This is a genomic window from Hoeflea sp. (assembly GCF_039975035.1).
Taxonomy (GTDB): domain Bacteria; phylum Pseudomonadota; class Alphaproteobacteria; order Rhizobiales; family Rhizobiaceae; genus Hoeflea.
This window is the reverse complement of the sequence record NZ_JBDWHW010000249.1, coordinates 1-41,795: the sequence shown is the minus strand read 5'-3', so window position 1 is coordinate 41,795 and position 41,795 is coordinate 1. Positions and strand designations below refer to the sequence as shown.

Here is a 41,795-nt window from a genome sequence, read left to right as displayed (position 1 = left end):
CGGTGCAGAAACGCAGCCGGCCTTCCTGCGGCACCACCAGCAACTCGCTGTCGGCGGAATAGAAATACTCGTCCTCCATCGACCGGGTGACAAGATAGATGTGGGTTGCCATGCCGACCTGGGTGTTGACATCACCGGCTGTCGTCATGGTGCGCATGCCGGTGAGCCAGTTGAGCGGCGCGTCGGTGTGGGGGACCGGATCCCAGCGGTATTGGCCAAGCGAGATCACGTCGGGATCGACATTCGGCGCCGATTTCCAATAGGGCAGGTCAATCTTCTCGTAGCGGCCGGAATGTTTGACCGACGGGCGGATGCGGTAGCACCAGGTCCGTTCGTTCTGATGGCTGGGGGCAGTGAAAGCGGTGCCGGAGAGTTGTTCGCCATAGAGCCCGTAGTTGCATTTCTGCGGTGAGTTCATGCCTTGCGGCAGGGCGCCGGGAAGCGCTTCGGTCTCGAAATCATTGCCAAAGCCAGGCATGTAGCCCGGCATCGTGCCCGTGGTGTCCACGGCGCGGATCAATCCTTTCGGCAGGGCAGGGCTGGTCATGACAAAGTCTCCTCTGAGTCCGGTGCAACGGCGTGATCTGTTTGGCATAGAATTTGTTGCGTTCGCAACTATGTCAAGCAGTTTGTTGCGAATGATACTAATTTTACCGCTGCGCGTTCACATCACCACCCATGTGGTTTTGTCGGAAATCTGTTGCTTTCAGTCTTCCGTCAACGCCGGCACCACGGAGAAGGCTCTCTTCAGGCATCGCAGGGTGAAGCTTGAGCGTGAATGGCGCACGCCGCGGATCTTGTAGAGCCGCTTGCGCAGAAATTCCTCGTATCCGCTGGTGCCGTTCACCGAGACCTTGATGAAATAGTCATATTCGCCGGTGGTCAGATAGACTTCCAGAACTTCGGGCATGGCCGCCATGGCTCGTCCGAAATTTTCCACAATCTCGTCGTCATGGCGATCGAGAGCGACTTCGAGAATGACGGTTTCGCTCGATCCGAGCAGTTCCTGATCGAGGACCGCCGTATAGCCTTGAATGACGCCATCTTTTTCAAGGCGCTTGACCCGTTGCCAGCACGGCGCTGGCGACAGACCGACGCTTTCCGCAAGCTTCTGATTGGTCAGCCTGCCGTTGTCGAGCAAGGCGCTTACTATCTTCCTGTCCATCCGATCCAGCGGCTTCATCATCATGATCTCCGACAAATAATCTTTGTTGTTCGTTCTATATTGACAAACAAACTTTTGTGAATGTGAATAATGTGATCGCAGATCGATAAAATATTTCCACTGAAATGTAATATATTTTTTCATTCTGGAGGCATGCATGAAACCGCTGGTGTTGCATGAGGGAGTGATGGCGAGGTCCGGTTCTGCGGGCCCGCAGATGGTTGACCATGGTTTGTCCGCGCCGGCTTCCCGGGCACAGCCAACCCACCGCCTGGAGTCGACCGAGGTCGGCAGGTCCAACTGCGGATTTGTCTCTGCCTTGAAAGTCCACGCCGGTTGCGGTCCTGGCCGTCTCGGCACCGCCCGGTTCGGCGCCCTCTTCGCGCCCGGACTTGCGGAAACGGGCGTGCCTGCTTCCGCCGAACAACGCCAAGCGAAATTCAGAGGACGTTGAAATGGAAAAGACGCACGCCACAAGCCCGTTGTCGCTCAATGTTCCCGAGCCAGAATTCCGACCCGGCGATCAACCGGATTTCTCCAAGGTGAAAATACCGAAAGCCGGGGAAATCCGGCGGCCCGAGGTGGATGAAGACCCGGAAAATATGCGGGACCTGGCCTTCGGTATCATCCGCGTCCTTGCGCGCGATGGAAAGGCTGTGGGGCCGTGGGCCGGTATCCTGACAACCGATGAGTTGCGCCAGGGTCTGCGTCACATGATGACGCTGCGCACCTATGATGCCCGCATGCTGATCGCCCAGCGCCAGGGCAAGACGTCTTTCTACATGCAGCACCTTGGGGAGGAGGCTGTCAGTTGCGCGTTTCAGCGGGTCCTGAACAAGGGCGACATGAATTTCCCCACCTACAGGCAAGCCGGTCTTCTTGTCGCGGCGGGTTATCCTTTGGCCGACATGATGTGTCAGGTCTATTCCAATGATGGTGACAGCGCCCACGGGCGGCAGTTGCCGGTGCTGTATTCATCCAGGGAACACGGCTTTTTCTCGATTTCAGGCAATCTGGCGACCCAGTATGTCCAGGCGGTTGGCTGGGCAATGGCCTCGGCCATCATGAGGGATACAAAGATTGCCGCAGCGTGGGTCGGTGACGGCTCCACCGCCGAGAGCGATTTTCATGCGGCACTGGTGTTCGCCTCGACCTACAAGGCGCCCGTGGTCCTCAACATTGTCAACAACCAGTGGGCAATCTCGACCTTCCAGGGGATCGCCCGCGGCGGAGCGGGAACCTTTGCCGCACGCGGACACGGTTTTGGAATACCGGCGCTGCGGGTCGATGGAAACGATTATCTGGCGGTTTACGCCGCAGGTGCCTGGGCTGCCGAACGCGCGCGCCGGAATCTGGGTCCAACGGTGATCGAATATGTGACGTACCGGGCGGGAGGGCATTCGACTTCGGACGATCCATCCGGGTATCGCCCCAAGCAGGAAAGTGCGGCCTGGCCGCTAGGCGATCCGATCCTGCGGCTGAAAGCGCACCTTGTTGCGCAAGGCGAATGGTCAGACGAGCGTCACACCCAGATGGAGGCAGAGATCATGGAAACGGTGGTCCGGTCGCAAAAGCAGGCCGAGGCCATCGGCACCCTGCAGGGCGGTAGGCGGCCGTCACCCAAGCACATGTTTGAAGATGTCTATGCCGAGATGCCGCCGCATCTTGTCGCACAGCGCCAGGAGGCGGGGTACTGATCATGACCAGCAGGACGATGATCGAGGCGATCCAGAATGCCCACGATCTGGCCATGGGCGCTGATGAGCGGGTGGTCGTGATGGGACAGGATGTGGGGTATTTTGGCGGCGTTTTCCGCTGCACCGCCGGTCTGCAGAAGAAATACGGAAAGACACGTTGCTTCGATGCGCCGATCAGCGAACTCGGCATAGTCGGGACCGCAATCGGCATGGCGGCCTATGGCCTGCGCCCATGTGCCGAGATCCAGTTCGCCGATTACATGTATCCCGGATATGATCAAATTGTTTCCGAAGCCGCCCGGTTGCGGTATCGCTCGGCGGGCGAATTCACCTGCCCGATGGTTATCCGCATGCCCACAGGTGGCGGTATCTATGGCGCCCAGACCCACAGCCAGAGTCCGGAAGCGCTTTTCACCCATGTCGCCGGCCTGAAGACGGTGATCCCGTCGACGCCGTACGATGCCAAGGGACTTCTGCTTGCAGCCATCGAGGATCCCGACCCGGTGATCTTCCTGGAACCCAAACGGCTTTACAATGGCCCGTTCGATGGTCATCACGACCGGCCCATCGTGCCCTGGAGCAAGCACGAAGCGGGCGAAGTGCCCGACGACTATTACACCGTGCCGCTCGGCAAAGCCGTGAGCCGTCGTACCGGATCAGACCTGACGATCATCGCCTACGGCACCATGGTGCATGTCGCGATGGCCGCGGTTGAAGAACTTGGCGTTGACGCGGATGTCATCGATCTGAGAACCCTGATGCCGCTCGACAAGCCGGCAATCGTGGAGTCGGTGCGCAAGACCGGCCGCTGCATCGTTGTGCATGAAGCGACACTGACCTCCGGTTTCGGGGCCGAACTCGTCGCGATCATTCAAAAGGAGTGTTTCTACAGTCTGGAAACACCTGTTCTGCGAGTGGCCGGCTGGGACACGCCGTACCCGCACGCTGGTGAGTGGGATTATTTTCCCGGCCCGGACCGCGTCAGCGCGGCAATCAGACAAGCGTTGGAGGTCTAGGATGGGTGTTGTCACAATCAAGCTGCCCGACGTCGGGGAGGGGATCGCCGAGGCCGAGCTTGTCGAGTGGAATGTGGAAGTCGGGGAGTTCGTCAGGGAGGATCAGGTTCTCGCGGCTGTCATGACCGACAAGGCAACGGTGGAGGTCCCGTCGCCGGCGGACGGTACGGTTGTCTGGCTCGGTGGGGAAATCGGGCAGAAGCTGGCGATCGGCAGTGACTTCGTCAGGATGGAGGTGGAGGGCGCTGGAGCTGTGTCCGATGCAAGCCTGGCCGAATCCGAAGCTGAAGCCCAACCTGCGTCTCCGAAAGTTGCCACCGAGGACCAGCCGCCGGTCTCTGTCACTGGTTCCGCGGCGAATCCGGCACCCAAACCAACGCCGGCGGATAACCGCACTTCGGCTGCCGCCGGTGCACCTGAGCAAAGCCGTGTCCAGCCGGTTGGAAGTTCTCCGCTTGCCGCGCCGTCGGTTCGTGACCGGGCACGTACACACGGTGTCGATCTGCGTTTGGTGCGGGGAACGGGCCCTGCCGGACGCATCACGCATGATGATCTTGAAGCCTATCTTGCGGGATCCGCGCCCGTGACGGCGTCGGCTGAAACGGTGGATCAGGTGCGTGACATCAAGGTGCTCGGCCTTCGCCGCAAGATCGCCGAGCGGATGTCGCTCGCCAAACAGCGCATCCCCCACATCACAATCGTCGAAGAGATTGATGTCACCGAGCTGGAATCGCTGCGCCAACAGCTCAACAGCGACAGGCTTGAAGACCGCCCGAAGCTCACGGTGTTGCCGTTCATCATGGCCGCGATGGCGCGGGCAATTCGCGAGCAACCTGGAATGAACGCGCTTTTTGATGACGAGAACGATGTGATCCGCGAACATTCGGGGGTTCATATCGGGATTGCGACCCAGACAAAGGCCGGCCTGATGGTTCCTGTCGTGCGCCATTGCGAGGCTCGGACGATCTGGGAGCAGGCCACCGAGCTGACCCGTGTCGCCGAAGCCGCGCGCAGCGGAAAGGCGTCACGCGATGAACTAACAGGATCAACGATATCGCTGACCTCGCTTGGCCCACTCGGCGCCATCGCCACGACACCGATCATCAATTATCCCGAGGTCGCCATTGTCGGCGTCAACCGCATGGAAATCCGCCCCAAATGGAATGGCGCGGAATTCGTGCCACGCAAGATGATGAATATCTCCTCGAGCTTTGATCATCGCGTCATAGACGGGTGGGATGCGGCGGTCTTCGTCAAACGGCTCAAGACGCTGCTTGAAACCCCGGCGCTTATTTTCGTGGAGAAGTGACATGGGCGACCTCAGCTGCAAATTGCTCATAATCGGCGCCGGGCCGGGTGGCTATGTCTGCGCGATCCGCGCTGGCCAGCTCGGCGTTGATACGATCATCGTGGACAAGGACAATGTGGGCGGGACCTGCCTCAATGTCGGATGCATTCCGTCCAAGGCGTTGATCCATGCGGCCGGCAACTTCCACCGGATTGTCGAGGCTGCGGAGGGCAGATCCCCGCTTGGCCTGTCCGCCGCCAATCCGCGTATCGATCTGAAATCCACGATTGCCTGGAAGGACGGCATCGTCAGCAGGCTGACGAGCGGCGTGGGCTCTCTCTTGAAAAAGAATGGCGTGAAGCTGGTGCACGGTCACGCGCGGGTCCTCGATGGCAAGACCATCGAGGTCGATCGGAACGGTGAAAAGCAGCGCATCAGCGCCGAGACCATTGTGATCGCAACGGGATCGGTTCCGGTCGAATTGCCGTTCCTGCCTTTCGGGGGTCGGGTGCTGTCTTCGACCGAGGCGCTTTCGCTTGATGCGGTGCCCGACAATCTGGTCGTGGTCGGCGGAGGCTACATCGGCCTGGAAATCGGCACCGCCTTCCGCAAGCTCGGGGCGTCGGTGACCGTGGTTGAAGCGGCAAGCCGGGTTTTGCCGCAGTATGATGCGGAACTGACCAAGCCGTTGACGGCGCGATTGAAGAGCCTGGGCATCAATGTGCTGACCGAGGTGCAGGCCAGGGGATTGACGCAGGACGGTCGCAGCCTGCTCGCCGTCTCGAAATCCGGTGAAGAACACGTCCTGACGGCGGACTCGGTTCTGGTCACTGTTGGCCGGCGCCCGGCGGCCACGGGGTGGGGACTTGAGAGCCTGAAGCTGACGACCTCCGGACACTTTGTCGAAATCGACGACAAATGCCGTACCTCAATGCGTGGTATTTATGCGATCGGAGACATTACCGGCGAACCGATGCTAGCCCACCGCGCCATGGCGCAGGGCGAGATGGTTGCAGAGATTGTCGCCGGTAAAAAACACGCATGGGACAAGGTGGCGATCCCGGCGATCTGCTTCACCGATCCTGAAATCGTCAGCGTCGGTCTGTCCGCCGAGCAGGCAAAGGCCGCCGATATTGCGGTTACGACTGGGACATTTCCGTTCCGGGGCAACGGGCGTGCGATGACTCTCGAGCGGGATGACGGTTTTGTGCGGATCGTCGCCCGCGCCGACAATCACGTCGTGCTGGGCATACAGGCGGTTGGCGAAGGTGTAGCGGAACTGGCCACGGCCTTCGGTCTGGCTGTCGAGATGGGCGCCCGTCTGGAGGATGTGGCCGCGACAATCCACGCCCACCCCAGTCTCGGTGAAACCTTTCAAGAGGCTGCACTGGCGGGCCTGGGACACGCCATTCACATTTGATTGGCGGTTTTCGATGTCTGAGTCTAATGGTCGCCGATGGCGCCTTCCGCGGTTAGCCGGTCGATCTCGTCTGGGCTGAAGCCTGCAGCCTCAAGCACGGATCTGGTATGCTCCCCGAGCGCAGGCGCGGGATGCCGAATTTGGCAGGGTGTCCCGCTGAGTTTCACCGGAAATCCAAGCATGCGTATGGGTCCATGGTTCGGCTGATCGACCTCGATGACCATTTCCTGCGCGCGGGTCTGCGGGTCATTCAGCGCCTCGGCAAGGTTCCGGACCTTTCCGCAGGGGACACCGGCGGCGTTGAGCCGGGCTATCCAGATATCCTGATTTTCGTCGCCAAGCTGCCCGTTGATGATCTGGTTCAACTCGGCGCGCCGTTCGAAGCGCTTGTCATTGCTGTCATAGCGTGGATCCGAGAGCAAATAGCCAAGTCCGATGAGGTCGAGAAAGCGCTTGAGAATTATGTCGTTTGACGGGGCAACAGCGATTTCGCCATCTTTTGCCTTGAACAGGCCGTAGGGCGCGACAAGCGGGTGATCGTTGCCGGTGCGAACACTTAGCTGTCCGGTGGCGAAATATTGCGAGGCCAGATAGGCCATCATGCTCAGGGCGCCGTTCATCATGGCGGACTCGACATGCTGGCCGGTGCCGTTGAGATCCCGGGCGCGCAGGGCGCTGACAATGCCAAAGGCGCAGTAGAGACCGGCTACCAGATCGGTGATCGGCTGGGCCACGCGCATCGGCTCGGTGCCTTCCGCGCCATTGACACTCATCAGCCCGCTCATCGCCTGGGCAATAAAATCGAAAGCCGGCCGGTCCGCATAAGGACCGGTGGAGCCGTAACCATTGACGCTGGCGGTCACCAGGCGCGGGTTGAGTTGCTTCAGGCGGTCCTCGCCAAGGCCCATCCTTGCCATCACGCCGGGGCGAAAATTGTCGACCAGAACATCGGCGCCGGCAATCAGGCGTTCCAGAACCCGGCGTCCGGCGTCGCTGTACAGATCGATGACGACGGATTTCTTGTTGCGGTTGAAGCTGGCGTAATAGGTGGAGAAGCCGTCGCTGAGTGTTCCCTGCTCGCGAATAGGGTCGCCCTTGGCCGGTTCCACCTTGATCACCTCCGCGCCCATGTCGCCCAGCATCATGGTGCAGAACGGGCCGGAGAGAACCCGCGTCAGGTCGACAATCCTGATGCCGTCAAGGGGTGCTTTCATTGCACTGACGCCTTCAGCCATTGGCGGTCGCTACAGCGTCCATGCCGTAGGTTTCGAGCCGGGGGCCTGCCTTCATGACCTGGCCGGAAAGGATACGCCCCATGACGGTTTCGATATCCCGCGAAACACCGATCAGCCGGTTCAGGTCGACGCCGGTTTTCACGCCGCATTCGTTGAGCATGTAGACGAGATCCTCGGTGCAGACATTACCGGTTGCCTTGGGAGCGAAGGGGCAACCACCAAGGCCGCCGACACTTGCTTCATAGCGGGTAATGCCTTCGAGCAACCCGGCATAGACGCAGGCAAGACCCACCCCGCGGGTGTTGTGGAAATGCAGCGCGATGTCGGCTTCCGGCACGGCCCGAGCCAGCGCCCGGCACCGCTCCTGCACCAGCGGCGGGGTGGCCATTCCGGTGGTATCGCCAAGCGAGAGCATGGTGATGCCCATATCTCGATAGGCCCGCGCGACGTCGACGATTGCCCCGACCGGTACATTGCCCTCGAAGGGGCAGCCAAAGGCGGTGGCAATGGCGCCGAAGACCGGAATGTTTGCTTCGCCTGCGATCCGCACGATGTCGGCAAAGCCCTTCAGCGATTGCTCGCGGGGGCGGTTTACGTTCTTCAGATTGTGGCTTTCGGACGCCGACATGAAGACGACCATCGCGTCGACGCTTGCTTCGGCGGCGCGCTCCGCACCCGTGGCGTTGGGCACCAGCGCTGTGAGAACCGCGCCTTGCGAACGATCCACACCGGCAAGCACCTCGGCAGCATCGCGCATCTGCGGCACCGCGCGCGGCGAGACGAAGGAGGTGACCTCCAGATGCCGGATGCCGGCGTCGATCAGTCCGTTTACCAGGGCGATCTTCTTGTCGGTCGGCACGAAGACCGGTTCGGATTGCAGCCCGTCGCGCGGGCCGACTTCAACAATGCTGACGGCCTCGGGAAACCCTTCCAGACGATGGTTGGTTGTGCTGTTCATGATTTTCTCCTCACCGCAGATTGCACGGTAGACCAAATTGGTATACCGCTATCAGGAGTTCGGTCAATGGCCGTTTTAAATATGATGGAAAAGCACTGACACGCCACCGCATACGCGAGAAAGAAGACACTTCTGCCATGGGCGAACCGGTTGGGGATATCGTGGAACAGTCACTCGGAGATCGCGTCTTGTCGCGCATTCGCGGTGACGTGCTTTCGCTCAAGCTCGCGCCCGGCGAAGTAACCTCCGAGCGATCGCTGGAGACGCTTTACGGCGTGTCTCGCACGCCCATTCGCCAGGCATTGGCAGAGCTGATCCGTGAGGGGCTGGTGGTCAAGGCTGACCGTGGATACACGGTGGCGCCCTTTGATCTACGGCAGCTTGAGGAAATTTTCGAGTACCGCGAAGTGGTGGAAGATGCGGCGATCCGGCTTGCCTGCGAGCGGGCAACGCCTGAAGCTATCGATGCCATTCTTCGTACCGTCGATGAAGGCCTGAACGATTTCACGCCGGATGACTGGTATGAGGCCGGGCTCGATGTGCATGTGCAGATCGCAGCCCTATCGGAAAACCGGTTTCTGCGTGATGCAGTGCAGGATGCGGTCAATCGCACCATCCGCGCTCGCTGGCTGGTTGCCAGTTCGCCCGAAGCACGTGCGATCGCCCACAGGGAGCATAGTGAAATTCTGGCGCTTGTCCGGCAGCGAAAGGCTGAGGAGGCCGCGGCTGTCATTCGCAAGCATGCACAGGATGTGCGCGCGCAAATTCTGCACGCGCTGGAGAATTCGCGTCGTCTCTTCGGGACGCGCGGATTTGTGGAAGGAGACTGAAACCGATCACGGAAGATCGGTTTCACAATCTGAAGTTCAGATTTCAACCAGGGAGGACTTTATGAGGAAACTATCGAAATTCTTGGGAGCGACCATCGTCTTGACGTCGCTTTCCATCGCCGGAGCCAGTGCCGCCGATTGCATTGCCCCGGCAGACCCCGGCGGCGGCTGGGACTTTACCTGCCGCACCATCGGCAAGATGCTGTTCGATCAGAAGCTGGTGGACGGACCGGTTCAGGTGACCAACATGCCAGGGGGCGTGGGAGCGGTAGCCTACGCCAAGGTCATGTCGTCGCGCGCCGACGATGCGGACCTTGTGGTCGCGACCTCAACCGTGGGCGTCACACAAATCGCCCAGGGCAAATATCCGGCTGACACATCGGTCATGCGCTGGGTGGGCATGATGGGCACCGATGTGGGCGTAATCCTTGTGCCGAAGGATTCAGAGTTCAAGACACTCGATGATCTGATCGCGGTTTTGAAAAAGGATCCGGGCTCACTTGCGGTGGCCGGTTCGTCGGGCGCCGGCGGCTGGGATCATATCCGCCTCTTGATGCTGGCGCAGGCAGCGGGCCTTTCCGGCGAGGAATACAAGAAAATCCGCTGGGTGCAGTTTGATGGCGGTGGCCCCGCTGTGACACAGATGATGGGCGGCCAGGTTCAGGCGGTTTCCACCGATCTGGGCGAAACCGCAGGTTTTGTGGAATCGGGCGATGTGCGCATTCTCGCAGCGCTGTCCGATGAACGCGTTCCGGCGTTTCCGGATTCACCCACTGCCAAGGAACAGGGCCTTGACGTCACGGGCTATAACTGGCGCGGGTTCTACACCGGCGGCGATGTTTCCGATGAAGGCTACAACGCCTGGGTCGATCGCCTGCACACGCTCTATGACACCGACGACTGGAAGACGACGGCAAAAGCCAATGGTCTGGTGCCGGTCTGGCGTGGCGGAACGGAGTTTGAGGCCTATGTGAAGGATCAGTCCGAACAGATGCGCAAGATTTCCCAGGAGATCGGGGTCATAAAATGACCGACAGGATCGTCGGCCTTTTTCTTTTGGCCATGTCGATCTGGTACGGCATTACCGCGGGAGACTACGAGGCGAGCTTCGGCGACCCTCTTGGCCCCGCGGCCTTTCCCATTATGCTGTCCATTCCCGCGGCCCTATTCAGCCTGGCCATCATGATCAGGCCGGATAAGGATCCCGCGTGGGTTACTGGCAAACCGCTTCTGCGTCAGGTCGCGGTGATTTCGCTGCTTCTTGCCTATGCGGGCTTTCTTGAGGTTCTGGGTTTCCCGCTGGCAACCTTCCTGGCGGTCGCCCTGCTGGGGCGCCTGCTGCGTAGCACCTGGCGCAAGTCGCTGGTTTCAGCCGCTGTCATGAGCGCGTTCCTGTTTGTCGCCTTCGACAGGCTTCTCGGCTTGCCGCTGCCGGCGCTTCCAAACTTTATGAGCTGATTTCATGGATACCATTACCGCCCTTGCGCAGGGCTTTGCGGTGGCGATCACGCCGACCAACCTGGTTCTGGCGCTGTTTGGCTGTTTTGCCGGAACGCTGATCGGCGCTTTGCCGGGATTGGGCCCCGTGAACGGCGTGGCCATCCTGATTCCGCTGGCCTTCTCGCTCGGCCTCGAGCCGACCTCGGCGCTGATCATGTTGTCATGCATCTACTACGGCTGCATGTATGGCGGGCGCATCTCGTCGATCATGCTGAACATTCCCGGTGACGAGCCGGCGATCATGACGACACTGGACGGCTATCCGATGGCCAAGGCGGGCAAGGCGTCGGAGGCGCTGGCAATTTCGGCTGTCGCCTCGTTCATCGGTGCGACTTTCGGGACCATCGGGCTCACGCTGTTTGCACCATTGCTAGCAAAGGCCGCGATTTATTTCGGTCCGGCCGATTACTTCGCGCTTTATGTAATGGCCTTTGCCACCATCGGCGGCGTCACCTCGGTCAATCCGTTCAAGACATTGCTTGCAGCATTCCTTGGCCTGATGATCGCCACGGTGGGGCTCGATCCGGCGACGGGCACCGCGCGCTATACGCTGGGGTCGTTCCATCTCTATGACGGGTTTGATCCGATCGTTGCCATTGTCGGCCTGTTCGCCATCTCCGAAGTGCTGGTCTATCTGGAGCGGGTGCATGAGGAACCAGCCAAGATGGTTGCGTTGACGCGTGGAATTCCCAGCTTCAAAGTCACGATGTCCGGCGGCTGGGCCAATCTGCGCGGATCGATCATCGGTTTCATCTGCGGCATTCTGCCGGGGGCAGGCGCGTCGCTTGGCGCCTTCATGTCCTACATCTTTGAAAAGCGCTGGAGCGCCAAGGACGGCAGGTTCGGCGAGGGCGACCCGCGTGGCATCGCGGCGCCCGAGTCCGGCAACAATGCCGCATCCGGCGGTGCGCTGATCCCGATGCTCACCCTCGGCATTCCCGGCAGCGGCACCACGGCGGTAATGCTGGCGCTGCTCATCTCGCTCAACATCCAGCCCGGCCCGCTGCTGTTTGAACGGCAGCCGGAACTGGTCTGGGGCCTGATTGCCGCGCTCTACATCGCCAACATCGCACTTCTGGTGATGAACATCCCGATGATCGGCCTGTTCACGCGCATGCTGTCGCTGCCGCAATGGATCCTGATGCCATTTGTGGTGATGGTCAGCTTTCTGGGGGTTTACTCGATCAGCCATTCGACCTTCGATCTGTTCATCATGGTCGGATTCGGGGTGATCGGCTATGTGCTGCGCATGCTCGGCATATCGCTGGTTCCGGTCATCCTCGGATTGCTCCTGGGTGCGGATATGGAGAACAATCTGCGTCGCGCGCTTTCGATCTCGGACGGCGATTTCCAGTTTCTGTTTTCGAGCCCCATCGCGCTGACGCTTTACGCCATCACCGCGGTCATGCTGGGGCTCGCCTTCCTGCTTACTTTCAGGTCTGGGGAAAAAAGCAATGCTGCCAAAAGCTAGGGCAGCATGTGCCTGGCCGGCATCATGCGCCAGTTGAACAGATAGACTATTGGCAACAGCCGCCTGCCCGGAGTGAACGCGGATTGAACAACCTGACTTGTTTACCGTGATCGCTTCCGGGGCATTTTTTAGCGCAGGCGCTCTGCCGGAAGTTTTTGCGGCATGGAGGGTTTTATCGAGCGGAATTTCACGGCTCGGACGATGCCAGCGCAAGCGGGGGAGGTGGTTTGCTGGCGCTCTCACAATCACAAAGGCTGGCCACTTTATCAATTGCCTTGGAATTGTCCCGGTTTTGTCATCATGAGGGTCAAACCCGCGTTTATTGATCTGAGTATCAGGACAGGAGACGTTGATGGCTTATGATGAATTGACGATTGCCGACGTGCTGGAGGATCCTCTCATCAGGCAAATAATGCAGGCGGACCGGGTCTCGACGAGCGACATGACGGAATTGCTTCTGGATGCGGCCGGGCGCATTCATGCTGAAGCAGGATTTGCCGAAGCAGAATATTTCACGGCACTGAAGGCCGACGCTGGCCATTGCCAGATCCCGGTATCCGATTTTCCTGAAGCGGTTGAGCATGGGCTGGGAGATGCAATGCAAGCCCAGACCACAATAATTATGGCACAACGATAAAATTGCCTGTATCTGCTTGCCGTGGATCGAGATGGTTGGACGTGACGGAGACTGACCGAAGACCCCTCCCTTTGCACCAAGCCGCTGGATTGCTGCCGTTTCGGATGGACATGAAACATCAACATCATGCCGGAGTCCCTGTCTTCGCCGTCGCTCCGATGATCGACTGGATGGATAATCTTTTAATATCAAAGGTTTAGCGGTGTGCGTGTACGATATATGTACACCAAGAGAACCAAATTAAAGCGTGTTGCATTCATTCCGCCTCATATCCTGCTGCTTTGAAGAGGTTTCGGCATTCATTGATGGAGAAGAGGTCGCAGATATCGCCGAGAGCATTTGAGATGGCATCAAAATTTCGTGCCGCTCGTTTTCGCAGCAGTGTCTTGAGTTTTGAAAGCGCCATTTCGATCATTGACCGGCAGGCAATTGTGAAGCAAATGCAGAAAGGGTGGGATCGAGATCAGGGGAATAGGGCGGCAGGAAGAGGATCCATGCACCTCGTGCCTAGACCAGTTCTTCTGCGCGCTGACTTTTGTGAAAGGCGACATTGTCGAGGATGACGACGTCGCCTGGCGACAAGGTCGGTGCGAACTGGGTCTCTATCCATGTTTCGAAGAAGCGGCCGTTCATTGGCGCGTTGACAACCCAGGGTGCGCTCAACCCATGACAGCGCAGGCCGGCGATAAAGGTCTGCGTTTTCCACGACCGAACGGCGCATGGGTGTGATAGCGCTTGCCCCTTGGCGACCATCCTGTGCGTTTGGTGAGTTTGGTGTTGGTCGCGTTCGGCAGGCAATCGATTCACTGGATCGATTGCTGATCCGCCTCACCATCGATTAAGATCAACCGCGCCAATGCCTTGTTGAAGAACGGTTTGCGATGGTTGATCCACTGATCACGGGACCGCGCGATCTCGGGCCGTAACTGCTCGGCTGCCTGCAGGCTTTCTTTATGGCTCAGCCCAAGCCGATGCAGAAATCGGCTGGCCGTCGAGCGGACAACCGATACGCCACGCCCTGCCAGTTCGACGCACAATTCGTCCAGCGTCAGATCGCCGTTGTCGGACAAACGCTGACGAACCCATTCCTCGTGTCCGGTCAGCTTGCCGCCACCCAGATGCCCCTGCCTGGCCGGTGCACGTTCGCCGGACGCTCGCTTCAGGATCACCATATTGTTCACAAATCGCGGCGAAACCCGGAAATGCCGAGCCGCTTCCCGATGACTATTCCCTTCCTCGACAAACGCAACAACACGCGCGCGCAACTCGATCGGATGCGGCTTGCCCATGGCAGTTCTCCTTCCATGGGGCGAGTGAATCGTAAATCTGCAACTTTGAGAATTCTGATTCAGTGTCCTTTGCGCATCCAGTGGGATGCGGGGCGCTGTAGCCTTGAGCATATTCATTATGACGACACCGGACTCGGTTTCGCGTGCCCCGCCGTTCCCAAGCAATGAAACCTTTGCGCTTGGATGGATTGCAGTCAGCGAAACGCCGGAAAGGCCGGGGGGAAAATGTCCTGTAGCGGAGGATGCCCCCAGGTGCGGTCGGGATATTTCGCCACCAGCCTTTCAAACTGTCGCTGAGCCCGGGGGCGCGCCTCGTCCCAGTCCAGACCTGCAACTTTTCCGTCACGCATCGAAAGCCGGCCGTCAACGAAGACAGCCTTGGTCACGCGCCCGGTTGCCCCAAGTACCAGGGTCCGTATCGGGTCCACCTGTGGGGCCATCAGCGCGTCCGACATGTCAAATACGGCGATGTCGGCTTTTGCGTCTTCTTTCAGCCGTCCGAGATCGGATCGCCCGAGCGCGGCAGCACCGCCAAGCGTTGCGGCATCAAACAGATGTTCCGGAGCGGTTTCGCTCAGGCTATCGCCCGCCATGCGTGCCATCATCACACCGACAGCCATGTTCAGCACCATGTCCGGCGGTGCGGTGTCGGTGCCCATGCCGATCTTCACGCCCATGCGGCGCAGTTTTGCAAACGAGCGCAACATCGCGCCTGAGCGTGCGAAAACCAGCGGGCAGTGTGCGACGGTGACGCCATGATCGACATAGAGGCTGAGATCCTGCTCGGTCGCATAGGTTGCATGCGGCGCGATGAGGCGGTCGTTGAGCGCGCCGAACCCTGCAAGCCATTGCGGCGCTGTGCTGCCGTGTAGCGCCTGCACGGTGTCCCGCTCCATCTGTCCCTGGGCCATATGCAGGCGAACGGGGATTTCCATATCGCGCGCGGCGTCCATGGTCCGGATCAACAGAGCTTGTGTACAGGTTTCCACTCTGTCGGGCGCAAGCATTCCCTGCACCAATCCCTCAAAACGGCCCGATTGTGACCGGATGAACGCGAGCGCATCGTCAAGCCCGGCAAGCCCCCGTGCCTCGTCAAATCGGGGTTCCAGCACCGCGGGCGCGGTGCAGACCATGCCGCCCGACCGGAAGGCCGGACCGAGCCAAACGCGAAGGCCCAGTTCGCCCGCGGCATCGGCTGCCGCCTCAAACTCGGCCGCCGTCTCTCCCCATTCGCGGTAGAACAGCGAAGCGATGGGCAGGGCGGATGTGACGCCGTTGCACAACAGTTGCGCAAAGCTGAACCGCTTCTGGAAGACAAGCTCTTCCGGCGAGTACATCTCGTAAGGGCCGCGGTCGACATAGGTTTGCGGCCAGACGCGGCCTTTGGCCCATGCCGGCCCGCAATCGACGCCCAAGGTCGTGGTATCAAGGTCAGAGAGCGCATCAAGGTCAATGAAGCCCGGCGAGACGAGCACATTGCCGAGGTCAATGCGGCGGGCGACCGCGCCTTCAAAGCGCGGGCCGACATAGAGAACACGGTCCCGGTCGATAACAATTTCGCCGTTTTCCAGCAGACGATGGCCGCCATCCTGATGTGCAACGATCCAGCGCGCGGCCAGCGCGGTGCGGCCTTTGGGGCGTGCGCCCAGTATCAGATCATCCAGCATCATGGCGCCTCCCGTGTCGAGTTTCCATTGCGGCCGGTGACCCTTCCACCTTTGAGAGTCAACAAGACCGGCCCGCCGGTGGCAACCGCCTCTGCGAGCGTGCTGCCGGAAAGAAAGGCCAGATCGGCGTTGCATCCGGAGGCAAGTCCGTGACCGACCACGCCCATGACATCCGCTCCGCCGGTTGAGCAAACCGCCAGCGCCAACGCCAGATCGGCGTCGGAACGCATGTTGTTTTTCTGCGCCACGATCCGCGCCCGGTCCAGCATGTCGGGGCGGTTCCACGGGTTCCAGGTGTCGAGAACGCCATCGCAGCCCGCACCCATTCGGATGCCCGCGCCGAGCACCCGCTTTATTGCAGGCACTTCACGCGAAGGCGCACCGGTGGTCAGGATCGCCACATCCTGATCAGCCAGAGCTTCAAGCAGGCTTTCCGTGCGATTCCAGTCCTGCATTCCCAGACAGAAGGCATGGCTGATTGCGACCTTGCCTTTCATTCCCAGGGCACGGGTTCGTTCAAGAATCATCTCCATCGAAAAAGCGCCGAGTTGACCGCCTTCGTGCAAATGGATGTCTATGCCTTTGCCGTGCTTTTCGGCAAGGGCGAAGAGCGTATCGAGATGGCCCTTCGGATCGCGGTCTATGCCGCAGGGATCGAGACCACCGACCAGATCCGCACCCATTGCCATGGCCCGGTCCAGCAACTCTGCCGTTCCGGAACGGATCATCAGGCCGGATTGCGGAAATGCCACGATCTCAATATCCACCACATCGCGCAGGGCGTCGCGGGTTTGGAGAACGCCCTCGATTGCAGCCAAGCCGTTTTCGGTATCGACGTCGACATGGCTGCGAATATGGGTCGTGCCGTTGCCCGCAAGCGCCAGTGCGTGCCGCATGGACTGGCGCGCCGGGTCATGGTGCAGGCGACGGCGCTCGGCGCGTTCATTGTCAATCATGGCACGCAGATCGGCACCGACCGAATTTTCATACCAGCCCATCCCCATCAGCGTTTTGTCCAGATGCGTGTGCGCTTCCACGAGACCGGGAATTGCGATGGCGCCGGCAGCGTCTTCCACCGGAACCTCCGGGGCCTCGATCCCAGGGGCCAGTTTTTCAATTCGCCCGGCGCGGATCAGCATATCCGTCGGCGCATCTCCCATCGGGCGCAAGTTGCGGATCAACAGGTCTGTCATGCGACCTCCGGGGCGAAGCCGCCTGTCTTGTTGTTGGGCCATGCGTAGCCGCCGAGCTTGGAGGTGCCATAGCCCATGCCGACCATGGCCTCGGCCAGCCTCACCGCTGCGGTGACCCCGTCGATGACGGGAACACCGGTTTCGGCGGTCAGCCGTTCGCAAAGCTCGGCCATTCCGGCACAACCAAGCACAATGGCCTCCACGCCGTCGTGATGCCGGGCGGCGCGAATTTCGGCTGCGATCAGGGAGCAGGAGCGAGGCATGTCCTGCTCAAGAGCGAGGACGGGAAGGTCGATGGCGCGCACGCGTCGGCAGTGCCGTCCGGCGCCGTAGCCGTTGACGAGATCCTCGATGATCGGAACAGACCGGGACACAGTCGTGACGACAGAAAACCGGGAGGACAAAGTCATCGCCACCTGCAAGGCTGCCTGGCAGATACCAATGACAGGGCCTGAGGCTACTTCGCGGGCCGCGTGGAGCCCGGGATCGTCAAAGCAGGCTATGACGTGCGCTGTTGCGCCACGGGCTTCGGCAGCACGGATCGCCGAAAGCATTGCCGGAACAGCCAATGCCTCATCCGCATAGCCTTCTATGGAAACCGGTGTTCCGCTGGCGGTGACAAGGTCGATGGTTGTTCCCGGACTGGCGGCCAGTTCGGCGGCGCGGCCGATCTGGGCGGTCATGGACGCAGTGGAATTGGGATTGATGACATGTATGCGCATTAGATGGTCTTCTCCGCCGGCGGAGTGAGCTGGGCCGCTTCCCATGCCTCTGCCCCTTCAGGTTTCTTCAGTTCGAATTGCCGGTCGGCGACGATGTAATTGTCGGCATGCAGCCGGGCGATGGGTTGATAGACCTCAGGGTTCACATAACGCCCGTCGGCGTCCAGACAGTTGTCACGGACGGTCATTTCGACCACTTCGCCAAGAATGATCGCGCGGCGCGGAAAGTCGATGATCCGTTCCACCTTGCACTCCATCGCGCAAGGTGTGGAGACGAGGTAACGGGCGTCGATCTTGCGGCACGCTTCGGATTTCAGCCCCGCAAATACGGGCTCATCGACGTCACGGGAGAAGTTGACGCCGCAAAGGATCATCGCCTCCGCAATCTCCATATCCACCATATTGACGCAGAATTCCTGCGTGCGGCGGATGTTGACCAAAGTGTCTTTTTCATTTCCATCGCCCCTGGTCTGGATACCAAGGATCACGATGGGGGGATCCTGTGAGAAGACGTTGAAAAAGCTCATAGGCGCGGCGTTTGTATGGCCCGCCTGTGAGCGCGTGGTGACAAGCGCGATCGGTCTGGGTCCGATGAAATTCGTCAACAGCCGATAACGGTCTTGAGGCGGCAAGCGGGTGAAATCGAAATCCATCATCCAGCCTCTCTGATGAGTGGCAAACCGGCGCGACCTTCTTCGACCGCGTGACAACGAACCTGCGCCAAACCATGCTGGAGAAAACCGGGGGCTTCGCTGCGGCAGCGGTTGTTGGCCAAGGGGCAGCGCGGATGAAAATGGCAACCGATCGGCGGCGTAACCGGATTGGCCACCTCACCCATCGGGCGTTCCGCGTCACGGTGGGCCATGGTGATGTCCGGCACGGTGTCCAGCAAAAGCCGGGTGTAGGGATGTTGCGGGTTGATGAATATTTCCGCAGCCGGCGCCAGTTCCACCAAACGGCCCAGATACATCACGCCGATGTGGTCAGAAATGTAATTGACCACCGCGAGGTCGTGGCTGATGAAAAGGTAGGTTAGTCCCAGTTCCTTTTGAAGCTCCCGCATCAGATTTAGGATTTGCGCCTGGACGGAAACATCAAGAGCCGAGGTGGGCTCGTCACAAACGAGAAATTCCGGCTTGGTCGAAATTGCCCGGGCAATTGAAATGCGCTGCCTTTGCCCGCCGGAGAATTCATGCGGGAACTTCTCTCCGTCCGCAGCCGAGAGGCCGACGAATTCCAAAAGCCGGTCCACTTCCTTGCGGCGAACGTCCGCGTCGGGATGAGTGCCGAAGCTTTTCATCGGTTCAGCGATGATGCGGGCGACGCGCCAGCGCGGGTTGAGGCTGGCGAAGGGATCTTGAAAGATCATCTGCATCCGGCGCCGGACGGCGGGCGGCTTGCCTGCGGTTGTCCCTGCAAGCTCGTTTCCCTCGAAACGAATGCTGCCCACAGAGGGCCGCGCAAGCCCCATCAACAGTTTGGCGACGGTCGACTTGCCGCAGCCGCTTTCGCCGACAAGGCTGAGCGTGGTGCCGCGTTCGATTGAAAGGTCGACGCCATCGACGGCATGGACATACTGCCGCTTCGCCCCCGAAAAGATGCGGTCCAGGAACGGCGGCGACAGGTCGAAGCTTTTCTTCAGGCCGGAAACGGATAGAAGGGGCTCGGTCATACGGGGACCTCCTCTGTAAGGTGGCAGGCAACAGATCGTGTTGCCGTGCCTTTGGATTCTGGCCGACGCTGTGAACAGATTTCCATCCGGTGCGGGCAGCGGGGGCCAAAGGCGCAGCCGTCGGGGCGGGCGAAAGGCCGGGGCATCGCGCCTTCGATCTGGGAAAGTGTCTCCGGGCGTTCTCCGATACGCGGGATGGAGGCCATGAGGCCTGTTGTATAGGGATGCTTTGGCGCGGTCAGCACTTCCGTGACGGTGCCGATTTCGACGATCCTGCCCGCATACATGACGGCCACCCGGTCCGCAGTCTCTGCGATCACACCCATGTCATGCGTAACAAGGATGACCGCCACCCCGGTCTCCCGCGCCAATCTGCGCAAGAGTGCGATGATCTGGGCCTGCACGCTGACATCGAGCGCGGTGGTGGGTTCATCGGCGATGACCAAACGTGGTTCGGCGCACAGCGCCAGTGCTATAACGACCCGCTGGCGCATTCCGCCCGAATACTGATGCGGATATGTGTCGATCCGCGCCTCGGGGGCGGGAATGCCGACGCGACGCAGCCAGTCAATGGCACGCGAACGCGCCTCGGATTTCGACATTTTCAGGTGGGTCTGGATGGTTTCAATCAGTTGTTCGCCCACGGTCAGAACCGGGTTGAGGCTTGTCAGCGGGTCTTGAAAGATCGCGCCGATCCGACGCCCGCGAATGCGGCGCATCGCTTCGGGGCGCAGGTTGTCTATGCGATCTCCCTCAAGCCTGATTTCACCTTGGGAGATATGGCCTGGCGGCTCAATCAGGCCGATGATGGCGGCGCCTGTCATCGACTTGCCTGCGCCGCTTTCGCCGACCATGCCCAGAATTTCGCCGGCAGAGACCGACAGCGTCACATCCTCGATCGCGTTGACTGAACCGTGGCGGCTGGGAAAGCAGACAGTCAGATTTTCAACCGTTAGAATTGTCATGATGCTCTACCTCAGTTTCGGGTTCAGGGCATCGCGCAACCAGTCGCCCAGAACGTTGACGGCAAGCACGAGCACAACCAGCACGACGGACGGAAAGATCACCACCCACCAGATACCCGAGAACAGGTATTCGTTGCCGATCCGGATCAGCGTGCCGAGCGAGGGTTGGGTTGCCGGCATGCCGACGCCGAGGAACGACAAGGTGGCTTCGGTCAGCACAGCCATGCCGAGGTTGATGGTGGCGATGACCAGTACCGGGCCAAGCACGTTGGGCAGGATATGGTGGATCATGATACCCATGCCCGAAACGCCGTTGATGCGAGCGGCTTGAACGTATTCCTTGTGCCGTTCCACCATAGTGGAGCCGCGGACGGTGCGCGCATATTGCACCCAGTTGGTCAGACCGATGGCAAGGATCATCACCCAGATCGCCGCATCCGCGTGACGGTCTGCAGGCAAAACACCGCGCGCGATGCCGTTCACCAGCAGCGCGACGAGGATGGCCGGGAAACTGAGCAGAACATCCGCCACTCGCATGATTGCCCCGTCCACGGTTCCGCCGACAAACCCGCCCAGCAGCCCCAGCGAAACGCCAAGGGTGGCCGCCAATGCGACGCTGGCAAAGCCGACGATAAGCGACAGACGCAAGCCGTAGAGTATGGAGGAATAAACATCACGGGCCTGCTGGTCGGTGCCCAGCAGATAACGGGGATCGCCGCCTTCGATCCAGGACGGCGGCAGTTCGCTGTCCAGGAGGAAGAGCTGCGAAATGTCGTACGGGTTCTGCGTCGCCAACAGCGGAGCCAAGAGCGCTGCCGCGAAAAGGACGAACAGGCTCAGGCTGGAGATCCGTGCACTCCAAGAGGTGCGAAAGCTCCAGGCGAGATCGCTGTCGAGCGCGCGGGAAAGGGATGAGGATGACATGGTTTCGCCCGTTCAATGTGCGGCACGCGCACCATCGGTGCGCAGGCGCGGGTCGAGCACTGCGTATAGCAGGTCAACGGTTGTGTTGATGATGACGAAGATCAGGCTGACCAACACCAGATAGGCGGCCATTACCGGCACGTCGCCAAAGCTGACGGCCTGAATGAACAATGCGCCCATGCCTGGCCATTGGAAGACAGTTTCGGTGACGATGGCAAAAGCGATGAGGCCACCGAGCTGCAGGCCGAAAATGGTGATGACCGGGATCAGTGTGTTCTTGAGCGCGTGACGGAAATTGATGGAACGGTTGGTCAGACCCCTGGCTCTTGCGAATTTGATATAGTCGGTGCGCAGCACCTCCATCATCTCCGCCCGCACCAACCGCATGATCAGGGTGAGCTGGAAAAGACAGAGCATGATCGAGGGCAGAATCAGGGCCTTGAGACCAGAGAGCGTGAGGAACCCTGTTGACCACCACCCGATATCAACGACCGTTCCCCGCCCGAAGGAAGGCAGCCAGCCAAGCCAGACCGAGAAGACCAGAATCAGCAGAATGCCTGTCACAAAGGTCGGGAGCGAGATTCCAATCAGTGAAAGAAATTGCAGGGTCTGGGCCGAGAGGCTGTGAGGCCGCAATGCGGTGAGAATACCAAGAGGAATGCCCAGGAGCAGCGACAGTCCCGCTGCGACGAGAACAAGCTCCGCGGTGGCGGGGAAACGCTCGGCCAACAGGGAGGAGACCGGTCGCGCATTGCGCCAGGAGAGGCCAAAATCACCAGTCGAGGCTCGGACCACAAAACGCCCGTATTGCACCCAGATTGGTTGGTCGAGGCCAAGGCGTTCGCGCACGGCATCGCGTTCTTCGGTGGTGGCGTTCTCCGCCACCAGGGAGTTCACCGGATCGCCCATGAAGCGGAACATCATGAAGGCAATCAATGCAACGGCGAGCATGACAAAAATCGACTGGATGATGCGTCGGATTAGAAAACCGAGCATGACTGGGTCCTCTCTGGCTGCTGATCTTAACAGATGGGGGAGCCGGAGCAGAGCGCGCTCCGACCCCCAGCGAGGATCATTTTTTGATTTTGGCGTACCACAGGCGCACCAGATCATCGGCGGCCTGAGGGATCTCTACCGTGTCGCGGGCGGCCCATGACAGAGGCTGCTGGTGCAGAGGAAGCCACGGAATGTCCGACTTAGCCAGCATCAATGCTTCCTGCATCAATGCCTGACGCTTTTCCTCGTCGATCTCGACCGCGACGGCCTTTGTCAACTCATCGACCTTCGCGTTGGAATAGCCGTTTGGGGTAAAGGTGCCGTACTCGCCGCCGGGCGTTGCCAGCATCGCCGAGAGAACCGAGAACCCATCAAGCATCGGCAGGGTTGCCCAACCGAGCATGAACACATCAACCTGCCGGTTGTCGACTTTCTGGAAATGCATCTGCCGAGGCTCGGTCACCAAACGCGGCTGGAAACCGGCTTGGGCCAACATCGCAGCCATGGCCTGACAAATGCCCTCATCGTTGACATAGCGGTCATTGGGGCAGTTCAGGTTGAAGGCAAAGCCATCGGGATAGCCGGCTTCGGTCAAAAGCGCCTTGGCCTTCTCCGGATCATATGCCAGTCGTTCGTCCATCGCTTCGGAGAAACCTTTTACCTCCGGCGCGATGAGCGAGCCGGTGACGCGCGACTTGCCGCGCATAATGCGGTCCCGAATGAGGTCCATATTCAGTGCGTGATACATGGCCTGGCGAACCCGCAGATCCTTGAGCGGGTTGCCGTCGACGTTGCCGTCAACAAGCTCGTCGCCCATGTTGATCCCCATCATGATGCTCCTCAGGCCCGGGTTCTGCAGCATGTGCACGCCCTCGGTTCCTTCGATGCGGTCCGCGTCTTGAAGCGGCGCGGGTTCGATCAGGTCGATCTCTCCAGACAGCAGGGCCGCGACACGGGTGGCGTCGGAGCCGATCGGGGTGTGTTCGATACGGGTCAGGTTGTGTTGCGGCGTGTCCCACCAGCCCTCGTTATTGACCAGCACATTCAGCGCATCAGGGCGACGGCTTTCGAGCTTGAACGGGCCTGTGCCGTTGGCATTGTTGGTGGTGTAGCCTTCTTCACCCTGACTGGCATCAATCGGCGCAACCGCGTTGTGGGTTTCAAGCCAGCCCTTATCCATGATGAAAACGTTGGTGAGGTAGTTGTTCAGCAACGGCGTAGGCCCGGCAAGGATGAGGTCGACTGTCAGATCGTCCACAATCTCAACCGCAGTCAGTCCGGGAAGGTTGCCGCGAAGCGGCGATTTCGGATCGACGGCACGCATCAGCGACATCTGCACATCGTCGGCGCCGAAAGTCTCGCCACCCTGGAAGGTTACGCCTTCCCGGAGTTTGAAGCGCACGCGCGTTGGTTCGAGCACTTCCCAGCTTGTAGCGAGGGCAGGTTCAATCTTCAGGTCGGCGTCGTAACGCACCAGAGGCTCGTAAATATGATGGGTAAAGATATTCGTGAAACTGTCGGTCACGGCATGGGGGTCAAGCCCATAGATATCCCGCGCCGTAGCGTAACGCAGGGTTTCGGCGGATGCGCCGGAGGCCGCGATGGTCGCGGCAAAGGCTGTCATGACAAGGTGGCGAAGCATCAGTTAATTCCCCTTTGTTGTTCGGTAGGCCCAAAGAATTGACAGGTATCAGGACCTCGACACCTTATTGCAAACATGATTATGCAAAATTGTCTACAAAAAAAATCGCTTGTGCCGACATTATTGTTGACCTAATTTTAAGCAGAATGAAAATTTTGTGTTCAACCGGGAGACTACCCTGAATGTCTGAGGCAGAAACGAGCGACGCTCCGCAGATGGAAATTTACAACCGTATCTGGCTGTCGATTGCCGAACGCAAGCTGAAGCCGGGCACCCGGCTGAAGGAGGAGCAACTGGCCGAGATCTTCTCGGTGAGTCGCGCTCGCGTCCGCCAGGCCCTCACTGCCCTGGAGCACGACGGGTTGGTAACGCTGGTGCCACATCGGGGAGCATTCGTCTCTCAGCCGTCGATCGTGGAAGCGCGTGATATCTTTTTTTCCCGGCGCACAATTGAATTGAGCCTGGTGTCCCGGCTTTGTGAATCCGCCGGTCCTGACGCAATTGCCCGCCTGGAGGCCCATGTCGCCGAGGAGCGGCAAGCGCGGGTTGCGGGCGACACCAAAGCGACAATTCTATTGTCCGGCGGTTTTCATCTTTTGATCGGTGAACTGGCGGGGTCGCCCTATCTCTGGGATGTCCTGCGCGATCTGGTCTCGCGCACCTCGCTGATCATCGCGATGTATCAGACCCGAAAGCAGGCCGAATGCGGGCCGGACGAACATGCTAAACTGGTCGAGGTGATCAAGAATGGAGACGGACCTCAGGCGAAGCATCTGATGAATCACCATCTTGACCATCTGGAAGGCCAGCTTGATTTGGAGGAAAGCGCGGAATCGTCCGACGACCTGCGGGACCTGCTGGCATGAGCGTGTTGCACGACTTGCTGATCCGCTGCGCGACCATAGTCACGGTTGATTTGAAACGTCGCGTCATTGAGAACGGATGGATCGCCATTGACGCCGACCGGATTTCCGCCATCGGCGCGGGCGAGGCTCCGAAGGCGAAGCGGATCATCGAGCGGCCAGGCCTGATTGCGATGCCGGGATTGATCGACGCGCATTCACATTCCGGCCACGGTCTCGTGCGGGCGGCGGGCGATGGAGATGGCGACCTCTGGTTCCGGATTTGTGAGGAAATCTACGCCGGTGTCGCCACGCCGGCGTTCTGGCGGGCCGAGGCGCGGCTGGCCCAGATGGAACGGCTGAAGGCGGGGGTCACAACCGCCGTTTCGCTGCTCGGCGGAGGCGCAGATGTGATGCGCACCGACACGCCGGAAGCCGGTGATGTTCACAGCGCAGCAACGATCGAGTCAGGCCTGCGGACTTTCGTTGCCGTCGGGCCGGGCCGCTTGCCCTTCCCGAAACATTTTGGAACCGAGCGGCGGGCGGTCAGCTTTGAGCAGCAGATGGAAGTATGTGCCGATCTTATTGCCAGACATGACGATATTCTGGCCCGCCGCACCGGTGTTGCCCTGATCCTGCCGGTCTATTCAAACGCGCACATGGAACTGCACGGACCGGAAATTCGCCGTATGTCGGCGGCAATGCGGACACTGCAGGACAAGGCGGGGGTGCTGTTTACCCAGGACGGGCATCGAACCGGCACCATCGCGCTGGCGCGGGATCTGGGGCTGCTGTCGCCATTGGCGGCGCTGGGACACAGTGTGGATCTCGCTGAGGAGGATTTCGCGGCGCTGCGCGAAACCGGGGCGTCGATCATCCACAACCCCTCCGCCATAATGTCGATCATCGGGCGGTGCCCGGTCCCTGAGCTTTTAGAGGCAGGTGTGACGGTTTGCCTGGGCTCAGATGCCGGCGCCCCGGATCGCGGATTCGATATGTTCCGGCATATGGCGCAGGCGATGCATTACCATCGTCGCCATTTCCGCGATCCCGCGGTCCTGCCAGAGGGCAAGGCATTGGAGCTTTGCACCATAGATGGCGCCAGGGCACTTGGAGTTGCGGATCAGATTGGTTCGTTGGAAGTAGGGAAAAAGGCCGATGTCATCCTTCTTGACGGGCGAAAGCCGCATCTCTGGCCGCCGGTCATGGCGCTGAACCGGATCACGCATTTTGCCAATGCGGCCGATATCGATACCGTCATCGTGGACGGACGCATCCTGATGGAAGAACGCAAGGTTTCGCATCTTGATCTTGGAGAGGTGCTTGCCGACGCCGAAGCCGAAGCGGATCGGGCGTTCGCTGCGTGCGGGCGTATGGACACGCGCCTGGAATCCCCTGAAACTTGGACACAAGCACGGCGGATGGCGGGTGCCTACCGCCCGGCGGGCTCCGAGGATTAGAGCGGTTGTTGTTTTGACGGAAGCGTGCCGTACGTCTGCGAAATAGTCTCTGCATCTTGGCGTCAAGCGACAAGCCGGCTACCTGGCGCACCGCGCTCAGCGGGGTATCGCCCACGGCACTGAGATCAGGTGGGCAAAATTTCTAACTGCTCAGTGCTCGATCATTCGTCCTTCTCGCAACTGGTCGCCGTTAGAAATATCGTTTGGTGCGCCGATCGGCGTTGGTATTTCGGACCGTTCGTTGCGCGGCTTGCACGGCAGGCACGAAACAAGCGGCCTACTCCAAATTCGCCAACTCTGCTGATCTCCGCCCCACCACGGTTTACATGCCGAACTTGTCGCGCAGCGCGTACCACCACGACCCCATTACCGAGTAGGGAACACGGAACATGCGCCCGCCGGGGAACGGATACCACGGCACCTTGGCGAACACGTCGAACCGGGCAAGGTCGCCGTCGATCGCCTCCGACAGGATGCGCCCGAAGGTATGCGATCCGGTAACGCCGTGGCCGCTGTAGCCATGCGCGAAATAGGTGTTGTCACCGATCCGGCCCATCTGCGGCACGCGGCTGAACGAAAGCGCAAAATTGCCGCTCCAGGCGTAGTCGATCCTGACCCCCTTGAGCTGTGGAAACACCTTGTCCATGTTGCGCTGCAATTTCGCCTTGATATCGCTGGGGTCGGCACCACCGTAAACAGTCCCGCCGCCAAACAGCAGCCGCTTGTCGCCAGACAAACGATAGTAATCGAGGATATAGCGGATATCCTCGATGCAGGTATCGGTCGGCAGCAATACCCGCGCCCGCGCCTCGCCCAAAGGCTCGGTTGCCATCACCTGTGTTGACACCGGCATCACCCGCGAGGTCAGCATCGGCACCACGTGCCCCAGATAGGCATTGCCGCACAGAACCAGCGTCTTGCAGGTTATCGACCCTTTGGCGGTCTTGACCACAGGCCGGGCCGCGGCGTGTTCCACATCGATGACCGGGGACATCTCATAGATGATGCCGCCATTGGTCTCAAACGCTGCCGCCTCGCCAAGGGCCAGATTGAGCGGGTGCATATGGCCGCCGGAATGGTCGATCAGCCCTCCGGCATAAAGGTCGGAATTGACGTGTTTGCGCAATTGGTCCTTGTCCAGCATCTCCTGGTTGTTGATGCCGTAGCTGGCCCAGAGCCTCATCCGCTCTTCCAATTCGCCCATATGGGCGCTGGTCAGGCCGGTAAAGATGTTCTTTTCCTTCAGATCGCATTGGATCTCGTAGGTGCTGATCCGCTCGCGGATGATCTCGCCACCCTCCTGCACCAGGCCGGCGACAAAAGTGGCAGTGTCTTGCCCATAGCGTTTCCTGATCGTCTGCAGACTGGCGTTCAGCCCGTTGACGATCTGTCCGCCATTGCGCCCCGAGGCACCCCAGCCGACCCGCGCGCCCTCGATGATGGCAACCTTGTAGCCCTTTTCCGCAAGATTCAGCCCGGTCGAGAGACCGCTGTATCCGGCGCCGACGATGCACACATCGATCTGATGGTCACCCAGCAGCTCCGGCCGCTTTGGCGCCGGATTGGCCGAAACGGCGTAATAGCTTGAGGTGTGACTGCCGTCGCCGGCATAGGGATGGGTCATCGCATTCATCACACGGCGTCCTGATAGCTGTCATATTCGAAATTGGTCACGTGCCGCGCGAATTAGCGGACTTCCCGCATATTGCATTCAACCAACATCGTCTGCAATCGCCGGGAAGAAAATGTTCTATACGTCAGCAGCGTTGGCGCTCGTGAGGTGCTCCCAACAAATTGAACCATTTGAAGCTGGAATTTTCCATTTTTGATCCCTGCGGGGACGGAACGAAAATTCCATGAAGGCATCGAGGTTTTCCGAAGCGCAGATCGCGTTTGTCTTGAAGCAGGCCCAAGGTGATGTTTCTGTTGCTGACGTCTGCCGTAAGGCGGGTATTGGTCAGGCGACGTTTTACAACTGGCGCAGGAAATACGCAGGGCTGATGCCGTCAGAGATGTAGCGCCTGCGTCAGCTTGAAGATGAGAACAATCTGAAGAAGACAGTCGCCGATCTTTCGTTGGATAAAGCCATGCTGCGGGATGTCTTGTCAAAAAAACTCTGAAGCCTGATCGCCGTCGCAAGCTGGTCGATGAGGTTCGTGAGATCTGGAAGGTTACAACCCGGAAGGCTTGTGAGGCTCTGCGGATTGACCGTTCGCTCTACACCTACAAGGCAAAGCGTGGTGATCAGGCAGCGCTCAAACACCGGATCAAGGAGATCTGCGAGACACGTGTGCGGTTTGGATACCGCCGCGTGCACATGCTGTTACAACGAGAGGGCTGGGAAGTGAACCAGAAGCGAATACGGCGGCTTTACAACGAGTTGGGGTTTCAGCTGCGCAACAAGACGACCAAGAGGCGTGTCAAAGCCAAACTGCGTGATGACCGGGCTGAGGCAACCCACACAAACCAGGTCTGGGCAATGGAATTTGTCCACGACCAACTCGCAACAGGCCGCAAGCTTCGTATTCTGACCATAGTCGACACGTTCTCGCGCTTTTCACCGGCGACTGATCCGCGCTTCAGCTACAAGGGAGAAGACGTGGTGCAGACACTCGAACGGGTATGTCGGCAAGTCGGTTATCCGAAGACGATCAGGGTCGATAACGGCAGCGAGTTCGTCAGTCGGGACAGGGATTTGTGGGCCTACGCCAATGACGTAGTCCTCGACTTCTCGCGCCCGGGAAAGCCCACTGACAATGCACATATCGAGTCCTTCAATGGCAGCTTCCGCAGCGAAAGCCTGAACGCGCACTGGTTCATGAGCCTTGACGATGCGCGCGAAAAACTGGAAGCTTGGCGTAGAGACTACAACACCGTTCGCCCCCCAGTGCCATCGAAAACAACGCTCCGATTTCACTGCTAAACTGCTCCGGAGGTGCCTTGGCACCCTGAGCAATAACCTAGGGAAATTTCCAGCCGGGTGGTCCAAGATCGGGGAGCACTTCACCAACATCCAAGAGGTCTTCAATATGCAGGTCGATCAGGTCAGCAATGGTTCTTGCTGTGCCAACTTTTCTGGATCTCAGTTCGCAACCTATGTCGATAAGACGCTCAGTTTCGGATGCCCACTCGCTGGCAAGCGTCTTGAGACGGAATGTTCGTGATGGATATTTTCCTTTGCGCCGAACCTGTGCTCGCCAAGTTCCCTGTTTGGTCCGAACAATGGTTGCCATCCGTGCAGTCCTTTCAATCCGTGCAAATTCCGTGCACATAGGGATCAAACACGGTACAGAACCGTGCGATTTGGTCCCTATGTGCACGCCGATCTTGATATGGTCTATCTGAAAGAAAACTCAAAACATTGAGAAATAAAGAGAACATATTCGCCGTCGCTCCGATGATCGACTGGACGGACAGGGGCTAAATTCGTAAGATAAAACAATCGGATATTGGCATTCTCCTTGTACCAAGTGCCAAAAGCTTTGCGGCGACCTCCATCTCGCCGTTTTACCGTTGCTTGCGGGCTCACGGCACGAATCCTGCCAATTGGCGTCGGGCATCTAGGATCGACTCACACCCTGGAGTTGCTGACACTCCTTCACCGCTGCAGCTCTACGTTTGTCCAGATATTCGGCGAGATCGTTGATGTGGACTCCCTTCGCGCATTTCTGCGACGCCTCCATACGAACAAGGGGGAGGGCGATGTCACCGGCCGAGACCTTGCGGACAAACTTCCCGGTCGTCAGACCGAAGAAGTCCTTTGCTACATCCTCAGCTGGGATAATTGGCCGGCCGGAATACATCGCTATCAGTAGGAATGTCGTGTCCATGACTTCGTAGAGAAGCAGGCTTTTGTGCGCGAGAGAAGACAGACAGTACATCTGGCGTATGGCCGGATAGCAGGGCGAAGAAATCGGATGCTTCGCTTGAGGGAATGAAGCTCAAGGTTGCCGCTCTCACGCTCATAACCTGAAAGTCGCAGGTTCAAACCCTGCTCCCGCGCAACCAACCTAACCTCGTAAGGACGGGGCGCTCTTTGGAGCGGCATGTTTTAGTTTGCGGATCGCCCCGGAGGTTTAAAATTCGCTACCGATCGGCGCAATATTTCCCTGCCCAATACCTTGCGAATGGTATCATACTTTTTTGTGAATCCATTGCAGTTCATGCCTTCGAGCATTGAGCCAAGTTCTGACAAGCCGTTCGCTTTTGGCGGTCAGAACCCGATCAGAAGGGCAAACTCTTGTCAAATTACCTGAATATCTCTAACTCAACGCCAGCTTCGCTCAGGAGTGTCTCTGAAACATCAAAGCTGTGATCCAGTGCCCCGTCATGAGATGGTTTTGCAGGGCAAACCACGCGCTTTATACCGGACTGGATGATCGCGCGGGCGCAGTCCGAACACGGAAACCGGTTGACATACAACGTGCAACCATTGATGGGCACGCCAATGCGTGCCGCGTTGTAGATCGCGTTTCGTTCGCCGTGTTCGAACCAGAAGAATTTTTCGCCGCTTGCCCGATCGTAGCGGTCTTCGATATCGTCGCGGACGCCCCTTGGAAAACCGTTGAAACCTGTGGACCTGATCTCGAGGTCGGGTCCGACGATCACGGCCCCGACCTTGAAATCACGGTCTTCAGTCCATTGCGAAATATGCCCGCAAAGTTCCATAAACCGGCGATCCCATTTTTTCTGCTTGCTTGCGCCGGTCATGGTTCAACCTGCAAATTGATAGCTGGTTTTGACGGTGCTGTAGAATTCAGCCGCATAGCGGCCCTGCTCACGTGGGCCGTAGGACGAGCCTTTGCGCCCCCCGAAAGCAACGTGGTAATCGACGCCCGCCGTTGGCAGGTTGACCATCACCATGCCAACTTCAGCGGAACGCTTGAATTCGCGCGCCATTTTCAGATTTTGCGTGCAGATTCCCGCGGTCAGGCCAAAATCAGTGTCGTTGGCCATGGCCAGCGCATGATCGAAATTCTCCGCCTTGATGATCGATCCGCATGGTCCGAAGATTTCCTCGCGATTGATCCGCATGGAATTGTCGGTTCCAAGAAACAGAGCCGGCGCCTGATAGAATCCCTTCTTGGTCAATTCCAGCCGCTCGCCGCCAATGACCTGAGCCGCTTCGCTGCGCGCCAGTTCGACATATTCGAGGTTCGAATTGAGCTGCTTTGCATCGACGACAGGTCCGATCTGCGTGGAAGCATCCAGTGCGTCGCCAATTTTCAACTGGCCCATCGCCTTGGTCATCGCCGCGGCGAACTCGTCATGGATGCCAGCCTCGACAATCAGCCGGGACGAGGCGGTGCAGCGTTGGCCGGTCGAGAAGAACGTGCCATTGATACAGGCTGGCACAGCGATCGACAGATCGGCGTCGTTCATGACCACCATCGGGTTTTTGCCGCCCATTTCCAGCTGAACCTTCTTCAGCATTCGACCGCAGATTTCGGCGATATGATGCCCGGTCGTCACAGACCCGGTAAATGAAATCGCATCAACGCCGGGGTGGGAGACCAGCGCTTCACCGACGGTCGAACCTCTACCCATCACCAGGTTGAATACGCCTGCCGGGCAGCCGCATTCAACCAGGATTTCCGCGATCACATGCGCGCAGCCGGGCGTCAGATCGGCCGGTTTCATCACCACGGTGTTGCCATAGGCAAGGGCAGGGGCGATTTTCCAGGCCGGGATTGCGATGGGAAAATTCCAGGGGGTGATCAGGCCGACGACACCCACCGGTTCCCGGGTGATTTCGATGTCGATGTCAGGGCGCACGGAAGGTTGGATGTCGCCAACCTGGCGCAGGCATTCTCCTGCGAAGAATTTGAAGACCTGTGAGGCCCGCATGGTTTCGCCAATGCCTTCCGCCAGCGTCTTGCCTTCCTCGCGCGACAGCATTCGTCCGATCTCCTGGCTGCGTTTGGCCAGGGTATTTCCGACGGCGTCGAGCAGATCGTGGCGTGCTTGCGGCGTGATGTTGCGCCAGCCGGGCTGGGCCGCGCGCGCCGCGGCAACGGCTGTATCGATACCGGCTGCATCGCCGTATGAATAGAGTCCGATCACATCGGAGACATCCGAAGGGTTTACGTTTTCGTGGTAGTCGCCCAGGCAGACCCACTCGCCACCCACCAGGCTGTCATATTTTTTCATATCGGCTTTCACTTTTTCTTGGGCTTGCGCCTGCGTTTCAGGACAGTTGATCGAGCACGGCTTGCAACTCCGATTTCCGCTCGTCAGATACGCGTGTGAACGGGGGCAGGAGTTGCTCCCAGTCCGGTTGATTGGTGCGCTGCGCGACAAGATATTTGATCGACGGGATCAGCGACTGCGCGGCGATTGCCTCACGCAGCGTCTTGATGCGCTCGACCAACCCGGCATCGGGATCGGCGCGGGCGCTCCAGAGCAGGGCGCTCAACGCTCCCGTCTGATTGGTGGTCGCAGAAATGCAGCCGGCAAAACCAGATGCATGGGCTTCGGCCAAGGATACTTCCGAGCTCGGAAAAACCGCCAGATCCGGCATGGCTTTGGTCAAGGCACGGCAATAGGCCAGTTGACCGGAAGAATCCTTGATTCCGCGAAACCGGTCAGGCCAGGCTTCATGAAGACGCCGGATCACGGCAATCGGAATCTCCAATCCGGTCATCTGTGGGAAATTGTAAAAATAGATCGCAATCGGGCGGTCACCCAGCGCCACGTGGAGCCGCTCGTACCAGGCGAACAGGCCATCGTCCGACAGCGGCTTGTAGTAATAGGGCGGCAGAACCAGGGCAACACGATAACCCAGTTCGTCAGCGGCCTTGGTCAGCGCGATGGTTTCAGCTAGAGACGGAGTTCCTGTGCCGACCATTAGACGGGAGAGGTCCAGATGTTGTGCCGCCGCGCGCATAATCTTAATGCGCGTCGGGCTGTCAAAGGAATTTGCCTCGCCAGTAGAACCGAGAATGTTTAGACCATCGCAACCGTTCTCCAGCAACCACTGGCAGTTGGACAGGAACAGGTCGGCCAGGAATTCGCCGTGCTCATCCACGGACGTTGGAACGGCAGCAATTACACCATGCATCTCAGGGTTCCTTCGATTTGTCAGTTTCAAGAGCGGTTATGTTGTGCGGCATAGCAGCGACGAGTGGATGGTCAATCTCGGTTGTGGTTGCCTTGGACCATCCGCCGGCTTCCCCCAGTCCGGTAACCGAATCCTCGAAATACTCGCGATTGATCCGGACAAACTCGGCGTCCTTTTCTTCTACCTCGTCGTCATAGCGGATGGCGTCCACCGGACAGACAGACTCGCACAGCCCGCATTCCACACACTCGAATGGTTGGATGTAAAACATCCGGCCGCCTTCGTATATGCAGTCAACCGGGCAAACTTTTGCGCATTCTCCGTCCTTTACATCAATGCATTCGCTCTTGATGACAAGCGTCATGTCGGGCTCCCTTTAAACACCGCGCCATTCGGGCGTGCGCTTTTCCCGGAATGCTGTGACCCCTTCTTCGGCATCCTTGGACGTCAGCGCGGCAATCAGTTCGGGCGTCTCATGCCTATAGGCATCCTGGATCGACATTTCGGCGGTTTCCCGGACTGAGGCTTTGATCGCTTTCAGGCTAAGCGGAGCCGCCGCCAGAATATCAGCCACCCAGCGATCGATTTCGGCGTCCAACTCGTCTGCAGGCACTACCGCATTTAGAAGGCCGTAGCGCATCATCTCTGCCGCCATGATCATCCGACCGGTCATCATCATGCCAACGGCGATATTGCGAGGGATCAGTCGAGGCAGCATCACCATGCCACCGTCAAGCGGCATCCGTCCCACCTTGGCCTCTGGAAGCCCAAAACGCGCAGTCTCCGTAGCAATCAGGATATCGCAGCCCATTGCCATTTCCAGCCCGCCACCCAGTGCCAAACCATTAATCCGCGCAATGACCGGAATCTTCAGTGTCGTGCGCATCGCCATCTGGCGAAATCCGCTGTTGCTAAAGTCTTTCCAGTATTCGATCCCGCTTTTTCCGCTGTCGCTTTTCAGATCCGCGCCGGCCGAAAACGCTTTTTCGCCGGATCCGGTCAGAACAACACATCGGACGTCCGGGTTGGCTTCGATCTCTTCCCAGATTTCTTGCAACCGGATCTGCGTTGTGGAATCCATCGCATTCATGCGATCGGGCCGGTTAATGGTGACACGCGCCACGCCGTCCAGAATTTCGAATATGACGCTCATACCGCGACCTTGCCGCTTTCGACGGTCAGATTGAATTCGCGGATAATTTCGTCGGTGTGTTCTCCCAATCGCGGAGGGGTGCGGCGGATGTGGACAGGCGCGTCACTGAGATGCACGGGGGATCCGACAACGGTAAAGGCGCCTAACAACGGGTGATCCATTTCCAGCAGCATGTCATTGATCGCGGTCTGCGGATCATCCAAGGCCTCGCCGAGCGAGCGGACAGGAGCACAGAGCAAATCCTGTTCTTCCAGCCGGGCCAGCCAATGGGCAGTGGTGTTCGTCGCAAAGGATTTACGGAATAGATCCTGCAAGAAAGGCTTGTGTTTGCGTTGGGCTGCAAGGTCAGGATACTGGGATGAAATATCCTCGATTTCCAGAGCGTTGCATATGTCCCGAAGCGGATTGGCCTTGAAGGCGCCAACCACAACCACAGCGCCGTCGGTCGTTTCAAACGCACCGGTTAAAGGCATTGCCGCCCAGTTCAGCACTTCCCTGTGTTTGCTCCACTGCGCAGCCTCCTGCATCTGCATGGCGATCATCGAGTCGTAAAGGGACACATTCACTTTTTGCCCAACGCCGGATTTCTCTCGGGCCAGCAGAGCCGCGAGGACACCCTGAACGAGATGCATCCCGGCCGAATAATCACACAGTGTTGTTGGATATATCGAGTGCGGGATCGATGGGTCGGCGGTCTTTTCCATGACGCCGCTCATAGCCTGGGCCAAGACATCCTGTCCGCCCTTGAAGGCGTAGGGGCCGGTTTCGCCATAGCCTGTTCCCGAGGCAAATATAATTCGGGGGTTGATCTCCTTGAGCGTTTCGTAGCCGAAACCGAGGCGGTCCATGACGCCGGCGCGGAAGTTGTTCATGACGACGTCAGAAACGCGGACCAGATCATAAACCATCTGCTTCCCGACGGCTGATTTGGTGTCAATCTCGATTGATCGCTTGTTGCGGTTCAAGGAGGAAAACACTGCATTGTTCATCGCCAGCTCTGATCGCTCGCCGAAGAAATCGCGGGATAGATCGCCCTCATTAGGCCGTTCGACCTTGATCACATCGGCGCCGAAATCCCCCAGCATCTGGGTGGCGCAGGGACCCATCATGACCTGGGTGAAGTCGAGCACGCGAACGCCAGCTAAAGGCAGGTTTGAACCATCGGTCATTGATACGTCCTCATACAGAAATTGGTTGGTTGTCGAGCAAGGCGTTGGCTGAAGGAACATCCCCCGGATCAGCTCCTTGCGCCCGCATCTGGGCTTGGATCAGCTTGGCATCGACGGCGCGGAGCGCGGAATTGCCGTTCAAGGCCAGGGATACGGCAATGCCAGCAGCCTCGCCCTGCACCATGCAAGGCGGAATTTCGCGTGAGCTTTTCTGAGCATCGCTGTCGACTGAATAGTGGCGGCCGGCAACGATAAGGTTGTCCAACCCCTTCGGCAACAAGGCGCGGTAGGGAGTGTAGTAATCGCGGCCCCGGCACACGCTGTCGGCAAAGTGGCGTCGATTTTGCACGTCATCCTTTGTCACCACGTATTCGCCGCGCAGAAGCCGGGTCTGGCGGATACCCATTTGTTCGGCGGCTCCCAGCATCTTGGCGTTCTCAAAGCCGGGTATGTTGGCCCGGGCAAATGCCAGCAGGTTCATCATCCGCTCGCGTCCCTCATATTCAGCCCCAACCATGTCTTCCGGCGACATTCCGTCATATCCGGTCATGTGCGGGCAATTGCACCAGACGATGCCGGGAAGCGGGGTTTTCAACCACCACATGCCCCAGGCGCCGCCGATAGCCCGTCGCGCCTGCCGGTCGAGCTTCTTGTATTCTTCCGGGTTGGCGTATTCAAAGGCTTCCGCTTTGTCGGTATCGACATCGCAGAGCCGGAAAACAGTGGTGACGATATATTCGCCCTGCACGAAATCAGCCCCGGCCGAGGCGGCAAGATCAAGATCGCCGGTGGCATCAATGACCATATCGGCCATTAATGCCTGGCGTCCAAGCTTGGTCTGGCAGACGACACCCTTGACCTTGCCATCTTCTACAATCGCTTCGGAAAACCAGCTGTGCAAACGCAAATTGATGCCGCATTCCTTCACCAGGTCAAGGCTGACACGTTTCCAGGCATCCGGATCGAAGGCGACCGCGTGGATGATTGGTTGCGGCATTCCGGTTTCGTGAAAATTGATGCATCCCCATCGCGACCATTTTTTCCACATCTCCCAGTTTTTCACGCAGTCTTCGCTCGGCGGGTAAACTGCGGCGTTCTGGGATTGCAAACGATCAACGAATTCGGAAACGATGCCTGTCGTGACGATTTCATCAGGGCGATTGTCTTTGCCCGGATTGACCATGTCATCCAGCACCAAAACCATACCGCCAGAGGCCATACCTCCGAGATGGTGGTAGCGCTCGATCAATGTGACGGAACAGCCGTTACGGGCTGCCGATACGGCAGCCGACACTCCGGCCGGGCCTGCGCCAACGACAACCACGTCAGTTTTGGAAACAACGGGAACCTGTTGGGCTTTCAGTGTGACATTATCGTTTGATTGTTTGGACATAGTAAACTCCTGTGGATTTGGACCCAGCGAGCCCAAGTCACCGTTAGTTTGAGAAATTTCGGGTCCGTCGGCGCTACCAGCGAACCACCAGGCGTTCGGTGATCGACACTGCAACAAACAGGAGAACCGACAATCCCGAGGACATAAACACGGTCGCGTAAAGCAACGGGGCACGGAAATTGAATGTCGAGTCGATGATCAGCGCGCCCAGACCGACATCGGCGCCGACCCATTCTCCGACAATGGCTCCGATGACACAGGTTGTTGCGGCAATCTTCAGGGCAGAGAAGAGGAACGGCAGAGAGGATGGCAGCCGAATTTTCCAAAACACCTCGGCTTTCGACGCCGACAAAATTCTCGCCAATTCCAGTGACTGATCACTGACGGACTGCAGGCCGCGCACCATATTGACGAGTGTCGGAAAGAAACAGATCAGTGCGGCAATCACCACTTTTGCGGTCAATCCGGCTCCAAAAATCAAAACTAGGATGGGGGCAATTGCCAGAATCGGGATCGTGTTGACGAACACCGCAATCGGGAAGATTGCCCGCTCGATCGTGCGGTTGTGCACGAATGCCACAGCGATCAGGATTGCGGCCAGATTGCCTGCAAAAAAGCCGAGAACACTTTCGTAGAAAGTGGGCCAAAAATTCTCCATCAGGATGGGGAATTTGTCGACAAATGTGGTGGCAACCTCGCTGGGTGCCGGCGCAATATAGGTCGGCACACCGAAAAGCCGTACGCCAAACTCCCAGATCAGCAGCAACAGCACTACTGTGGCCAACGGGATCGCCGCCGATTGAAACTTGCGCCGGCGATCGGCGAGACGCTCTTCCTGAAAAACTTGCCTATCTATTTCAGCGCGGATAACAGACATCAGCAGGTCTCCAGGAGTTCGCGCAGACGAGCCGTGTATTTGGTGAACTCTTGCGTGTCGCGAATTTTGATCTCGCGCGGGTAGGGCAGGTCGATGTCCACCACTTCGCGCAACCGTCCCGGATGAGCCTGCAGCATCAGAACTTTCTGACCCAGGAATACCGCTTCGGGGATGGAGTGCGTGACGAACAAAATGGTGACGCCGGTTTCTTCCCAAATCCGCAGCAATTGCAGGTTGAGATGGTCACGTGTGATTTCGTCCAGCGCCCCAAACGGCTCGTCCATCAAAAGCAGCTTGGGCTTGCAAACCAGTGCGCGCGCGATGGCGACCCGCTGGCGCATACCGCCCGACAATTCATGTGGCAGCGCGTTTTCACGGCCTTTCAGACCCACCAGGTCCAAGAGCTCTGTCGGAGTCTTGTCGCTGACAGGAATATTCACGCCCCGTTTGCGGCCCATTTCCAGGGGAAGCTCGACGTTTTGCAATGCAGTGCGCCATGGCAACAAAGCCGCATCCTGAAAAACGAACGCGAATTCGCGCGCCAGACGGGCTTCTTCGGTGGTCTTGCCAAGCACTGTCAGATCTCCCGAAGCGCAAGGGATCAGATCGGAGATCAGGCGCAGAAGGGTCGATTTTCCGCAGCCCGACGGGCCGAGAATGGTGTAAAACGACCCCCGCTCGATATCGAGAGTCAGATATTCGATTGCCGTGAACGTTCCAAATTTGACGGATGCGTCCTTCAGCGAAGCGGCAACAGGCGTGGGGCGTGTTGCGCTCTGGTCAATGTGGCTGACTGTGTGCATCGGATTATCCGTAGGTCGGACGGTCGGAAGCGGTCGCTTCAAGCACAGAGAAATCGACCAGATCAGCTATTTTAGGCGCTTCGCCTTCGAACTGGCCAAGCTGGTCATAAATGTCGATCTGTGCCTGCCAGTTTTCAGCTGTCATCGTCCCCCAGCCAGCCTTGGCCGTGTTTTCGTTGAAGGAAAACGCGGTAATCAGATCGACGGCCTTTTTCTCGGCTTCCAGATCCATGTTCGGGTACCGCTCAACCAGAAATTCCACTGCTTGCTGCGGATTGTCATGCACCCAGCCCCAACCTTTGGCTGATACGCGGATCATGTCTTCGACCTTGTCGCGATTTTCGGCCAACGTTGCGTCGGTCACGTAGTACGGGTTGGCGTAAAGCTGAATGCCCGCATCCCACAGGGTCATGTCGACACGCTGATCAGCCAGAACGGACAGCGCGTTGATGTTGGTATTCCAGCCGGTCACCACATCGACCTGGCCGGTCATCAAGGCAGCCATGTCGCCGCCCATGACGGACACCTCGACATCGTCTTCGGAGATACCGTTCTTGGCCAGCAACGCGCGCAGAAGAATCCGCGCCGTGCCCTGTGTGGCGACTTTCTTGCCGATCAGATCCTTTGGCTCACGAACCGGGTTCCCTTTTAACGAGAAATAGGTGAACGGGTGCTGCTGGTATCCGGCGGCAATGCACTTGATCGGGATACCTGCGGCCCGCGCCAGCATCAACGACGGGCTCGAGGAGATCGATCCAAGATTTGCAGCACCGGAGGCTACAGACGCCACACCGTCGATGTTCGGTCCGCCAGGGACAATGTTCAGGCTCAACCCTGCGTCGGAATAGTAACCGAGTTTGTCGGCTGCCACTTCACCCAGGATGCCGTTGGATGCAAGCCATCCCAGTTGCATGTTCACATCGTAGGTTTCCGCGGCGATCCCCTTGCTAAAACTCAAAAGCGAACCCGACATCGCCAGGCCGGACGCGGCGCCCATACCTTTGAGAAGTCCACGGCGGTTGACGTCCATTGTTCTGCTGCTGGTCATTCTGTGTTCCTCCGGTTGATTTGCACCCATTTTTTTATTTTTTTGACTTTAGGCGTAATCTGGGTGTGTCGCATAGGATCAAGTTTAGCCTACAGTGGTGCAGAAATTGCACCGCCAAAATTATGGGGCCGATATGCATTCAAGACTACTCCAGTACATCGACGAGGTCGCACGGCATGGGTCCATTCGGAAGGCGGCCAACGTTCTCAACGTGCCGTCAACATCGGTGACCAGGCAAATTCTCAATGTCGAAAAGCAACTGGGCGTGAAGCTGTTTGAACGCTCACCGGAAGGTGTGGAATTGACGCCTTCCGGGAAAATCGTCCTGGAACATTGCAGAAAGACGATCTACGATTTCAATAACGTCAAGACCATTATCGACGACATCCGGGACCTCCGCACAGGGCATCTGAGCATACAGTGTGTTGATTCATTCACGTTTCATGTTCTACCCCGTATTCTCAGACGGTTCGGTGACGAATATCCGAGTATTTCTCTTTCGGTGACCACTGCTTTTCCAGAGGAAGTGGCGGCGGCGGTTGGAACGGGTGAAGCTGATATCGGGTTCAGTTTTTCAAACATGACCCATTCCAATGTTCGGATTGTCCTGGAAAAAGCCACCCCTTTCGGGGCTGTTATGCGGCCCGATCACCCGCTGGCCGAGAAAACGTCGATCGAGATTGAGGACCTGCGCGGATATCCACTGGTCCGCACGATCGATGCGCGCGGGCGAAACTCTATTCTGGACCAGCAAATGGACACTGCAGCCGGTGCACTGACGACGCATATTTTTAGCAATGCGCTGATGATTTCGAAGCAGGCGATCCGCGCCAATCGCGGCGTTGGTATCTATACCAAGATTGGTTTTCTCGAGGAAGTCGAAGCGCGGGAATTGATTTTTGTCCCACTCGCAATGAAATCGCTGCGTGAATACAGGGTTGGCGTGATGATTTCAGCCTCTCACGGTATCGACCCGGTCAAACGCGTGTTTTTAAACACCATCGAGACAGTGTTCAAAATGCTGGATTTTAATGCTTAACGAAGGACCTGACTTCCTTGGTGCTGCCATTGGAGATATGCTTACCGGCGAAAAGACAAGTATATTTCCCATGCGTGCTACCACGGACGCCCTGCGCAGCAACCAGCAGCGTTTTTAACGGGCCGGGAACAGGCCAGTGTCCGATCTCTGGGGGAGCTCATTCAACAGGTGACAGCGTCCAGCTTCTGTTGTGTTTTCGTTTCAGACCTTAGAACTTCTCGATGCAGTCGCATAAATCCTGACAGGTCTAGGCTCCAAACCCAATCAGGCGATTGATTATATTGCTCTGCTGTGATTCCATGCCCGTACAACGGGAGATTTGAACATGGCAAGTGAATTTTGGCTTGATGATCAGCAGTGGGCAAGCATTTCGCCTTTGCTTCCAACCAACCAGCCCGGCGCTCATCGCACCGATGACCGCAGGGTCATCAGTGGGATTATCCATGTGCTGCGCTCGGGGTGTCGATGGCAGGATTGTCCTGCCTGCTACGGACCGCCAACGACGATATACAATCGCTTCCATCGCTGGTCGGCGCGCGGAATCTGGCGGCGATTGTTTGACGCTCTGGTGCAAGCGACCGACCGGGATATCCACATGATCGACAGCACCACCTCCAAGGCCCATCGTTCGGCGGCTGGAGGAAAAGGGGGGCCGATGTCCAGG

The 41,795-nt window shown here is 58.6% G+C and carries 41 protein-coding genes and 1 pseudogene; 14 read left to right on the top strand and 28 right to left on the bottom strand.

Going from position 1 to position 41,795, the window contains the following annotated elements; all coding sequences use genetic code 11:
- Positions 1–490 (bottom strand): homogentisate 1,2-dioxygenase (locus ABJN75_RS22335; RefSeq protein ID WP_348441832.1); only part of this gene is annotated, 490 nt, incomplete at its 3' end.
- A 216-nt stretch (positions 491–706) separates the two neighbouring features.
- Positions 707–1,186 carry an Lrp/AsnC family transcriptional regulator gene (locus ABJN75_RS22330; protein ID WP_348441829.1) on the bottom strand — a complete coding sequence of 160 codons (480 nt, stop codon included), beginning with the start codon at positions 1,184–1,186 and terminating at the stop codon, positions 707–709.
- A 434-nt stretch (positions 1,187–1,620) separates the two neighbouring features.
- Here ABJN75_RS22330 and ABJN75_RS22325 point away from each other — a divergent pair, with 434 nt between their 5' ends.
- Genes ABJN75_RS22325 through lpdA form a run of 4 tightly spaced genes read left to right on the top strand, consistent with a single transcriptional unit; the run spans position 1,621 to position 6,586 of the window.
- Positions 1,621–2,862, top strand: coding sequence for a 3-methyl-2-oxobutanoate dehydrogenase (2-methylpropanoyl-transferring) subunit alpha (locus ABJN75_RS22325; protein WP_348441828.1), 1,242 nt, complete (start codon positions 1,621–1,623; stop codon positions 2,860–2,862).
- Positions 2,863–2,864: 2 nt separating this feature from the next.
- Positions 2,865–3,878 (top strand): alpha-ketoacid dehydrogenase subunit beta, encoded by a 1,014-nt coding sequence (locus tag ABJN75_RS22320; RefSeq protein WP_348441827.1) that lies wholly within the window; start codon positions 2,865–2,867, stop codon positions 3,876–3,878.
- A 1-nt stretch (position 3,879) separates the two neighbouring features.
- Positions 3,880–5,187, top strand: a complete 1,308-nt coding sequence (locus tag ABJN75_RS22315; RefSeq protein WP_348441826.1) for a dihydrolipoamide acetyltransferase family protein — start codon at positions 3,880–3,882, stop codon at positions 5,185–5,187.
- Between the two features lies 1 nt (position 5,188).
- Positions 5,189–6,586 carry a dihydrolipoyl dehydrogenase gene (gene lpdA / locus ABJN75_RS22310; protein WP_348441825.1) on the top strand — a complete coding sequence of 466 codons (1,398 nt, stop codon included), beginning with the start codon at positions 5,189–5,191 and terminating at the stop codon, positions 6,584–6,586.
- Between the two features lie 23 nt (positions 6,587–6,609).
- On the opposite strand, the gene ABJN75_RS22305 is transcribed toward lpdA, so the two are convergent.
- Both ABJN75_RS22305 and ABJN75_RS22300 read right to left on the bottom strand, forming a co-directional pair.
- Positions 6,610–7,800, bottom strand: coding sequence for a CoA transferase (locus ABJN75_RS22305; RefSeq protein ID WP_348441824.1), 1,191 nt, complete (start codon positions 7,798–7,800; stop codon positions 6,610–6,612).
- A gap of 13 nt (positions 7,801–7,813) precedes the next feature.
- The gene (locus ABJN75_RS22300; RefSeq protein WP_348441822.1) at positions 7,814–8,779 is read right to left on the bottom strand and encodes a hydroxymethylglutaryl-CoA lyase; all 966 of its coding nucleotides are present in this window, start codon (positions 8,777–8,779) and stop codon (positions 7,814–7,816) included.
- Between the two features lie 137 nt (positions 8,780–8,916).
- Here ABJN75_RS22300 and ABJN75_RS22295 point away from each other — a divergent pair, with 137 nt between their 5' ends.
- The 5 genes from ABJN75_RS22295 (at position 8,917) to ABJN75_RS22275 (ending at position 13,217) form a co-directional block, all read left to right on the top strand.
- On the top strand, positions 8,917–9,609 hold the full coding sequence (locus ABJN75_RS22295; protein ID WP_348441821.1) for a GntR family transcriptional regulator: 693 nt from the start codon (positions 8,917–8,919) through the stop codon (positions 9,607–9,609).
- A 61-nt stretch (positions 9,610–9,670) separates the two neighbouring features.
- A complete protein-coding gene (locus tag ABJN75_RS22290) occupies positions 9,671–10,639 on the top strand; it encodes a tripartite tricarboxylate transporter substrate-binding protein (protein ID WP_348441819.1) in 969 nt (322 codons plus the stop codon).
- Positions 10,636–11,067: a tripartite tricarboxylate transporter TctB family protein gene (locus ABJN75_RS22285; RefSeq protein WP_348441818.1), complete on the top strand. Its 432-nt coding sequence runs from the start codon at positions 10,636–10,638 to the stop codon at positions 11,065–11,067. Before ABJN75_RS22290 ends, ABJN75_RS22285 begins: the two co-directional genes overlap by 4 nt.
- A gap of 4 nt (positions 11,068–11,071) precedes the next feature.
- Positions 11,072–12,580, top strand: a complete 1,509-nt coding sequence (locus ABJN75_RS22280; protein WP_348441817.1) for a tripartite tricarboxylate transporter permease — start codon at positions 11,072–11,074, stop codon at positions 12,578–12,580.
- A 352-nt stretch (positions 12,581–12,932) separates the two neighbouring features.
- Entirely contained in the window at positions 12,933–13,217 is a 285-nt protein-coding gene (locus tag ABJN75_RS22275; RefSeq protein ID WP_348441816.1) for a hypothetical protein, read from the top strand.
- 507 nt (positions 13,218–13,724) lie between these two features.
- Here ABJN75_RS22275 and ABJN75_RS22270 read toward each other — a convergent pair.
- The 11 genes from ABJN75_RS22270 to ABJN75_RS22220 form a co-directional block, all read right to left on the bottom strand.
- Positions 13,725–13,970, bottom strand: a complete 246-nt coding sequence (locus ABJN75_RS22270; RefSeq protein ID WP_348441831.1) for a transposase — start codon at positions 13,968–13,970, stop codon at positions 13,725–13,727.
- A 50-nt stretch (positions 13,971–14,020) separates the two neighbouring features.
- The gene (locus tag ABJN75_RS22265) at positions 14,021–14,506 is read right to left on the bottom strand and encodes a transposase (protein WP_348441815.1); all 486 of its coding nucleotides are present in this window, start codon (positions 14,504–14,506) and stop codon (positions 14,021–14,023) included.
- A 194-nt stretch (positions 14,507–14,700) separates the two neighbouring features.
- On the bottom strand, positions 14,701–16,176 hold the full coding sequence (locus ABJN75_RS22260; protein ID WP_348441814.1) for a chlorohydrolase family protein: 1,476 nt from the start codon (positions 16,174–16,176) through the stop codon (positions 14,701–14,703).
- Complete coding sequence (locus tag ABJN75_RS22255) at positions 16,173–17,366, bottom strand: amidohydrolase family protein (protein ID WP_348441813.1); 1,194 nt, start codon at positions 17,364–17,366, stop codon at positions 16,173–16,175. The genes ABJN75_RS22260 and ABJN75_RS22255 overlap by 4 nt, the downstream gene beginning before the upstream one ends.
- On the bottom strand, positions 17,363–18,088 hold the full coding sequence (locus tag ABJN75_RS22250) for an aspartate/glutamate racemase family protein (protein ID WP_348441812.1): 726 nt from the start codon (positions 18,086–18,088) through the stop codon (positions 17,363–17,365). Before ABJN75_RS22250 ends, ABJN75_RS22255 begins: the two co-directional genes overlap by 4 nt.
- Positions 18,088–18,741: a flavin reductase family protein gene (locus tag ABJN75_RS22245; RefSeq protein WP_348441830.1), complete on the bottom strand. Its 654-nt coding sequence runs from the start codon at positions 18,739–18,741 to the stop codon at positions 18,088–18,090. Before ABJN75_RS22245 ends, ABJN75_RS22250 begins: the two co-directional genes overlap by 1 nt.
- Positions 18,741–19,760: an ABC transporter ATP-binding protein gene (locus ABJN75_RS22240; RefSeq protein WP_348441811.1), complete on the bottom strand. Its 1,020-nt coding sequence runs from the start codon at positions 19,758–19,760 to the stop codon at positions 18,741–18,743. Before ABJN75_RS22240 ends, ABJN75_RS22245 begins: the two co-directional genes overlap by 1 nt.
- Positions 19,757–20,725: an ABC transporter ATP-binding protein gene (locus tag ABJN75_RS22235; RefSeq protein ID WP_348441810.1), complete on the bottom strand. Its 969-nt coding sequence runs from the start codon at positions 20,723–20,725 to the stop codon at positions 19,757–19,759. Before ABJN75_RS22235 ends, ABJN75_RS22240 begins: the two co-directional genes overlap by 4 nt.
- 6 nt (positions 20,726–20,731) lie before the next feature.
- The gene (locus ABJN75_RS22230; protein ID WP_348441809.1) at positions 20,732–21,649 is read right to left on the bottom strand and encodes an ABC transporter permease; all 918 of its coding nucleotides are present in this window, start codon (positions 21,647–21,649) and stop codon (positions 20,732–20,734) included.
- Positions 21,650–21,661: 12 nt separating this feature from the next.
- A complete protein-coding gene (locus tag ABJN75_RS22225) occupies positions 21,662–22,645 on the bottom strand; it encodes an ABC transporter permease (RefSeq protein WP_348441808.1) in 984 nt (327 codons plus the stop codon).
- Positions 22,646–22,721: 76 nt separating this feature from the next.
- Complete coding sequence (locus ABJN75_RS22220) at positions 22,722–24,170, bottom strand: ABC transporter substrate-binding protein (RefSeq protein ID WP_348441807.1); 1,449 nt, start codon at positions 24,168–24,170, stop codon at positions 22,722–22,724.
- Positions 24,171–24,469: 299 nt separating this feature from the next.
- Between ABJN75_RS22220 and ABJN75_RS22215 the strand changes: the two genes are divergently transcribed.
- Entirely contained in the window at positions 24,470–25,153 is a 684-nt protein-coding gene (locus ABJN75_RS22215) for a GntR family transcriptional regulator (protein WP_348441806.1), read from the top strand.
- On the top strand, positions 25,150–26,589 hold the full coding sequence (locus tag ABJN75_RS22210) for an amidohydrolase family protein (protein WP_348441805.1): 1,440 nt from the start codon (positions 25,150–25,152) through the stop codon (positions 26,587–26,589). The genes ABJN75_RS22215 and ABJN75_RS22210 overlap by 4 nt, the downstream gene beginning before the upstream one ends.
- A 322-nt stretch (positions 26,590–26,911) precedes the next feature.
- On the opposite strand, the gene ABJN75_RS22205 is transcribed toward ABJN75_RS22210, so the two are convergent.
- Complete coding sequence (locus ABJN75_RS22205) at positions 26,912–28,222, bottom strand: FAD-binding oxidoreductase (RefSeq protein ID WP_348441804.1); 1,311 nt, start codon at positions 28,220–28,222, stop codon at positions 26,912–26,914.
- Positions 28,223–28,445: 223 nt separating this feature from the next.
- On the opposite strand from ABJN75_RS22205, the pseudogene ABJN75_RS22200 reads away from it, so the two are divergent.
- A pseudogene (locus ABJN75_RS22200) lies at positions 28,446–29,541 on the top strand (IS3 family transposase).
- 8 nt (positions 29,542–29,549) lie between these two features.
- Here the strand turns inward: ABJN75_RS22200 and ABJN75_RS22195 are convergent.
- The 12 genes from ABJN75_RS22195 to ABJN75_RS22140 form a co-directional block, all read right to left on the bottom strand.
- Positions 29,550–29,822: a hypothetical protein gene (locus ABJN75_RS22195; protein WP_348441803.1), complete on the bottom strand. Its 273-nt coding sequence runs from the start codon at positions 29,820–29,822 to the stop codon at positions 29,550–29,552.
- 327 nt (positions 29,823–30,149) lie between these two features.
- On the bottom strand, positions 30,150–30,419 hold the full coding sequence (locus tag ABJN75_RS22190; protein WP_348441802.1) for a pyocin activator PrtN family protein: 270 nt from the start codon (positions 30,417–30,419) through the stop codon (positions 30,150–30,152).
- Positions 30,420–30,837: 418 nt separating this feature from the next.
- On the bottom strand, positions 30,838–31,299 hold the full coding sequence (locus tag ABJN75_RS22185; protein ID WP_348441801.1) for a dCMP deaminase family protein: 462 nt from the start codon (positions 31,297–31,299) through the stop codon (positions 30,838–30,840).
- 3 nt (positions 31,300–31,302) lie between these two features.
- Entirely contained in the window at positions 31,303–32,739 is a 1,437-nt protein-coding gene (locus ABJN75_RS22180) for an aldehyde dehydrogenase family protein (protein ID WP_348441800.1), read from the bottom strand.
- A gap of 37 nt (positions 32,740–32,776) precedes the next feature.
- Complete coding sequence (locus tag ABJN75_RS22175) at positions 32,777–33,649, bottom strand: dihydrodipicolinate synthase family protein (RefSeq protein ID WP_348441799.1); 873 nt, start codon at positions 33,647–33,649, stop codon at positions 32,777–32,779.
- Position 33,650: 1 nt separating this feature from the next.
- A complete protein-coding gene (locus tag ABJN75_RS22170) occupies positions 33,651–34,013 on the bottom strand; it encodes a ferredoxin family protein (protein WP_348441798.1) in 363 nt (120 codons plus the stop codon).
- A 12-nt stretch (positions 34,014–34,025) separates the two neighbouring features.
- Complete coding sequence (locus ABJN75_RS22165) at positions 34,026–34,802, bottom strand: enoyl-CoA hydratase-related protein (RefSeq protein WP_348441797.1); 777 nt, start codon at positions 34,800–34,802, stop codon at positions 34,026–34,028.
- On the bottom strand, positions 34,799–35,971 hold the full coding sequence (locus ABJN75_RS22160; protein WP_348441796.1) for a CoA transferase: 1,173 nt from the start codon (positions 35,969–35,971) through the stop codon (positions 34,799–34,801). Before ABJN75_RS22160 ends, ABJN75_RS22165 begins: the two co-directional genes overlap by 4 nt.
- Before the next feature lie 10 nt (positions 35,972–35,981).
- Positions 35,982–37,364 carry an FAD-dependent oxidoreductase gene (locus ABJN75_RS22155; RefSeq protein WP_348441795.1) on the bottom strand — a complete coding sequence of 461 codons (1,383 nt, stop codon included), beginning with the start codon at positions 37,362–37,364 and terminating at the stop codon, positions 35,982–35,984.
- 73 nt (positions 37,365–37,437) lie between these two features.
- On the bottom strand, positions 37,438–38,241 hold the full coding sequence (locus tag ABJN75_RS22150) for an ABC transporter permease (protein WP_348441794.1): 804 nt from the start codon (positions 38,239–38,241) through the stop codon (positions 37,438–37,440).
- Positions 38,241–39,044 (bottom strand): ABC transporter ATP-binding protein, encoded by an 804-nt coding sequence (locus ABJN75_RS22145; RefSeq protein WP_348441793.1) that lies wholly within the window; start codon positions 39,042–39,044, stop codon positions 38,241–38,243. The genes ABJN75_RS22150 and ABJN75_RS22145 overlap by 1 nt, the downstream gene beginning before the upstream one ends.
- A 4-nt stretch (positions 39,045–39,048) precedes the next feature.
- Complete coding sequence (locus tag ABJN75_RS22140; RefSeq protein ID WP_348441792.1) at positions 39,049–40,092, bottom strand: ABC transporter substrate-binding protein; 1,044 nt, start codon at positions 40,090–40,092, stop codon at positions 39,049–39,051.
- Positions 40,093–40,186: 94 nt separating this feature from the next.
- Here ABJN75_RS22140 and ABJN75_RS22135 point away from each other — a divergent pair, with 94 nt between their 5' ends.
- Both ABJN75_RS22135 and ABJN75_RS22130 read left to right on the top strand, forming a co-directional pair.
- Positions 40,187–41,131 (top strand): LysR family transcriptional regulator, encoded by a 945-nt coding sequence (locus ABJN75_RS22135; RefSeq protein ID WP_348441791.1) that lies wholly within the window; start codon positions 40,187–40,189, stop codon positions 41,129–41,131.
- 325 nt (positions 41,132–41,456) lie between these two features.
- Positions 41,457–41,795, top strand: a 339-nt coding sequence (locus ABJN75_RS22130) for an IS5 family transposase (RefSeq protein WP_348441790.1), incomplete at its 3' end; no start/stop codon positions are given.

Excerpts from the sequence above, each read along its gene's own strand:
- ABJN75_RS22185 (WP_348441801.1), bottom strand. The coding sequence starts at position 31,299 with ATGACCGGCGCAAGCAAGCAGAAAAAATGGGATCGCCGGTTTATGGAA.
- ABJN75_RS22190 (WP_348441802.1), bottom strand. The coding sequence starts at position 30,419 with ATGGACACGACATTCCTACTGATAGCGATGTATTCCGGCCGGCCAATT.
- ABJN75_RS22210 (WP_348441805.1), top strand. The coding sequence starts at position 25,150 with ATGAGCGTGTTGCACGACTTGCTGATCCGCTGCGCGACCATAGTCACG.
- ABJN75_RS22170 (WP_348441798.1), bottom strand. The coding sequence starts at position 34,013 with ATGACGCTTGTCATCAAGAGCGAATGCATTGATGTAAAGGACGGAGAA.
- ABJN75_RS22325 (WP_348441828.1), top strand. The coding sequence starts at position 1,621 with ATGGAAAAGACGCACGCCACAAGCCCGTTGTCGCTCAATGTTCCCGAG.
- ABJN75_RS22315 (WP_348441826.1), top strand. The coding sequence starts at position 3,880 with ATGGGTGTTGTCACAATCAAGCTGCCCGACGTCGGGGAGGGGATCGCC.
- ABJN75_RS22215 (WP_348441806.1), top strand. The coding sequence starts at position 24,470 with ATGTCTGAGGCAGAAACGAGCGACGCTCCGCAGATGGAAATTTACAAC.
- ABJN75_RS22180 (WP_348441800.1), bottom strand. The coding sequence starts at position 32,739 with ATGAAAAAATATGACAGCCTGGTGGGTGGCGAGTGGGTCTGCCTGGGC.
- ABJN75_RS22305 (WP_348441824.1), bottom strand. The coding sequence starts at position 7,800 with ATGAAAGCACCCCTTGACGGCATCAGGATTGTCGACCTGACGCGGGTT.
- ABJN75_RS22160 (WP_348441796.1), bottom strand. The coding sequence starts at position 35,971 with ATGACCGATGGTTCAAACCTGCCTTTAGCTGGCGTTCGCGTGCTCGAC.
- lpdA (WP_348441825.1), top strand. The coding sequence starts at position 5,189 with ATGGGCGACCTCAGCTGCAAATTGCTCATAATCGGCGCCGGGCCGGGT.
- ABJN75_RS22265 (WP_348441815.1), bottom strand. The coding sequence starts at position 14,506 with ATGGGCAAGCCGCATCCGATCGAGTTGCGCGCGCGTGTTGTTGCGTTT.
- ABJN75_RS22290 (WP_348441819.1), top strand. The coding sequence starts at position 9,671 with ATGAGGAAACTATCGAAATTCTTGGGAGCGACCATCGTCTTGACGTCG.
- ABJN75_RS22320 (WP_348441827.1), top strand. The coding sequence starts at position 2,865 with ATGACCAGCAGGACGATGATCGAGGCGATCCAGAATGCCCACGATCTG.
- ABJN75_RS22195 (WP_348441803.1), bottom strand. The coding sequence starts at position 29,822 with ATGGCAACCATTGTTCGGACCAAACAGGGAACTTGGCGAGCACAGGTT.
- ABJN75_RS22255 (WP_348441813.1), bottom strand. The coding sequence starts at position 17,366 with ATGACAGACCTGTTGATCCGCAACTTGCGCCCGATGGGAGATGCGCCG.
- ABJN75_RS22140 (WP_348441792.1), bottom strand. The coding sequence starts at position 40,092 with ATGACCAGCAGCAGAACAATGGACGTCAACCGCCGTGGACTTCTCAAA.
- ABJN75_RS22230 (WP_348441809.1), bottom strand. The coding sequence starts at position 21,649 with ATGTCATCCTCATCCCTTTCCCGCGCGCTCGACAGCGATCTCGCCTGG.
- ABJN75_RS22205 (WP_348441804.1), bottom strand. The coding sequence starts at position 28,222 with ATGAATGCGATGACCCATCCCTATGCCGGCGACGGCAGTCACACCTCA.
- ABJN75_RS22175 (WP_348441799.1), bottom strand. The coding sequence starts at position 33,649 with ATGCATGGTGTAATTGCTGCCGTTCCAACGTCCGTGGATGAGCACGGC.
- ABJN75_RS22300 (WP_348441822.1), bottom strand. The coding sequence starts at position 8,779 with ATGAACAGCACAACCAACCATCGTCTGGAAGGGTTTCCCGAGGCCGTC.
- ABJN75_RS22275 (WP_348441816.1), top strand. The coding sequence starts at position 12,933 with ATGGCTTATGATGAATTGACGATTGCCGACGTGCTGGAGGATCCTCTC.
- ABJN75_RS22285 (WP_348441818.1), top strand. The coding sequence starts at position 10,636 with ATGACCGACAGGATCGTCGGCCTTTTTCTTTTGGCCATGTCGATCTGG.
- ABJN75_RS22155 (WP_348441795.1), bottom strand. The coding sequence starts at position 37,364 with ATGTCCAAACAATCAAACGATAATGTCACACTGAAAGCCCAACAGGTT.
- ABJN75_RS22270 (WP_348441831.1), bottom strand. The coding sequence starts at position 13,970 with ATGGTCGCCAAGGGGCAAGCGCTATCACACCCATGCGCCGTTCGGTCG.
- ABJN75_RS22235 (WP_348441810.1), bottom strand. The coding sequence starts at position 20,725 with ATGACAATTCTAACGGTTGAAAATCTGACTGTCTGCTTTCCCAGCCGC.
- ABJN75_RS22165 (WP_348441797.1), bottom strand. The coding sequence starts at position 34,802 with ATGAGCGTCATATTCGAAATTCTGGACGGCGTGGCGCGTGTCACCATT.
- ABJN75_RS22240 (WP_348441811.1), bottom strand. The coding sequence starts at position 19,760 with ATGACCGAGCCCCTTCTATCCGTTTCCGGCCTGAAGAAAAGCTTCGAC.
- ABJN75_RS22145 (WP_348441793.1), bottom strand. The coding sequence starts at position 39,044 with ATGCACACAGTCAGCCACATTGACCAGAGCGCAACACGCCCCACGCCT.
- ABJN75_RS22150 (WP_348441794.1), bottom strand. The coding sequence starts at position 38,241 with ATGTCTGTTATCCGCGCTGAAATAGATAGGCAAGTTTTTCAGGAAGAG.
- ABJN75_RS22280 (WP_348441817.1), top strand. The coding sequence starts at position 11,072 with ATGGATACCATTACCGCCCTTGCGCAGGGCTTTGCGGTGGCGATCACG.
- ABJN75_RS22225 (WP_348441808.1), bottom strand. The coding sequence starts at position 22,645 with ATGCTCGGTTTTCTAATCCGACGCATCATCCAGTCGATTTTTGTCATG.
- ABJN75_RS22245 (WP_348441830.1), bottom strand. The coding sequence starts at position 18,741 with ATGGATTTCGATTTCACCCGCTTGCCGCCTCAAGACCGTTATCGGCTG.
- ABJN75_RS22250 (WP_348441812.1), bottom strand. The coding sequence starts at position 18,088 with ATGCGCATACATGTCATCAATCCCAATTCCACTGCGTCCATGACCGCC.
- ABJN75_RS22330 (WP_348441829.1), bottom strand. The coding sequence starts at position 1,186 with ATGATGAAGCCGCTGGATCGGATGGACAGGAAGATAGTAAGCGCCTTG.
- ABJN75_RS22260 (WP_348441814.1), bottom strand. The coding sequence starts at position 16,176 with ATGATGCTGGATGATCTGATACTGGGCGCACGCCCCAAAGGCCGCACC.
- ABJN75_RS22295 (WP_348441821.1), top strand. The coding sequence starts at position 8,917 with ATGGGCGAACCGGTTGGGGATATCGTGGAACAGTCACTCGGAGATCGC.